Raw genomic sequence first — 57,016 nt, forward strand, 5'->3', positions numbered from 1 at the left:
TCACCTACGGTGTCATCCGGGGCGGTGAACACGGCTGGTCCGATGACGCGACGTTGCTCGCGCTGGCGCTCGGCGCGGTCGCGGTACTGGCCTTCGCATTCGTCGAATACCGCAGTGCGGCACCGATGTTCCCGCTGGCACTGCTCGGCAACCGTAACTTCGGGGCCACGCTGGTCTCGGCTTCCGGACAGACTTTCGCGGCCTTCGCCGCCACTCCCCTGGTATCGCTGTGGCTGCAGCAGCAGTTGCGTATGTCGCCGTTGCATGCGGGACTGGCGCTGCTGCCGATGGCGGCGACCGCGTTCGTGGTGGCCGGTGCGTTCGGCAAACTGCTGCACGATGTTTCGCCGAAGTGGACGATCGGGGCGGGCCTGGTGTTGGTCGGCATCGGGACCGGACTGCTCACCATCATCGACGTCGGATCATCTTGGGCCGCGTTGGTTCCCGGGTTCGTGGTGATCGGTGCGGGCATCGGGATCAATTCGCCCGCGCTGGTGGCGGTGGGAATGGCGGCGGTGCCGCCACGGCAGGGCGGGATCGCCGCTGGCGCGGTGAATACCGCACGGCAACTCGGACTCGCGCTCGGAGTCGCGGTGCTGGGCACGGTATTCCGCGAAGTCGCCGATGTTGATCGGCCGATGACGTTGTCACGGTTCGTGGATGGGCTGGACGCGGCGCTCGCGGTGGCCGCGGGAGTCGGAATCGTGTTCGGGGTGATCGCATTCGGGTTGTTCCACCGTCAGCGCGCGGTGATCGCGGATGGTCCGGCCGAGCGGGAGGTCGTTGCCGCATAGTCGGAGGTTCGCCCGCGTGTGCCCGGAATCGCATCGAGGGGTTCCGGGCACATGCGCAGTGATCAGTGCGCCGCTACTGCTGCGGCAGAACGGTTTCGTCCCCTTCCGGGCGCGGGCCGAAGATGCGGCGGTCGGATTCCTCGATGCGGACATCGTTGATGCTGGCCTCGCGCCGCGACATCAGCCCCTCCGGGGTGAACTCCCACTGCTCGTTGCCGTAGCTGCGCCACCATTGGCCGGATTCGTCATGCCATTCGTATTGGAAGCGGACCGCGATGCGGTTGCCTTCGAATGCCCAGAGGTCCTTGCGCAGCACATAACCGTTCTCGATGGACCACTTTCGGGTGAGGAATTCGACAATGGCATCGCGGCCGGTGAAGAACTCGTCGCGGTTGCGCCAAACCGAATCCGCGGTGTACGCGGCGGCGACGCGCTCGGGATCCCTGGTGTTCCAGGCATTTTCGGCGGCGAGCACCTTCGCCTTGGCGGATTCCAGGTCGAACGGTGGCAGCGGGGGTCGCATGACAAGCTCCTTCTTGGGTTTCGGACCTTTTGTCGGGATCCGGGCCTTAACGGGTGCGGATCCGGTCAGGGGTTGACCGGGGATAGTTCGGCAGGACCCCAGCGCAGAGGGCCAGCGCCGTGGACTTCCACCACGTCGGTAATGGTGAAGTCGATCGAGCATTGAGCTCCGGCGGTGAAGGTCTCCGGGGCCCAGACCAATTCGGCGGTTCCGGTGAGCTGGAGAGTGCCGCCGGTGGTCCAGTCCGGGATCAGGATGCCGCAGTGCGGGTTAACGGCGATATTCCCGAGCGTCATGAACATCGAATTGCCGTGGTAGTCGGGCCATCTCAGCTGGGTAGCGGAAAGCACCTGCAGGAAGCCGGGATTCCCGCCGCGATGCGAGGCGTCGGCATTGCCATCGGCATCCGCGGTAGCGACGAAGAACGCGTCGGCCGCCGTGACCAGCTCCCGTTGCCGCGCATCGAGTTCCGAGCCGTACCGCGGTGCGGGGATATCGACGCCGGGCAGGTAGGACTCGATTCGCCTGCGCGAGATGTACTTCGGACAGTTCGAATACACCTGGTCGACGGCGATCCGCAGCCCCGCGCCCACGCCATCGCGTGCCCGGTCGGCCGATCCCGTCGGCATCGCGAACCCATTGACTCGCATCCGCCTGCGGCGCTCGGGCTGCAGGGCGATCATGCCGAGGCGGGCAGGGCGGGCCAGTGCCTGATGCAGGGGATCTCCGGCGGCGGGGAAGGCATCGACCGCGATGGTCCGGGCGTCGACGGCGTGCACGAATCCCAGCGGACCGACCAATTCACTGGCCCATACACGACCGGCATCGTCCGCGGCCGCGATCACGACCATCGACTGTTCGGCGAGGAAAGACGCCGCCACATCCGGGATGTCCCCGCGAATCATCCGGCCCACGCGGTCGGCGATGTGCGCCTGGCCCATTCTTTGCTGTACGGCGACCTCGCCCGAATGGAAGTGGGTCATCAGGATCCTCCTACAACCTGCCGATCGACGGATTCGAACGGCCGCAGCACAATTCACCGCCCGGAGCGGCCGATCGGAATTTCGGACTCAGAAGAATCCACATGTCGGCGCGGCACCGCTGGGCGCGGGGGCCGATTCGGCGCCGGTGGGCGCGTAGACCTCGAGGCGGATGCCATCGGGGTCGGTGAAGAAGATGCCACCGGAGGAGACGCCCTCACCGTGCGCGACGACACCGTCGTGCGCGAAGTCGACCGAGAGTTCGCGCAGCAGCGCCTCGATAGCGCGCACCTGTTCGACGGTGTCGACCTGGAACGAAAGGTGGTGCAGGCCGGGGGTTTCGGTGGAGAACCTGCCATCGGACTGCTGCCAGAGGGTCACCACGAGCTTGCCGTTCACGCCGAGGAAGGCCCAGCGCTTGCCGTCGTCGGTGCTGGCCGCGAGCTGTTCGAAACCGAATGCGCGCCGATAGAAGTTCACCGATCGGTCCAGATCGGAGACGTTCAGGCCGATATGTCCGGTGACCAGCTGGGGCGCGATGGCTGTCGTCATCGTGAATCCTCCTCGAAATGAATAACCGTCATAGATTGTTTGAATGGTTAGAACATAGCGAGCCGCGACACAGGCGTCAACCTCTAAAATCAAGTTAACTAGTTAGAACGGCGGTGGTTGATCTGGAGACGACCGAGAGATCGTTACCCTCAGGTATGCCCGATCCGCGCCCCCACCTCGGTGAACCGCTGGCACTCGACCTGCTGAACACCCGGTGGATCCAGGACGGACCGCAGGATCTGCTCATCGATCCGGCGGGTCTGGGCATCTGGCTCACCTCGGCCGGGCTGGCCGAGCGAGCGAACGCCGACGAACAGACCTTGCAGGCGACGCTCGCGGCACGCACCGCGATCTACGACGTCGTCGTACACACCTCGTACACCGCGCTGAACGAGCTCCTCGACCACGGCCGGATCCGGCGCACCCTCACCGACACCGGTCCCGCCGATATCGTCGACGTACCCGAAACCGCCTGGCTTCCCGGGTGGCTCGCCGCCGACAACCTCCTGCGGTTGCTCGCCGATGCGCCGGACCGGATCCGCCAGTGCGCCCACCCGGACTGCGTGCTGTTCTTCTACGACACCTCGAAAAACGGCACCCGCCGCTGGCATTCGATGGCGACCTGCGGCAACCGCACCAAGGCCGCGCGTCACTACGCCAAAAAGGCTTGATTCAGAAGAGTTCGTCGAGCAACCGGTAGTAGTCCAGCCGTCGCCGATCCGGCTCGGTCAGACCGTAGGCGGCATAGAACGCGTGCAGTTCCTCGGCACCGAAATCCTCGGACAGATCGCGCGCGGCCAGGGCCAGGTCGCGGTACCGATCCGCCACACCCAAACCACCCACGTCGATCAGCAGGCCACCTTCGAGGACATTCGACGGGGTGAAATCACCGTGCGTGACAACGAGATCCTCGTCCGGTGGGCGTTCGGCGAGCAGCCGCGACAGCACCTGTTCGGGCGTGAGCCCCCGATTGTCATCGTCGAAATTCTCGGCATCGACCAAGCCCTCGAGCATGCGGCGTCGCCCCTGAGCGAGCATGACATCCAGCCCGCCGTCGAACGGGCACTCCGCGGCCGGGATGTCGTGCAGGCGGCGCAGCAATGCACCCATGATCGCGCCCACCGATACCGCCGGATCGGCGAGCGCGGCCAGGCTCGGTACGCCCGCATCCGTCAGCACCAGCACGTCATCTTCGAACGCAGCGATATCCGGTAGCCGAAAACCTCTGCCGCGCAACCAGTTCAAGCGCTCGTACTCGGCAACGGCCCGCGGGCCTCGCTTCACCCAGTACGTGCCGTTGACGTGCGCGACACCGCCGCTGCGCCCCTCGTGATCATCCGACCACGCGGGATCATCGCCCAGTAGCGCGGCCACCGTCGACGGCAAGGCCATCGGCAGCTCGTCGAGGGTGTCCAATGTGATGCGCGTGGATTCGATCAGTTCGGCGTCACCCTCGGCGACCCGCAATCTCAGCGCCTCGGACAGCAGCGCCCTGGCCTCGGACAGCCGACCTTGTTCGGCGAGCGCCTTGCCCAGGTGCTGCAGCGCGAAGGAAAGCACCTCGGGCGTGGAGTCACGGGCGTGGTCGACGGTCCGGCGATACAGCGTCTCGGCGGTGACCGCATCGCCGCGATACCGGTAGACATCGCCGAGGTTGATCCACACCGAAATCCGGAGCCGATCACTGTCCGCGAGTTCGAGCGCGCGATCGAGGTGATCGAGAGCTTCGTCGTAGCGACCGAGCAGCAGCAGGTCGATGCCGGTCTTGCGGAATTCGGCGAAATCGACGGGCCGGGCCGCGGCCACGCGGGCAGCCAGCTGCTCATGATCGGTGGCGATCATGCGCAGCCTCCCGTCGACTCGGTATCCACCATCGGTCACCAGCGTGATCTTGGCACGTCGAAATCCGCGCAGAGCGCGCGCCACACGTCCCGGGGATCGACACCCGCCTCGATGGCGGCGGCACCCGTCCGTCCGCCCAACGCCGGGATGGTGTGATCGTTGAGCAGGGTATCGCCACGGGCCACACCGAACTCGGTGTGCAACAGCTCCTGGAACTCGGTCAACCGCACCGTATTCAAGATACTCGCGTCGCCGCGCTCGCTGACAAGCGCCGGTACGCGGATTCTCGAGCTGATTCGTGGCATTCGCACCCGAGTGGGCGCTCTGGACGATCTCCGGAACTATCGAGCTCGAACGCTCACAACGTCGTGGCAGATACCGATCGCATCGGCGACTTCCGCGACGCTGGAGGCCGCCTTCTGTGCGGCGGTTGTATAAGAGGGAGTATCGAGGATGTCTCGGATGGCCGCGCGAACGGCGTCGACGGTCAGCGGTCGCACCAGGATCGAGCTGCCTTGGCGGGCAGCACGATTGGCCAGTTCCCATTGGTCGCCGCCGCCGGGGACGGTGACGATCGGGACACCCGCGAGCAGGGATTTCGCCAGTAGGCCGTGCCCGCCGCCGCCCACGACGACCGAGGCGTGAGTGAGCAGTTCGTCTTGGCGGCCGAGTCCGGCGGTTGCCCAGGGCGGGAGGTCGGCAGGCGGGGTGTCGAGCATGGAGACGGCCACTCGCACCCCTGACCCCTCCAGGGCGGCCAGCACGGTGTCGACCATGCCCGCGACGCCGGTGTGCGCGGTCGAGGGCGCGACCATGACCAAGGGTTCATCGCCGGGCGGTAGGTCGAGAGTTTCCCGGGTCGGCTCCCACAGCAGCGGGCCGATGACATAGGTGCGCTCGGGCCAGTCGGGGCGCGGTACCTCGAGGGCGGGCAGGGTGGCGATCAGGCGGGCCGCCGGACCCGGATCGGTGGCGGGCAGGCCGACGCTTTCGCGTGCCTGCTCCCGCTGACGCAGACCGTTGCGGATGGCGCGAGCGGTCATGGCGCGCAGCATGCCGTCGCGCAGTCGCCCACGCACGCCTTCTCCCGGCGCGAGACCACTGCCGATGGGCGGCAACGCTTTCGACGGGAGATACAGCGGATGCGGCGACAACTCCACCCACGGCACCCCGAGTCGCTCGGCGGCCATCCCGCCGCCCGCGGTGAGCACATCCGAAACCACCAGTTCCGGCAGCATCGCGCTCAGATCGGGCAGGATTTCGGTCGAAATATGCGCCGCGCGTTCATGAATGCGCTGACCGGCATCACTGTCGTCGTCGACGGTGCGCGGCGCGAGACCCTTGAGTCTGCGCACCGCGATACCCGCCTCCTTGGCGGCGTCGAACCAGCGTGGTCCGGTGAACAGCACCGGCTCGTCACCGGCGGCCAGGAACCGCTCACACAGCGCCAGCGCCGGAAACGCATGGCCGGGATCCGGCCCGGCAACAACGGCAACACGCATGCGGCCAGCCTGCCATATCGGTGCCCGCCCGAGCCGCGAGCATTCATCGAAACGGCACTCACCAGCAACCCACCGGGCGGTGATCGACGGCAAGCAGGTCCAGCGAGCCGTCGCATCGCGAGATCGGAGCTGACGTGTCCATCTCCACCGTGGACGAGCTGATGAAATTGCTGAGCGACTGCGCCGACGTCTGGGATACGCCCGACCGCAGCGGCGACCCACGGAATTCCGAGCCGATCCCGACTTCACCGCCGCCGTCGCCCTGCGCCGCGCCGACGACGCTGGCAAGGTCGTCGGACTCCAGGTCGCCCCCGTGCAATCCTGGCGCCCGGTCATAGAAAGAGTCGCCGCCGCACACCGAACCCACCCAACCGATTTCAACACTGCCCCGCCCATCCGTTACCCTTGCTCAGCAACACCGGTCCGGGTGGCGGAATGGCAGACGCGCTAGCTTGAGGTGCTAGTGCCCTTTATCGGGCGTGGGGGTTCAAGTCCCCCTCCGGACACAAAATCGTGGCATTTATGCCCCCAAAACCGGGTCCGGGCATCGCCTGGACACTCTGTTCCGGCCGTACACCCCCCACCTGCGGGTTTGCTCCGTTCGGCGGTGGTCGATGTGACCGACGACACAGTATCTCCGCTGATCCCTTCCTTCTCCTCCATCGGGCTCACCGGTGGCGATGGCCGCGGAATCGGTACCGGTCTGCCGATGGCGACCATCGAGCAACCACCAGCACACACCGCGGTGTACAGCGTGCGCCCGGTCGACACCAACGGGCGCGTGGTCGACAAAGCCGTTCTGCGAGTACTGGATTGGCACCCCGGTGACCTGCTGTCCTGGCGGATCGCCGCGGGGCTGATCGTGATCACCCGGCCCGGCTACGGCCGCCGCGGGGTCACCAAGCACGGGCATCTATCCCTGCCCGCCCACGCACGCCGCGCCGCGGGCATCCACCATCACGACAGGGTCCTGCTGGCCGCCGATCCTGATCAACACCTGCTGGTGGTATTCCCACCCCATGTCCTCGACGAGATGGCCGCTCGCCGCTTCTGCGAGGGGGTGGGCCGATGAGCGCGCGCAGCGACGCCGACATCGCCGCGGTCCGGATGATGATGGACCGGCTCGATCTCACCGTCGCCGACATCAGCGACGACACCGGTCCGGCCACAAACGTCCCGACCTTCGGTGACTACATCCCTGTCGTGCGCGACAGCATGCCCGAGAGCCGGACTCGCGACCACTACCAGACATATTGGACGAAGATTCTTGCCCAGCCGGGGTGGGCCGAGCGGGCATTGAACGAGCCGACTCCCGCCCAGTTGCAGGGACTGTGCGAGGTGATCAAAACCCAGCGACTGATCCGCCGCAACGGGCGAGACGGACGTGAAGTCGTGCGCCACGTCATCGACGCGTTGCGCCGGGTCTACAAGCACGCCGAAGACAACCGGATCATCGACCCGCGCGACAACCCGGCCGCGAGGCTGACCAAACCCCGGCGCATGCGATCCAATCGGCGCGCGCTCCCGGAAGACATCCTCACCGAGATCAACCGCGTGGCCGCCACCACCGGCAACGACCCGCAGCTCGACACCCTGCTGCTGCGCCTGCACACCGAAACCGCCTGTCGCCGTGGCGGTGCACTGGCCTTGCGTCCGCGAGATCTCGATCCCGTGCAGTCGGTGATTCTCTTACGGGAGAAAGGCGGCACCGAACAATGGCAGCCGGTCTCGCCCACACTGATGCGCGCGCTGTGCCGCCACGCCGAACAACGCGGAGCCGCACCGAACGAGCAACTGCTGCGCACCCGCAACGGCAAGCCCATCACTCGCCGTCGCTACAACTACCTGTTCGAGCGCCTCGGCCGATATCTGCCCTGGGTCATCACCCACGGCATCTCCATCCACTGGCTGCGCCACACCACAACCACCTGGGTCGAACGCCGCTACGGCGCCGCGATCGCACGCGAATTCGCCCGCCATGCCCTCGGCAGCGCCGGACCCACCGGCGTCTACACCACGGCAACAATCAACGAAGTCGCAACCGCGCTCGCCCACCTCACCGGGGAACCCCACCCCCTAGCCACAACGGTCACGCAGGCAGAGAAGAACCATATGACGACATAAACGACGCAGCCAGGCAGATTGCCTGCCCCGAGACCGGCGATAGCCACTGGGACGAACTCTTTGACATTGGTCCACAGCGAATGCCGGTCCTCGGGGCAACGCCGGATATGCGCTGCCCGATCCGTGTTTCGAGCATCACCCACCGCGCTCACCGCGGGCAGTTCACCGGCGCGACCTCACCCACGGCAGACCCGTTTCGAGCGGCGCTTCCAGCCGCTCCCAACAGTCGCCCCCCAGGGCTTCGTGTCACCGATCGAGCAGGACAAGACATAGGCCACAAGCGCGACACGTCGAGACGCCGCCGGGCGGGCTGCCACGCCTTCTCGCAGCAGTAGGAGGCGGTGATCGACCCTTTGTCGGCCTGGGGCTTGTGCAGCTGGATCGAACGAATCTGCCTCAACCGTCGGCCACAAGGAAGGGACTCATCAATGCATCAGCACGCCAATAGCTCTCGACAGCGGGTCGCTGAAGGTGTTGGATACCTCACAGAGCTTTCGTTGCAGGTACCAGCACCACAAACGCGCCGCTACAGCGCAACGGCTTGGGAGGGGGTCCCCGCATGGACATCGACCTCACGTGTCCACACTGCCGCCAGCTCGACTCGGTTCAGAGTGTGCCCGCGTTGAATGCGGATGGTGTGTCGACCAGTTCCGGAACGGACGTCTATTCCGGCGTTGGTGTGGCTTCAACTGGCCTGGTCCCGGTGTTCGGTACTGCCACGGTTGAGCGCACTCACACCACATCACTCGCACGGAGTCTGGCCCGCGAGCCCGCGCGTACTCCAGCCGGGCGCCTGATCTTCTTTGCGCTTGTGCTGCTGTTGCCAGCGATGTGCTGGATCGTTCCGGCGATCATCTCGGTCGCCGATCCGTATCCCGGCGTATCACCGTGGGTCGCGGCTCTTTCCACCGTGATCTTCTTCGTGGTCCTGACCACGCCTGGCGGCCTTCTGCTCAGCGTTGCTGTACGTCGTATTCGGCGCAACGGGAAGGTCGTACGAGGACGTCGGCGCGCTCACGCTGTATGGCAAGCCGGTTTCTACTGCCATCGATGCGGTGTCGCGTTCTGGCCGTTGTCTCCAGCGCCGGGCATTCCTTCACGGCAAGCCTTCGCGCCACAGCACTTCCGGTGGTTCGTGTGGAACGCCGGTGGTTACGCCAGCGCCTGAATCCACCATCGAGTCGGAAGAGGTGGTCGGCGTGGCGGACGGCTTCGGTGATGCACTCGCCGATATTGTGCCGCCCATTGCGCGTGCGGCGGTGATCAGTTGCCGGGCTTGTTTGACGCTGATTTCGAGCAGATCAGCGACGTCTTCGTCGGTTTGATCTTGGTCACGGATCACTGCGGCGGCAACAGCTTGGTCGGCGCGGTGGCGGGCGATCTCCTCACTGGCTCGTGATTCGACTGCGCTGATCTGCTGGCGCAGCGCCTCGATTTCCTGGTCACGCTTGGCTTCACACGTCCTGATCGCCTGCCAATCGATGAGGTACCGCTTCACCGCGTCGGTGATCGCTCGCTCCCGCTGACGTGCCTGTTCTCGGCGTTCACGAATACGCGCACGCGAGCGTTCCAGTCGCTCAAGGGTTTCCGGGGATCGAACTGTCCGCGGTGACCGCGGACGACGCAACGACATGACCGACCTCCTAGTCGGGCCTGCCTGCTGATTCTCCCACGATCGATCATACTCCCGCACTCGCGCGGCAAGTCTCGGTCCTATTTGAACGATGATCTGTCGAATTCGATTCCTACGCCTCGCCCAAACTGACGACCAGTGCTCCAGCACTTGTGATCTGGTCGCCGCAGTTTTTGCCGCTCAGCTAATCCGGCTTACCCCTGATCGAGATTGCGAGCAAATTCCGAACCAGATCCAGGCGTTATCCGCTCAGATTGGCGAGCAGAAAGTCGCGAGCGACGCCGGAAGCTCGTTGAAACTGCTCCTCGTACACGGCGAAGTGCGGGCCGGGGATCAGGGCCAGTTGTTTGGGTTCCAGTGCCTCGGCGTAGCTCTGCAGGGCGATATCGGCGGGTGTCAGGCTGTCCTTATCGGCGATCACCATCAGCAGCGGTGTCGGAGATACCCGGCGCAGGAACGCTTCCGGAGCGTAGGACTGGAACTTATCGATGCTGGAAAGGGTGACCTCGTTGCGCCAGGTGGGGACCTGCGGGCCGTTGGCCATCAACCAGTTGTAGACCTCGATACCGGGCATGGCGACGAGTTCGGTCGGATCATCGGAGGCCGCCTTGATCGTCTCGTACGGCTTCCCGGATGCGCGAGCCAGACGGTCAGCGGCGATGGCCGCGTGGACAGCCGGCAGCATGATGGACGGTACCAAACTGCGAAAGTTGGCCCAGCCGTTGGTAAGTGGCACCTGCGATACGACGGCGCTCACCCGCCGGTCGGTCGCCGCGACGACTAGCACGTGGCCACCTGCGAAACTCGTTCCCCAGATGCCGATCCGTTCTGGATCGATACCGTCCAGGGTCTGCGCGAAGGTGATCGCATCACGGTAACCCTCGATCTGGGCGGCGGGGTCGACCTCGTAGCGTGGTTCACCATCGGAGGTCCCGAATCCGGGGTGGTCGTAGACAAGGCAAGCCAACCCGGCCTTGCTGAACACTTCGGCGAACGGGGCAACCCATTCCTTGACGCCAGCGAATCCGTGCGTCATCACCACCAGCGGGACGACGCCCGACGCCTGCTCCGGCCGATACAGCCAACCCCGCAAGGTCACTGCGCCACTGGTGAATTCGACATCGACACGCATCGCGGTTCCTCCCATTGCATCGGTCTTTTCATCAAACTACGGCGCGGCTGATCGGCTGTCGAAGGTTTCTCAAATCCTTGATTCTGACCAGCTTCGAGCAGCTGCATCGTCAGTGCTGTTGGCAGGTCTCCTGACTCGTGGGGTATCGGCCTCCACTCCGCGCCCACTTTCCCTATCCAATTTCGGCGGCTGCCGATGTGCACAGCTCCATTCCCAGTGGCCGCGGACCCGATCGGCGCCACGACTCAACACCACCGCCGTGGCGCACCGGCCAGCATTCGACGGTCCCCGCTAGATGCGACCTTCACCAACTCACCGCTGCACGACGCCTCCGTCGGAATCGCCCCGCACGAGTGTCGCGCATGCCGACGTCCGGACAGGAGCCACCGCGATGATCGATCACGCCGATGGATTGTTCCCTCTCCCTGGCGCGTTCGGGGATGATGCTGTGCCGGTGTGCTGGTCGTACGGGTGGGGTCTTTGGCCGGTTTCCAGTTGTTGCTGGGCCGATGGTCGGCGAGTGCGCGTCTCCGCGCGGGTCGCCGTGTAAGCATTTCCCCTCGTGCGATCCGACAACTACTCCGCTGAGCCGCTTGGCCTTTGGCGGCTGCACCGATGCAGTGTCCACCGCGACTGGGCAGGCATTGACGCCCAGCTCGGCCTGACCGATGGGTTGGACGTCGGTGCGTTGCTCGCGAGGAACGGCACTGTCGACGGGCAGGAGTTCCTGATCAACACTGACGGCCGCGTCGTTGTGGAGGTCAACGAGTTCTTCGCGTCGCGGCGGATGCGTAACCGTCGGCGCGGCACGCGTGAGAAGTACGCCCGCGGGTTGTGCGTGTGGTTGGGCTATCTGGATGCCGTTGGCCGATGTTGGCGTGAGGTGCTGTCCGAGGATGTGGACGCTTTCAAGTTCTGGCGCATGACCGACGAGGCCAACCCGATGCGCGTGGCCGGCTCGTCGGTCGCCAACAACATCCAGGCGATCAGCGCCTTCTACGAGTGGGCGCAGGAGCGGCACGACGTGCGCAATCCCGTCGATCGACGCGAGGTAGCGCCGCACCGGCACGGACAGGTGCGAGCCGAACCGTTCGCGGCGACGCCGCATGTGGTCCGGGATCGCGACGTCAAGTGGCTAGATCCCGGCGGTTACGAGTGCTGGCGGGATATCGGCCTGCGGGGATTGGACCGCGACGGTCGCGGCCTCCGGGGCTGGCGTGGTCGAAACTCTCAGCGCGACTGCGCGTTTGCCGATGGGTTGTATGGCACGGGGTTGCGGGTGTCGGAATGGGCCGCCGTCTTGATGGTCGAGCTTCCCGCCGAGGATGCCTCGCGCGGCTATTACACCTGTCGTCTGGCGTCCGAGTGCGGCAAGGGCGGCAGAGGGCGGCGATATTGGATGCCTCGCTCGGTGTTGGTGGATGTGTTGTCCTATATCGAGTCCGGCCGCGCCGCTGCCGTTCGCCGTGCTCGGTTGGAAGGTCTCTACGGCCGCGTCCCCGACCGATTGTTGCTGGTGGGGCAGGACCGCAACCGCCGTGTGCGCCTGCGTGCGGGTGACGGGGCAGTGTCGGAAGTTTCGTTGGATGCGCTCGATGGCGTTGCCCGGGCGCGGATTTTCCGCGAAACGCGGACAGGTTTGGAGCCGGTGTCGTTGTGGCTCAACGAAGATGGGCTTCCGCGCCTGGCGACGGCCTGGGAGCATACGTTCACCGAGGCCAACCAGCGGCTCGCACGCGCCGGGTTGGGATCGGTGTCAGCGACACCGCACATGTTGCGGCATTCGTTCGCGCTGCGCTGGTTCTCGGTGGGCAGGTTGATCTACGAGCGGCGGTTCGCTCACCTGGGCGGTGAGGAGTTGCGGGACTTTCGGGCGCAGTTCGGCGACACCTGGTATCTGGTGAAAACGCTGCTGGGACATGCGGATGTCTCCGTGACGATGTCCGTGTATTTGGAGCCGTTCCGTGAATTGGACGTGTCGGTGCTCATCGAGCACGCGCAGGGTGCGGCGATGTCGGCGTTGGTCGCGGAGATGTTCGCCGAGCACCCGCAGGTGATCAGCCGACCGACGGGGGCGGGCGCGTGACCCGCGGTCGAGCGGCCGTGCAACCCGCCGCCGGTTACAGGCCGCCAGAACGGCTGTTTCTCGGGCCGGACGAATGCCGGGTTCGGTTCTTCCCCGAACTCGGCGGCGATCCGGTCGAGCTCGACTTCATGGACTTGCCGGTGTCCAAGGAACTGCGCGACTGGTTCGCCACCGCGGCCGCCGGGGCGACCGGGCCGTCGGGACCACGCCGCACCGCGACTTCAGCCAGCGACATCGTGTCGACGTTCCTTCGGTTCGCCCGCTATCTCGCCGGGCTCGACAATCCACCCCAGTCGCCGCATCGACTGCGGGCTGTCCACCTGGATGGCTACATCCTGACCGGCGGCGTGGGCACCACATTGCATCGGGATCTGCCAACGCTGCGTTCGGTGTTTCGATTCGCACCCGACGTCCCTGCGGACTTCGCCGCGCGGCTGGCCACGGCGCGCGTCGCCAAGGCGGAAGAACGCGAAACCAGCTACACCGAAACGGAATTCAACCGCATCCTCGGTAACGCGCGCACCCAGCTCCGCGCCTCCTCGACCCGAATCCGCGCCGCGAACAGCCTCCTGGATCAGTGGCGAGCCGGCCAGATCGACCAGGCCACTGATGCGCGGCGCTGGGAGCTGGGGTGGTTGTTGGACTACGTCGACCGCGAAGGTGATGTTCCTCGGGCCCGAGCCGTGGCGCCCAACGCGAAGAAGCCGCATCAGGCGGATGTCGTGAATCGCCATGGCGGGGCCGCGGCCGTGCCGGCGCATCTGTATCCGACTTACATGGAAATCGGTGCCGCGGTCGCGTTGATGATCGGGCTGACCGGACACAACCTCGGCACGATCCGCGCGGCCACCGTCCATCATCACCGCACCGACGCTGAGGCTGGCGGTGCGCCGACGATCCTTGTCGATTGGCTCAAGCCACGTCGCGGACCTCGGCGTGCGGCCATGACCGTACCGTTGCAGGACGTCACTCCCGATGGAGCGCGCCCGACCGGGCGGGACGACCTCACCACACCGTTCGGGCTGTACACGCTGCTGCTGGAGCTCGGCGCCCGCGCCAGGGCCAGGGCCGGCAGCGACAGCCTCTTTGTTGCCTTCACCCCCAAGGGCAACGGCAAGGGACGCGACGTCGCCGGGTTCCGGGTGCAGGTGCCCAAGTCCATCCTGCTGCACTGGGGCGACGCGCTAAAGCTGCCTGCCGACACCCCCGACCCCAGCACGGGTGTCCCAGGCACTCTGCGGGTGAGGTCTCGTCGGCTTCGCCTGACGTTTCTGGAGTTATATCAGCGGCCGGTCGCGCACACCGAGACCACTTTGGTGAACGAGTATCTGGCGCGCAATCGTGGCAACCTCGCCGAATATCAGCAGGTCGTTGCCGATGTGTTGACTGAACAGGTCAGCAAGGCCCGCGCGGCAACGATTCCGGTGTTGTCCGCCGACGATGTCGCGCTGGCACGCATTGACCCGGCAAGCGTCGCTGCCAGGTTCGGCATCTCGACACAGACAGTGACCGAGCTGGTCGACGGCCGACTGGACACAGTGCTGGCCGGGTGCACCGACAACCTCAACAGCCCCCACTCGCACGCCGGAAAGCCTTGCCAGGCATCGTTTCTGATGTGTCTGTCGTGTCCATGCGCGCGGGCGACACCGGCACACCTGCCGGTCCAGGTCCTCGTGCACGACGCCCTGCTCGCCCGCCGGCCCGAGATGACACCGCTGAAATGGGCTCAACGTTTCGCCGAACCCGTGACCCAGCTGGTCGACCTGCTCGACCAGCATTCAACCGCGGCGGTCGCCGACGCCCGCGCGAACGCCACCCGCTTCCACCGATTGCTTGTCGACCGTTTCCTCGCCCGTGGACTGGACATGCCGTGACCACAGCCCTGAATCCTGCCAGCGATGATCTGCCCGGCCCCGATACCCTCGTGTTGCTCAACGTACCGCTCAGAAGCAGCACCGACCGGAATGGCTTGTCCCGCTTCAGCGAAGACCGATGGAACCTGAGCCCCGCAGTGCTGCAACACCACACCAAGGCGGTGTCGGTCGATTTCGTCCAGGTGCCCGACGAGCTCCGGCTGCCGGTCAAGCACATCGTGTGGCTGTTACTCAACGGCGAGCCCGGCCAGGATGTGAACTACCGCTTCACGGCGGCACGGCTGGCGGTGTCCAGTGCCGCGGCGACCGCCCGATTCCTGCGCAGTTTCGCCCAGTGGCTGCACGCCCGCGGCATTGTCCGACTAGCGGACGTCACCGACGCCGACCTGGACGCCTACGCTGTCCACGTCCGCGCCGCGGAGATATCCCACGGCCAGCGCGAAGACCTTCTCGCGGCGGTGGCACGGGCATGGTCGGTGCGCGAGCGCCTGCGCCCCGCCGATCGGCTGCCGCAGGCCCCGCCGTGGAACGGCGACCGAATCCGCGACGTTCTCGGCACGGGCCGAGACATCGGCGAAAACCGTACGCCGCGAGTGTATCCCGACACAATGACCGCCTTGCTGGCGTGGTCGCTGAGGTTTGTCGAGGTCTTCGCCGACGACATCATCGCGGCGTTCACCGAGTATCTTGAACTGTCCGGGGCCTCCTACCGCTCGAAACAGACCCGCCTCCCCAAGGACGAGATCTACAGCCGTCGGCGGCAATACGGTGAGACGAGACAGCTACTGCTCGCGCACCTTGACGAGTACCGTCGGCGGGGCCTGGCCTTACCCGGCAAGCGCAGCGCCGATGGCCGACTGGTGGTGAACACCTACTTCCTCAGCGCCCAGACCGGCCTCACCATCAGGCACAAGTCACTCGCGCCGATCTTCGCCGAGCACGGCCCGATGCCGGTCGATGACGACACCTACCTGTTCACACCCGTCACGGCGACGCTCGACGGTCGTCGGTGGCAGGACCGGTCGATCAGCTACACGCAGGCGCCCGTGCTCGCACGGCATCTCGCGGCCGCATGTTTTGTGGTGATCGCCTACCTGTCCGGGCAGCGGCCCGGGGAGACGTTGAACCTGGAACGCGGCTGCATCCAACGTGACCCAGCGACCGGACTTATTCTGTTGCGCGGCAAGCACTTCAAAGGGGTCCGCGATAGGGACGGCGTATCGGTGGCAGAGGGAATCGAGCGGGTCGACCCGTGGGTCGTGGTGGAACCAGTCGCGACTGCCGTCAACGTGGCGGGAAGGCTGCACGACTCGCCGCTGCTGTTCCCCAACACGATGGAGGTCAACGGCCACTCCTCGCCAAACCGGCTCAAGGCCCGAACCGTCCACGCCGCACGCAACGACCAGCTGATGACCAAAGACATCGACGGATTCATCAGCTGGGTCAACCAGTACTGTGCCGAGCACGGCCGCCCCGACGCCATCCCACCCGATCCGGTCAAGGCCAGCATCAGCCTGGGCAGGTTGCGTCGCACGCTGACGTGGTTCATCGTGCGCCGCCCACGCGGCCTGGTCGCCGCCGCCATCCAGTACGGCCACGTCCGCACCGGCATGACCCTCGGCTATGCCGGAAGCTACGACTCCGGATTCCCGGACGACCTCGTCTTCGAGGAATGGCTCACCCGGCTCGATGCCCTCGGCGACGCCCACCAACGTCTGCGCGACGGCGAGCATGTCTCCGGCCCCTCAGCCGAGGTCTACCGCCAACGCGTCGAATCAGCGACCCGCTTCGCAGGGCGAGTACTACGCCAATCCCGCGACGCGGCAGCACTGCTGGCCAATCCCGACCTTCAGATCTACGAAGGCAACGCCATGACCTGTGTCCTGGACCCCGCCCGCGCGGCCTGTCGGCTTGTCGGCGATGACCAGGGCACCCGCCGCACCCCCGACATCACCAATTGTCGCCCCACCTGCGCCAACATCGCACGCACCGACCGTGACATCGCCGAACTTGCCCAGCAAGCCGACCAACTGCGTCTCGTCGTGGCCGACCCGCTCGCGCCCCCGATCCGGTCCATGCGGGAACGGCGGGAGTTGACCCGGATCGAGAAGATCATCGCCGAGCACCAGGGCACCAGGGCACCATGACCGACGAGGAGCGCGCCGCGATCCGCGCGGCTATGGAACGGCTGATGGCCGGAACGCCGACGAACTCCACCGGCGCGTTGACCGTGTTGCAACTGGCCGCCGAAGCCGGGGTCAAACGTTGGGTGCTGACCCACAAACACACCGACCTACGGGAAGAATTCCAGTCCAAGCGAACCCAGGCCAACGGAGTGCCCGCCGCCTATCAGCACCTCCAAGCCCGCGTCGTCGACCTGACCGCACGCAACGAGCAACTACGCGCCGACAACGCCGAACTCGAGCAGCAACTTGTCGCCTACGCCCAGCTCATCCACGAACTCGCCACCGAGAACACCCGCCTCCGAACAGCCGCTCCGGCGAACGTCATGGTCCTCGGCGGACAAGCCCGGCATCCGAGCTGACGACAAAGGCTGTCGGTCGCACCCTGGCATTCGCTCCCGCAACCGGTACTCCTGGTTTCGGCGCCGCGCGCTACCACCAGCGACTCCGGCGGCGATCAGACCGTGATCGAGCCGATCACCTTGCGCAGACTCTTCTCGTTGTCCTCGTCCAACCCGTAGGCGAGCAGGTAGCTGGCGATGAAATCGTTCGTGTAGCCAGCCGCGCGGATGTCTGCCGCGATCTCAGGGACCAGTTCCCGGACAAAGTAGTTGCCCCGCCGGTCGCCATAACCGTTGTTGCCGTACTGCACGAGTCGATCGAACAGCGAGCGCACCTCATCTGAAACAGCCTGTGCTGGTTCGCCGGTGAGCGCGTCGACGGCTCCCACGGCCGCCGCCCAACCCGCGAGCGGCAGCCTGATTACGCCCGGCGGGCCTTCCAGGACCGCCAGGACGCCGCCGCGTGCCCAGTCCACCGCCATCGCCATCTCCTTGATGGTGGGATAGTCGACGAACACCAGCCCGCGGGGCAAGTTCATCTTCCGGGATTTGGGCGTCACGGTGCGATCGTTACCGAGCCCGAAAGGGTTGCCGCCCAAGGCTCCAGCCACACGGATCGCGGCGGCCGGATTCACGCCTTCAGATTTCACCCTGCGGATCAACGCTGCCTCGTGCTCGGCGCGCACGCCCGGATTCGCTTCCGTCCACGGGATCCAAATACCGCGATGGTTGATCGTCAGTCGCATGCGCTCTCAGCCCTTCGAAGAGCGGGGGTCGTTGCCCGGAGCGATCGTGTCCTGGCGTCGAATAGTGCCATCACGACCGCGGACCTGCATTTCACCGCCACCAAGGTTGCCGAGGATGTCACGAGCACGGTCGATGCCGGCTTCTTGGGTGGGGACGATCGCGCTGGCACGGTCGGCACCAGGAGCGCGGACTTCCCAGTCACCGTCGTCCCGTCGCTGAACCATTCGTCTGTTGGTCATGAAAATTCCTGCCTTTCAGAAGGATTGGGAATAAAGGGGCTGTGCCCTGGCCCGGTGGACCAGGGCACAGCGGCTACTTTTCGTTGCGGACGCCCTTGTGCTGGTGAGGGCTGCCGTCGAGGATTCGGCCGGTTGTGGTGTCTCGCTTGAACCAGGTCTTACCGACCTTGAATTCGCTGCGATTCTTCACGGCTCCGACGCGATGTCCGTGTCCGGTGTTCTTCGCCATTTCCGTTCTCACCTCCGCTCCGACAGCGACCGGGCTTGACCGGTGTCTGTTGCGCTGTCATCACGTAGTCGACACAGCTCGATCAAGAGTTAGCCCGACCGTTACCGGAACGCTAGGATCGGCACTCCTCACACAACCCTGCGACCAACAGGTGGGCCTGGAACCGGAGAAAGCAGCCGTTGCAGGCCTGTTCACGGGCAGCGCGACGCTGACAGCGACACCGTCCGCACTCAGGGCAGAACTGCTCGTTGCACTCGGGGCACGGATATCCACGAACCGTACTTGTGCTCCCGCAACAATGGATGGTCGAAGTGGGGCGCTGATCGAAATCTCGGGCGCCATCGAGGTGCAGACTTTCGCTATTCCATAGGTCGATGTCGCTGAAGACCGCAATGATCCGGCGGTGATCACTCACGGCGTCAACGTAGTACTCGGCGCGGCGATCCCACTGATCCTTCCAGAACATCTTGCCGGTCACCGAGGCACCGGAGTTCAGGGCGGCCAGTTGATGACCAGCGGGCAACAGCTGTCCCTTCCAAGGAACCACCGTGGGCCAGCCCTCTTCCGGATCCGGCCGGACACTGGCGAACAGCACCTTGCCCTCGGTGCGATCGATGAGCGCCACAGCGCCGACGTGCGGCAACCGAGTCGCGATCGCGATCGCGCAGACCGGCCGGCTGGCTTGCGTACGATCGAACAACTCGATGATGTGCGCGGCTCGAACAGGCGGGCGCGCCACCACCGATGCGATAGATGCGGGCGGGAGCAGCAGACGCTGAGCCACCCGGTCACACACAGTCTCCACCAGCTGCTCGGCGTGGTCCTGCTCGATGATCCACTCCATGACCTCGTCGGACTGGGGAATGAGCCAATGCCCAAGCTCATGTCCCAGGGTGAAGTTTTCTCGCCGGTTATAGGGCGTGGACACATAAACGATCACCCCGTCCTCGACGAACGAGGTGCCGTCGCACGCGCCGCCTTGGCGGCGTGTATCCGGCGGGTACTCGATGGGGGCGACTTTAAGTTTGAGGTCCTCACGCAGAGCCAGCAGCGGTTCCTCGGCGAACCGCTGCTGGACCTCCGGCGTCAGTAGATCGAGAAGGCGGGCGACGCACTGATCGAGGTTCAACGACTTCGACCCTTCTCGTATGCCTCTATGAACGCGGCCAATGAGTGCAGCATTTGAGCCGCATCCGGCTTTTCTCCTCGGTGAACCGTTGTCAGCATTCGAGCTTTCAGTGTCGACCTGGCCAGCGCCTGTGACGTTCGTTGGCTCTCGGCCCATCGGGCGACGAGTTCCTGGAAGTCCGTCGACGCCATGACAGCTGCCACCTCGTCGTTCTCCGGAGCAGTGCTCCGGTCGGTGACCAGGTTGTCAGGCTGTGTCGCTGTTTCTTCGGCAATCGCGCGGATCAGCGCGGGCGAGACCTCCGGTCCGCCTCGAGTCTCCCAACGGAAAACATCCCCGAGCGAAATGTCCCACCCCCGAGCAGCCAAGCGTTCGGCCAGATCTCGAGCTGAATAGCCAGCGCTCTTTCTCACCCGCGCCAAAGCAGTGGAGTCGAGGCTGTAGGTAGGGTCGGGCACCAAGCCCAGCATCGCTGCGACACGGTCCTCCTCCAGCGGAGGAGTAGCCTCCTCCGCTGGGATGTAATCGGTGGCACGCACAGCGTCTGCCACAAAATCGACTGCTGCGATCAATGCTTCGACCTCGGCAGCGTCCTCTTCATTCAGTGCAGGCCGCTCCCCGGTCGTATCGCCGGTGCGTGCGTCCAGCAAATATTCGAGAGCCTTGTCCCGCTCGTTCTTACCCATCTGCCACCTGCTCTCGGTTCATGGCTTCCTTCAGCAACTCTGCCGCTTTGTTCGCGATCTGGGTCACTCGCCCGGGAGTCACTCCCAGCCCCGCCGCAACCTCTCCACGAGGCCGCTTCTGGACCAGGTACTCGTCGAAGACCCTTCTCTGTTGGGCATTCAGTACAGACAGAGCGTCCCCGGCTCGCGCTGCAGCCCGGTCACGGTCGACGGTGTCAGCGACGTCATCAGCCAAGTCGTCGCCTCGTTCTGCGTCATCGTGAAGCTGCACATCGAACTCCGGGCCGGCATGCCGGAACGCGGCTGAACGGAGCCGATCCGTGGCTTTGTTCCTGACAATCCTGATCAGGAACGCCTCCCAGCTGCGGATCTCCTCGGTCGGCGGAGCCTTCAGCAGCGATTCGAACGCATCGTGCACCACATCTTCAGCCTGGTCAGCGATGCCGCCTTCGCCGAGTACTTGGGCGGCCTTTCGCCGCATCGCTCCGCCGTACTTGAGGTAGAGCGCCGCCAAATCGGGCCTGGTGTCGTGCACGCCGATTACCCGCGCATCTCATGTGTCGCAGGACTCGTCATCAATCCTCCATCCGGATAAGCAGAAGCTGGCGCCCCCCGACCCCGTGTGACATGTAGTCGAGACAGGCGACTCCCGCGTTAGCTGAGCCCGAGCGAGGAGCACGAACTCATCCGGCGGGCGAACTCACGACGACGCCCCACCCCGACAATGTCCGAGTCCCGAGGACGAGCTACGGGTTGATGCCGTCTGTCCCACGCCCTCGTGCAACAGTCCGAAGCGAGCGGGAGAAGAATGGGGGTGGAAAGCACTTGTGGGGTGGTGCGCACGCTGCTGGAGCCGGACTTCCGCCCGCGCCAACTCCTACCGGATCTGTCGAATTTGATCGTTATGGTCGCCCAGACCGGCGATGAATGGTCCAGCACTTGCGATCTCGTCGCTACCCACGTCTTCCCACTCTTGCGTGAACATGGCGTCCGAGTCGTCGAGGTGGCACGAGCGGGCCCTTCGGCTGCCGATGGCATCGTGGTGCTGCAAGACACTCGCACGCCGGCGCGTTTGCACCCTGATGCCGACGAGCACGGCTACTACGCACTCAGCACCGAGCACCGCGCCAACGGTGTCCTGCCCACGCTGGGCGGGCAGAGAACCTGTTCAGCCAAGTCAAAGGGAGTCCCTTTGGATGGCTGGCGCGCACAGCATTTGGCGCATGAACCGTATATCCATGCGGTCGGTTTCAACGTCGATGAGACCGGGCGCATCGACCGGGATTCCTCGGTGACGATGAAAGGTCGACGCAGCCCGATATACCCGTTGCACGCGGCGGGCTGGTCACGTGCCCGTTGCCAGGGGTACTTGTTCGGTTTGTTCGGTGTGTGGTGGCCGAAATCGTGCTGCCGTCAGTGCTGTTTCGTTTCTCAACCCAGCTGGCCCGAACAGCTCGAACGTTTCCGAACCGCGCCCGCCGAGGCGTTCAAGCATGTTGTCGACGAGTTTGTCACACTGGCGCTCAACCGCAACTCCGGGTTGTTCGGGCCAGGCAAGTCGTTGACCGATCGCTTGCGCCGCGATGGTGCCGGGGAGGTACTCGCTCTGGCCGAGGCCGAGCTCGACCGTTGCCGGTGGGCGGTCTACCAGGTACGCCGCTGCTACAGCCGCCCGGCGGACGCGTGGCGATCGGTCGAGGCCGTCCACCGCGGTAGCCGCACCGAGGCATCGACATTTCTCGATCGACTAGCTACTCGATTGCAGATCATTCCACAGCTCGACGCGCAGCACACGCGGGTGTGGCTCACCGCTCCGTCGACCACGTATCCGCGGTTGGAGGAATTCTTCGTCGCGGCACCGGATTCCGTGGTCGACAAACAGCGGCCCGGCTTCGCGACCCGCTGGTACGGACATGCCGATGGTCGGCTTATCGCCTTGGAACAGGCCGCTCAAACCATCGTCTCTGTAGTTGAAGCGGCCTGAGCCGCCGTCGATACGTTCCCTTGCCGCCGCCACGGGCCCGACCCGGTGCTGGAGCACGCACGCCGATGCACGGCGGCTCGCCGAAGAGACGAACCGTTCGCTGGCATCACCGGCTGCACATATCCGCCGAACACTGTTCGCAGAAAGGATTCTTCATGCAACGCGCCGACCTGTTCGCCGAGAGGTACGGCACGGAACTGTCGTTGGTCTCGGGATTCTGTACACAGCCAGCGCAAGTCGAATCCACGGGAGGTGGTTGCTATACCATCTGCGGTCAGCTTTTCAACGGGCTGAGTGTCGCTGCATCCAACGGAGACATGGAAGGGCACGACGCCCCGACATGGACCCTCGGCCTTTACAGCGACGGTGAACAACTGGGCTACCTGTGGGCCGGCACTCTCGCCGAGCAACTCGATGTGGCCGCGTCGCTGACCGCCGCCCAACTCCAAGCGTTGACCACCCGCTCGCCCGCCGATGCCACCCTCCCCGAGCAGATCGTCGTTATCTGATCACCACGGCGGATATCCGCACCACCACATTCGACCGAGCGACGACAACCGCACACATGAATGCAGTAATGCGCATGAGACAACTCGATTGCGTTGTGGGACAAGCTATCCCACGATCCACGTCCGCAATCGAGGTCGAAACCTCGTACCAATACCCGAATTTCGCCATCGCAAAGCCCCGGGAAAGCGGAAACCCAACCATGACTAAGTCCGTCCGGACTCCCGAACCCCCGCCGCTGCAGTAGCCTTGCGGCGCCGGTCACCGGCCGCCGTAGGACGCGCCTGCCTGTCGAACGAGCGTTGCGGGCGGTCGTCGCCAACGTCGCCCACCTGACCTACCGCCAGCAGATGACCCGAGCGCTCACCGACTACCACCGCAGCAGCGCGACCGACGCCGACACCCTGCACGTCCTGACCGGCTTCGTCGGTGCGGTCCTGGACGTCGAAGCACGCCGCCAGCCAATACCCACCATCACACCGTATGCGGGTGCCGAGGCGGTTTCTCCCGAGATCAGACGAGCGATCGGAATCGTCGTCGCCGAAATCTGGGACCGCGAGAAAGACGACTACCGCCAGCAGGACGACGACTGCCGCGCCGATCACCGGTTCTGTTACCTCACCATCCTGCACACCTGGCTCGGGCCATTGAGCCCGATCCACTGACACAGCACCGCGATCCCAGCCCTCGGGTATGGCGCGCATCGCCCGGATACCACGACCGATTGAGGAGCCATCATGGGAAGGAAAAGGACTGCACCGGTGTCGTCGCCGGCCGACATCGTGTTCAAGCAGTTCACCGAGGATTTGATGCCGCTGTTCACGCCGATCGAGTGGGCTGAGGACGAGATCGCGAGAGCCCAAGCCCGCCACCGTCGCAAGCGCAACGCGCTCTATCACTCGTTCATGCTGCTCACACCCACGCACGCCCGGATGCGGCAGGAATTCGTCTACCGATCACACTGCCGCGAACTGCTCGAACGCGTCGCGCAGGGGCGCTGCACCAAACAGGGCACCGCGGCCGAAGTCGCGGTGGCCTTGCTGGAGGCCAGCCTCACCGCACCGTTGAACACCTCCGCATTCGGGTTGTACGCGCGAGTGTGGGCACTGGCCGGGTTCCCCCACATCGACGTCCTGAGCGACAACGCCGCGCATTACGAGGCGATCGGATCCGCTCAGATCGATGATCTGGAGGTTTGGGCACGCAAGAAACTTGCGGTACCAACCCGGGTTCTCACCGGCGTCGAATGCCAGGGCCGCCACCACGGAGAGCCAGTGATCTGCGAGTTCGTGAAGCCCTCGAACACCATCCGGGTCGCCTAGCAACTACCGGCATTGCTACTTCCCGTCTCGCCTATCCCATTCGTTCATCGATCAGAAGGGGGTATCTCCTCATGCCCAAATCCGCTCACCGACGCGACAGCGCTCGGGAGGAGCCCACCACGTTCACTCACGCCCCCGGCGCGATCTACACCGCCGAATTCCTCACCCAGCAACCCAGTTTCGTCCAGCCGGTCGGCCGCTGCTGGCGGGCGGGGCCGGTCTGCGGCGACGTTGCCGCGGAGCTGGATGGGCACGCGTCGTGAGCCGAGTACCCGACTTCGCGCAGTGGTCCACAGCGCTCGAGAGCCAGGACGCGCACCTGTTGTGCTTCGAAGCCATCGGTTACGTCCGCGGCTACTGCGACGCCCTGGGCATCAGTTCGGGCGATGCGATCGACTTCGGGCACGCCTTCGCCGTGCTGGTGGCCTCGCGCCGATCGCGGCCCTGCATCCAGGACGCTTGGCAGAACTGGCGCAGCGGCTTCGACATCGGCGACCTCCACATCCAGCGCTAGCCCATCGACCCCAACACACGACCCGTCTGCCGAGGTCGCGACCGCACCGGGCACTACCGGGGCGTCGCCCTGCGGGTGGCCGACCTACACAACCCCGACCGATCACGCGCATGCCAGTGAACGGCGCACCCTCGCGATCCACATCACCGCGCGCTGTCGGCGTCGCGACGCCATTGTCTCTGTGCCGTTCACGCAGTTCGCCGAGTCCCCCAGGGGCTCGGCGATTTTCGTATCCGGAGGTCACTCTATGGGCAGACTCTCACGCGCCCAGGCCGCCGCGCACCGTGAGGTGGCCGAGTTGGTCGGTCTTCGCCGGGACCTGAGCGGGGACGAGAAACTGTTCGTCCTCACCGCTTTCCAGGAGTCCACCAGCGCGACCCAGGGCCCGGACGGGGCGTTCTTCACCCCCGCCCGGGTTGGCGCACAACATGGCGATCGAGGTCCTCAGCACCCGCATCATCGACCTCGGCGTCGGGATCGGGTCACTGGCCTTCGAGTGTCGCAACGGGCAAGCCAACGGCGACCCGGCACGCGTGCTGGTGTGTGTCGAACGCAACCCGGAGTTCGCGCGGATCGGCATGAAGATCGTCCCGAAAGCGACCAGTTGGTGTGCGGTGACATGCTCGAGGTGCACCGAAACCGGTGGCGTCCCTTCGATACCGCGATCGCCAACCCGCCCTTCGGCGCACACGCCGCAGCGCCGACGCACCGGGATATCGGGGGTCGCGCTTCGAATACCGCGCGATAACCCTCGCCGCTCACATCGCCCGCCGTGGTGTGTTCCTGATCCCGCAGACCTCCGCGCCGTTCTGCTACAGCGGCCGAGCTGGCATGGAACACGACCGTGCCGATGCCGAGTGCCGCAGTTCCAGTCCGGCACCGGGATCACGCTGGAACCCTCCTGCGGGATCGACACCAGCTACTACGCGCAGGACTGGCATCACCCGCCGATCGCGACCGAGGTCGTCACCACCGACTTCGCCGACACCGCGATCGCGCGCCGCCGCCGGTCGCCGGCATCGGTCACCCAGATCGGGCAGCCCTTCACCCACCCTGTCCGGGCAGCCAGCTGACCACACACCCCCGTTATTGAGAGGACACCCGGATTCGTCATGCCCGCTCCAGCTTTCGCCGTCAGCGCCTACACCAACTCCACCGACTACGGATCCGCCTACACCCTGTTCGCCACCGACGACGCACCCGTCCGTGGGCAGGTGTTCGCCGACATGGCCGAACACCACCCGGTCGTCGACGGGATCACCGAGACCCGGCCGATGGTGGTGCTGCGGTTCTTCGGTCTCGTCGTCGAGGATGAGCGCCTCGGCAATCCGCGTGTCACCGTCCGGTTCGAACCGGGCACGACCGAGCGCGGGGCGGCAGCGCTGGTGTGTCTGGGCGAATCCGGATATCTGAGCATGCATCTGGGGTATCCGCTGGCCACCGCTGAGGCGGATATCCGTGAGCTGGTGAGCGACACCGTCATCGAGATCACCGGCGAGTTCCTCACCGATGACCGCGCTGCGCGGTATCGGCACTGGGCGGCTGAGCAGCGCCGCCAGGACACCGCCCGCGCCCTGGAGGCCATTCAAACCCTCGAGCAACTGGCCTTTCGCCGCCACGCTACGGCTCGCGCGGAGGTCGATGCGTCGTGGGCGTTGGTGCAGGCACTGCGCCAACAGCACTGAACCCCCTAGCGGCCACCGCCTGCGCTCCCTGCCCTGAGATCCGTAACTGTCTGTCTGAGAGGAGTGTTGACTCATGTCGATAGCTACCTGTGTGCGTCACGCCGAACTGGGGGATCTGGTCGGGCTGCTGAATGCCCAGCAGGCCGCGAAACTCGATGTCGTCGCCCCCGCGTCGGCACTGCGCGCCAGTGATGGTCTGCTGCAATTGTCCGGGGTCGAACCGGTCCTGGATGAGCGGGGTTTCACCCTCGTCGACGGCCTGTATCGGCCGACCGCCGCCGCCGACTCGCACCTCGGGGCGAAGCTGAAGATCCCCGTCGGGTATCTGAAGTGGCTGCGCGAGGAATCGCGGACTGATCTCTACGACGCCAACGTCAACGGACTGCTCCACGGCTGCGACGACCCGCGCCTGCCCGGCAGTGGTGATGACCGGTCGTTCCTGCTGCGGCTGTTCACCTCCGGTGTCCCCGACGAGCCCGGGATCCTGCGAGCTGTGCTCTCGGATCGCTACGGAATCATCGACAACCTCGACGTCCTCACCGCCGTGCTGGAGGGCATCCGGTCCGCGGATGCCGATGTGTCGGTGCGCTCATGTGATCTGACCGAATCCTCCATGCACTGCAAGGTGTACTCACCGAAAGTCTCCGCGCTGGCACCGGGATTCCTCGCGAACTATCGGACACCGTTCGCCAACCCCGAACTCGAGGCCGAACGCCGCCGCGCCGCAGGGCAGTTGGAGCGGTGGCGCCCGATCGCTGCCCGCGAAGGCCAAGGCTACGCACCCGGTGCGGAGCCGATCGTGTTCGCCGGGTTCCGGTTCTCCAACTCCGAGATCGGCCATCACGCGGTCACGCTGAAGCCCGAGCTGGTGGTAAAAATTTGCCGCAATGGATTGACGTTGCCGTTGTTCGCCTACACCAAACGCCATGTCGGGGACCGCCTCGAGGTCGGTGGTGTCGGCGGCTGGTCGCCAGACACCTACCGCAAGCGGCTGGCGGTGATCACCGCTGAAACTCGCGACAAGGTCGCCGAGTGGCTGTCTCCGGAGTTCGTGGCCGCCCGTGTCACCGAGTTGGAGCGGCATGCCGCTACTCCGGTCGCCCACCCTGAACGCACCATCGAAGTCGTGTCCAAGAAGTTGGGGTTCACCGAGGACGAACGCAGCGGGATCCTCAGCCATTTCATCGCCGGCGGTCAGCTCACCGCTGCTGGCATCGCCAACGCCGTCACCAGCTACTCCCAAACCGTGCCCGACGCCGATCGCGCCGACACCCTCGACGACCTTGCGCTGCAGGCGATGTCCCTCGTCTGAACCACTAGCGCAACAGGCCCAGCACGCCCCGGTCGGCTGGATCTAGTCGCTGTTCTCCCCCACCCGTACCTGTGGGCCCTCACCAGCCCAGACCCTTGAGGAGGTTGTTTCCGCATGCCCGAAACCCTGACCCTGACCCGCGCGGAGTTCGACAGCGCCGAACATTTCGGTGCCGCCGGAACCGTCACCGCTCTCGGTGAGAACACCGTCACCCGCTGGCGCGAGCAGCACCCGGACTGGAAAGCCAAGCATTGGGGCTACAGCGATCCCGACCAGCACGGCGCGCGGTTCCTGCGCCCGATCAACGTCGCAGCCCGCGCCAAGAACTAACCCTCGCAACCGAATCCACCGCGCCGCGGGCCCTCGTTCGGCCCGCCACCGGTTCACACCTGTCATATCCGCTCTCAGGTAGGCACCGACCAGTCCAAAGCTGGCCGGTGCCTACCTGTTTCACGATAGGAGCCATATTCGATGTCGCACGACACCGACACACCCACCCCCGACACCGACACGATCACCGACACCGTCATGGGCACCGAGGGCTCGGAGGATACGGTCGCCGCGCCGAGGGCCCAGGCCATGTATCTGGATCCGGCGTTGCTCGAAGTCGCGGAGAATGTGCGTAAGAACTTTCGGCTCGAAGACCATCCCGATTACACCGACTCGATCCGTGAGCACGGTGTCGAGATCCCGATCAAGGCGATCCGGATGCCCGACGGACGGCTCGTTGTGCGTGACGGGCAGGTCCGCACCTTGACCGCGCTGGCGTTCGAGCAGACCGAGGTGCCGGTGTGGATCACCGACTTCGACCCTGCCGTGGATGCCACCGAAGCCGAGATCGACCGGATCCTCGAGCAGATCACCGTCAACGACCGCCGCATCCCGCTCACTGACGGCGACCGCGCCGCTGGTATCGCGCTGGCCTTGGACCTCGGTGCCACCGTCACCCGGGTCGGCAAGGCCCTGCAAACCAAACGCGACGACGTCAAACGCGCGGGCAAGATCGGCGCCTCTACCACCGCACGCGGGTTGGTCGATGAGGGCCAGTACGACCTCGAGCAGGCCGCGGTCATCGCCGAATACGACAATCTCGGTGACACTGACGCCGTCGAACGGCTCATGCGCGCCAATCGCAACTGGTTCTCCTACGAGGCCAACCGCATCGCCGCCGACCGCACTGAAGCGCGCGCCTACCTGGCTGCGGCGTTGCCCTACGCCGAGGCCGGGGTCGGGATCCTCACCGACTACCCCGACGACGGGCAATTCAGCGACGACGGGCCGCTGGTGTTGGCGGGCGAGTTGGTCGACGCCGCCGGCGCGGCCGTCGACATCGCCCATATCAATGCCCACCCCGGTTTCTGGCTGGTGTGGTTGGAAGTGTCCGAGGACATGGTGTGGGTCGAGGTCGACACCGGCGCTCTCGTCGACCCCGACACCGTGGACTGGGACACCCGCGATCACCCCGATACCGAACCCGCCGAAGGGCTGCGCCACGCCCGCGAGTTCGAACAGCGCGAACAGATCCTCGCCGAATACTTCCTGCCCCGCGACCTGCTGGAAGCGGCCGGTCTGCGTGAGCGCGAGGAAGACACCGATACCGGTGACGAGGGCACCGACACCAGTGACCTCGGCCAGGACGAACAAGACGGCCACGGCGAGGGCGACGAGCTCGCCGCCGCGCGTCGCGCCGCCACGGAGGCCGCCGCGCAGGCCGAGGCGGAGGCGCGGGAGCAGGAGCGGTTGGCCAGGCGGCGGGTCCGCGAGCTCAACAAGCAGGGGGCGGCGGCCAAGACCACCCGCACCGAGTTCGTGACGCGGCTGCTGACACGCAAGACCCCACCGGGGCAGGCTCCGGTGTTCCTGGCCCAGGCGCTGGTCTCCGACAGCGGGCTGCTCAGCGAATACCACGCCTTCAGCGCGGCCCTGGAACTGTTGGGCATCAAGGGTTTCCGCGGTCGTGACGAGGTGCTCGCCGACCTCGACACGGCGAAACCGGCCCGCGCCCAGGTGATCGTGCTCGCGCTCGTCCTCGGCGCCTACGAAAGCCGCGCCGACAAGGACCTGTGGCGCTACGCCGACCGCGGCGTGCGCCGCTACCTGAAGTTCCTCGGCCAGCTCGGTCACCCGCTCGTGCCCGTCGAACTCGCCGCCCTCGGCGAGGTCAACTCCGACGACATCGACATCGACACCCCGGCAACCGTCACCGAACTCGACGAGCAGGAGCAGGCCGAGGCCGCCTGACCGACCTGTCCAACCATCCCGGCATGCCGGTGCGCGGATCGTTTCATCACGGCCCGCGCACCGGCAACCCGGGGCTGCCCTTCCTTCTTCGAACATGTAGGAGGTGTCCATCTCGTGACCGCTGTCCTGGATCTGCGGGCGGTGGCGTTTGCTGCCGCTGCCCGTGGTTGGCCGGTGTTTCCGCTACGCCCAGGAGCGAAGAAGCCGCCGGTGTTCAAACGCTGGCCCGAACTCGCCAGCACCGACCGCGCGCGTATCGCTCAATGGTGGTCGTGGAACGCGCATTTCAACCCGGCGATCGCGACCGGCCCAGCTGGTCTGCACGTGATCGATCTCGATCCACGCCACATGACCCCACCCGCGCTAGACCTGACCGAGGCCCTGGCCCGCCTCGCCGCTCGTTTGCCCCGGCCCGCGCCACCGACACTGACCGTCGCGACCCCGCACGGCTGGCACCTGTACTACCGCGCACCTGAGCAACCGCGTCTCACCTGCACGGTCGCCCGCATCGGCGACGGCATCGATTCCCGCGGGCACGGCGGCTACATCGTCGCCCCCGGATCCCGCACGCCCCACGGCGATTACACCGTGACCGAGAATCGGCCGGTCGCCGATCTTCCCGCGATGCTGATCGCTGTCCTTGCCCCGCCCCCGCCGGTTTCGGCACCGGCCGGTGGCTGGAGCAGGTCGGTGGCGGGGGCGCCGGATTCGTATCTGGCGGCGATCCTCGCTGGGGAGGCCGAGCGGGTCGCCCGCGCGCGGGTGCACCTGCGTAACCACACCCTGTTCCGGTCGGCGTTGGTGCTCGGGCGGCTCGTGGCCGCCGACGAAGTCAGCGAACACGACGCCCGCGCCGTCCTCACCGACGCCGCCGCGGCCCATATCGGTGTCGAGGGTTTCACCGCCGCCGAGGCCCACCGCACCGTCAGCAACGGATTCCGCTACAGCCGCGCACGGCCCCGACGGCTGCGCCACTGAATCCCCGCCATCGGATCAGGAGCCCCACCGTGCCCGAGTACTACATCCGTTGGGAGATCGACGTCGACGCCGATGATCCCGTCTCGGCCGCCTTCGCGGCGTTCGACATCTATCGCGCGCCCGACACTACAACCACCGTCTTCGACGTCACCGAACCCGATAGCCACACCTACCGCGTCGACCTCGACAACGACCCGATCACAGCACACCGCATTGGGAAACCCGCACGCCCACATCCGCTCGTGCGGCGTCTTACCCGGATACTGCCCGCGCGAGTACGGCGATGGGCTGTCGCCTGGTGCACCGAGGTGTCCACCGTCTTCCAGCAGCCTGTGTGAGCGTCCGAATCCCGCCACACCTCGAACTCGTCCGCGTCCAGATAGGCGCGGGCGGCGGGCGCGCACGCCGACTTCCATGCCGTCGTCGATCGTGATCGCCTCACCGTTGGCGCGGCATGGTTCGACGCCCTCGGCCACGACTGGGCTTCCCGCCTCCACCGAATATCGCCGGAGCGGGCCACCTTCCACATCACAGCGGCGTCCACATCGCCCGAATGGGACAGGGCCGCCCGCTGATCCTCACCACCAGTCGAGCGCCACACCGCCGGGCGCGTGGCACCCCTGATCCGCCCCGCCGGCAGGCCACCGCGGCCCCTGCCCCGGCATCGACACAACCAGTCGCATTCCTCGCGCCGAGGGCCCGGACCGGCACGGCCAACCCCTGGCGAACCGCACCCCATCACCGACATCCCGAAGGAGACGAAATCCCATGCCCGACAACACCGACGACGCCGCGTGGCCCGCCAGCACCGAGACACCCTCAGCCTCCGGCCAGACCTCCGAGGACCACACGGCGGCGGATGGGTTGCATGTCGATGATCCTGGGGAATTGATTGTCGCGGTTCCCGCGATGGTCGGGTTCGTACCGCAGCGGTCCCTGGTGGTCGCTGTGCTGCGGGATGCACCGAATCCGGGGCACAGTCCGATCATCGACGCGGTGCTGCGCTTCGATCTGCAACCCGACGGCAGGAGTCGCCGTCCTCTGGCCGCGGCGTACGCACACGCTGTGGCGCAGATCTGTGCCACGGAGAGGGCGTCGCAGGTGCTCGCGGTGATCGTCGACGATCGGGTGCGCGAATCGCGCCGCACGCGCGGACAGGGCGCGGTGAGCACCGGGCCGTGGGCCGCGCTCATCGCCGCGTTCGCGCGGCGGCTCGCGCAGGAAGGGGTGTTCCTCGAGGGCGCGTGGGCCGTGCGCGCGATCGAGGCTGGGCAACGGTGGTGGAGCCTGCTGGAGGCGAATCACCGTGGGGCGCTGCCGGACCCGGCCACATCGATGGTGACGGTGGCCCATGTGCTCCACGGGCGCCCGATCCGCCGCACCCGCTCGGAGCTGACCGATCTGGTCGCCCCCGACCACGACCTAGTCGAGGAGGTGGCCGCCCTTCTCGACAGCGCCCACGCTGTCGCGCACGAACGCTACGCGGCGGCGGTGCGGCGCGGTGATCCCGACGAATATCACCGGCGCGCACTCGAACTCGTGTTGTGGCAGATCGCCGACACTGAATCCAGTGGGGCGCTCACTGCCATGGCATGCGCGGAACTGGCTGCGGCGCTGCGCGATCGGACCGTGCGCGACGCGCTGTTCGCCCTAGCCGTGGGTGAGCACGCCGCCGCCGCCGAAAACCTGTGGGCCGCACTGACGCGAGCCCTCTCAGGCAGCGACCGTGCCGACGCCGCAACACTTCTCGCCTACAGCGCCTACATCGGCGGCGACGGCCCACTCGCGGGTGTCGCCCTTCAGGCCGCCCTGGAGGCCGACCCAGCGCATTCCATGGCGATCCTGCTGGAGACAGCGCTACACACCGGAATGCGCCCCGATACCCTTCGCCGATTGGCCTATTGCGGCCTGGGGATCGCCGCCGACCTCGGCATCGACCTCGGTCCGGCCAGCCGATGAGCTGTCAGACCCCTTCACAACGTCGCGCACTGCGGTGATCGGTAGCGCCGCCGAACTTGTGGCGTGGATCCGAGCGAACCTACCTCCTGTCGATGAGGACCGGTTCGGACCCTGGCACACCGGATCCCCGGCACCCGGCGCGCTCACAGCGCGCATCGAGGTTCGCATTTCAGACGCCCGGAGCCGGTGACCGCGTCACCAGCATCGCCCTCACCGCGCCGCCGGTCGGCGAGGACCTTCCCGCCGATCACCGGCCTTCCAACACGGTGACCGCTCATACAGATTCGAGGTGATCATGAACAATTCGACCTCACCCATCGCTGCGGCGAGCACCATCCGGTTCGAATTCGTCGCGATCTGATTCGAGCACAACCAGATTCGGTCCGAATCATCCCCATCACCTCGCCGTTCACTACCAGCCCCTGGGAGGTCGGTCATGAATACCGCTGCCACAGCGTCGGACTCGCGTCTGCTCGTGTGGGCGATTCTCGCTCGTGCCGTCCTGCGCCCCGTTCCCGAGGCGCACGCGGTATTTCGTTATCTGCGCACGATCCGGGAGACCGCCGACCGTATCGCCGGGCAATGCCTGCACCCGGGTTCGCGGGCGACGGTGGGGGAACTGGCCGCGCGAGATCTGGACCGCGCGAGCGAGATCGGCGCACGCCTGCTCACCCGCGACGACCTCGACTGGGCTGCACTGGGATTCGATGATCTCGACGCCGCCGACGTCGCTCCCGTCGCGGTCTGGGTGCGCGGCAATGGCCCGATCCACACTGACGCCGCGCCACGGGTCGGTGTGGTCGGCGCGCGGGCCTCGACCGAGCGGGGCGAGCGGATCACCCGCGAGATCACCGTGGCGTTGGCCGATCACGGCTGCCATATCGTCAGCGGCGGAGCCTACGGCGTGGATGCCACCGCCCACCGCGCGGCGCTCGCACGCTCGGCGGCAACAACGATCGTCGCCGCGACCGGCCTGGACCGGGTCTATCCCCACACCCATCAGAAACTGTTCGAAGCCGTCGCCGAATCAGGGACGGTCATTTCCGAATACCCACCGGGGACCGGCACCAGCCGCGACCGATTCCCCCGACGCAACCGGTTGATCGCCGCTTTGTCGCAACTGCTGGTGATTCCCGAGGCCGGGCAGCGCTCGGGCACTCTCAACGCCGCCGGGTGGGGCCACCAATTACGGCGGCCGATCCTCGCGGTGCCCGGACCCGCCACTGCGGCGGCCTCGGCGGGCTGTCACCGACTCATCAGCGACAACCATGCCCGCGTGGTCACCACTGTCACCGAAGTAATCGCCGCCGTCGACGCCGCGACCCGCACACGTCCCTGACCACCGCACCACGCCGTGGTCGCACACCACATCCCCCCGTGAATAGTGAAGGAGCACAACCATGGCCGGAGACACCGTCATCACCGTGATAGGCAACTTGACCGCCGCCCCAGAACTTCGTTTCACCCCGAATGGTGTAGCGGTCGCCGATTTCACCGTCGCCTCCACTCCCCGCTACCGCGACCCCAACACCGGCGAGTGGAAAGACGGGGAGGCGTTGTTCCTGCGCTGCAACCTCTGGCGCGAGGCCGCGGAGAACGCCGCGGAGAGCCTGACCAGGGGCTCGCGCGTGATTGTGACCGGCCGCCTGAAGCAGCGGCGCTGGCAGACCCTCGACGGCCAGAACCGCACGACCACCGAACTCGAAGTCGACGAGCTCGGCCCGTCGCTGCGCTATGCCACGGCGAAGGTCAACCGCGTCAAACGGGGCACAGGCGGCGACAACGGTTTCGGGCGCTCGGGCGCTCGCGCGAATTCCGATGACCGGTCCGGCGAGCTGGTTGGCGCGGCAGCAGCCAGCAGCCGCACCGGTGGGACCGACGACCCGTGGGCGGTGAACGGCGCGGGCTCCTTCGGCGGCGGTACCGGCAACGACGACCCCCAGTTCTGATCTACCTGCTCGCCATGCGGTGCCCGGCGGTTGACACCGGGCACCGTATCGCCCGCCGACGCGAATCCCGCTCTATCCCTTCCACTTTCGTATCAGGAGCCGATGTGACGACTACCTCTCCTTGCCGCACCGCGATCGCGGTGACTCCGTTGCTGTCCGATATCGCTGCCCTCTTCGAGCTGATCGACACCGAACCGTATCGGGCGCGCCTCGCGTTCCGCCAAGCGCTCGACGGCGTCACTGCCGAAGACTGGGCGTTTCTCGGACTGATCCACCGTGCCTTCGCCCACAGCCCGGAAACGGCGCTGGCACGGGTGGTTTCGATCGCACGCGCCCGTCTCGGCGCACCCGAGGTCGGACCCGGTGAGATCACCGACGGCGATACCGGCGTGTACGCGACCGCTGACGCCGTCGAGGTACCGGTGGAAGTCGAACTCGGTCGGTGGGCGCGGACACCGGTCCGTGATCTCGCCGACGACCTTCGCCTCCACGCGATCCCGACCGCGGCGACCGAGGCGGCACGGACCACGCCCGAGGCGATCGCGCGCCGCCGCGCCCGCCACACGCCCCGGCCTGCCGGGGCCGTGATGCTGCGCCACCGTGCCCGCGACGAACGCAGCACCGCACGTCGCCGCCGCAGCGAAGCCGACGCCGAGGCCTACTTCGCGGATCGTCCGCTATTGGTGGCCTGACCCCGACCTCGCGAAGGAAGACGACAAGAGGGTCAGGTGGGGTGGCCGGGGTGTTCGTCTGGTCGAGCGCCCCGCCTGACTGAAGGGCTACCAGGGTGGCGCGCGCCGCGCCTGCGGGCCCGCGCCCGTGCGTGCACGAATTTCCTCCGGCGCGACGCCCAGCGGTCTGGCTGCGGGTTCGGTTGTGTGCGCAGGAAATTCGCGCCCACCCGTTTCGGCGCGTTCCCTCCGCCGCGTCGTTCACCACCCTGGTCGATCGCCCTTCAGGCGGGTCACCCGACCAGCCGCCCACCCCTCGTGTCGCGAAAAGCGCACGCGATCTCCCGGGTGGGTTTCCTCTTTCCTCGCGAGACAGGACATTCGCCATGCCCAGTGCTTTCCTCGATGCTCTGTTCCACCTGGACCGCCTCTTCCACCTCGACAGCCCGCGCCTGGCGCGCGAGATGTTCCCCGATGTACTCGCGCTCGCCACACCGGACGAGCGTGCGTTCCTCGACGAGCTCACCGACACCTTCACCCGCTACCCGTTCCAGACCGCGCACAAACGGCTCGACGCGATGTGGAAGGCCGCCGACGCCGAGCGGCGGGAGCTGATCAACCGCTGCGCCCCCGACACCGACCCCGGCCTGCACACCCGGGAACTGCCGGAGATCTTCGAGGTCTCCTACACCGCCGCCGAACTCCCGCCGATGCCGGTGCGTGACCGCTACCGGCCGCTGATCACCCACCGCGTCCCGGCGCGAGCCACCGACGCCGCCCGCAACGCCGTCGACAAGGTCGCCGCCCGCACCCAAGCCCGCCCGATCCCGACGCCGAGCATTCCCGGGGATCACCGTGCCCACTTACTGCCGTATGCGATCACGACCGAGGCGATGATCACCAGATACGTGACCGGCAGCATGTTCACCGACGGCACCACCATCCCCGACCCCGACGCCGCGCCCGAACCAGCGCAGCGCCCGATCGAGGTTGCGGTGCCCGATCCCGACTCCGAGGCCGAACGCGAGAAGCGCCAGCGTCGTCGGTATGCCCGCGACCACGACGAAGCCACCGAGCTGTGGGACCGCGTCTACATCAACTATGTTGCGAGCCAATACGACACCGAGCACCGCGCAGCCTGGAACGCCCAACGCGACGGCGAGCACACCGACCAGACGTCGGACGAACGCACCAGCGACTACTTCGACAACCACGACGACACCGCGGCACGCGATCGACGCTCACGCCGACGCGGCCACGGTGGTGCGCCGCGGCACGGCGGCCGGATCACCGAGGACGAGGCGAAGGCGTTCGCCGATGCCCGCACCGGGTTGCAGGTGCGTGACGACGCACGACCGGAGATCCCCCGCCAGGGCAACGGCCTCGACTACGACGACGCCGCGATGGTCCCGGTCATGGGATGGCGGTGCGTGTCCTGCTTCATCGAACGCCCCATGACCGACCAGCGCCCCATCCACACCCGCAACCGACAGTTGGTCTCCGATGACGGGCTCTGCGATCACTGCCGCGCCGACGCACGGCCCGGGATCGCGCCGCTGCCTGAGACCTTCACCACCGAGGACTTCGTGGTCTCTCGTTGTGAATTCCTCACCGCCACCTACCCTGCGGCCGCGCACGCTCTGATCGTCGAGGTGTGGCACCGGGCGGCACCGCACCCGATCTGCCGCCACATCACGCGCTTCCTCGCCACTCATCCCGAGCTGACCCCGAACCCGGCCAAGCCGCTCCAGCGCGCCACCGAGGTTGCCGCCACACAGGCAGCACCGCGCCGTCGCGCCGTCGCACGGAAGGGGCGGGAGAGGTTGGGAGCCGATCAGCGCCACGGCCGCTGCGACGGCTGCACCCGCTACTCCGTCATCCACACCGACAACTACTGCCTCACCTGCCGCATCGACCTCGGCCTCACCCCCGCCCGGCCCCGTCAGTCGCAGGCGGCCTGACCCGGCCTCCCGCTGCACCCCTTGATCGCCGGTCCGCCGTGGCTGCCTCGCGCCCACGGCGGACCGGTCCACCACCCCAACATCTCAGGAGCCCACGTGATGCACCGATACCCGCCCGGCCTACGCCGCCTCACCCGAGCATGGCGCCGCGCGTTCGCACCGCGCCGCCGTGCGGTCATCGTGCAGGTGTTCCTTAACCGCGCGCCGCACTCCTTGCTCCACGGCTACACCCCCGCCGCGCCGCTGGTCCTCGCGTACGAGTACACCGTCCCCGCCGCAGCCGCACCGGCCGATGCGGTGATCCTCGAACGCGCCTTCGCCGCGTTCAACGGCCACCCCGAACACCCCGACGACCACGCCCACGCCGACGAATGGGCCGACAAACGACTGCGGTCACTGTCGGTCGGCGACGTTGTCGCCATCGACGACCGCCACTACGCCTGTGAGTCGGCCGGGTGGACGCGCGTCGCCGCACCGCTCGCCTGAGCGCTCGCACCGTCGGCGGCCGGGACCGCTCACGGTCCCGGCCCTCTCACCGGCACCTCCCGCCCACCATGTCTGTCTCACTCTTCACCTCACTGCCTCTCCACACATCACCCCCATCCATCCACCCGCATTCCTCACCTCCTACACTTCTTCTACTACTGAACTCACTTACTCCTCTCTCTTTATCTCTTTCTCGCAAGCACACCTCTTGCATCCAGGAGATAACGATTCGGTAACGACCTGGGGATATGCTTGATTTGACGAAAAAATAGTCACTTCCAACCCCTAGCGGTAATTGCCTGATGCGTGCCTGATGGATATATGACCGCGACAATTCATAAAGTCGTGGCAGGCAATGGCTATCAGTATTACCTGCGTAATGTCGCCACGAACGATAATTCCGCTCGCGGCCGGTCCAGTCTGGCCGACTACTACTCCGCCCACGGCGAGGCACCAGGGCGCTGGCACGGCACCGGCCTGGGTTCTCTGGGCATCACCGCAGGTGATGAAGTCACCGAAGAGCAGATGGAATCGCTGTTCGGACTGGGTCGCCATCCCAACGCCGACGCGATCGAAACCGCTGTCTACGACGAGCAGATACGCCTCGGCGCGAAGCACAAGGACGCCACACTCGCAGCCGATAAAGCCTCTCGTTTAGGTAATCCATTTCGTGTCTATGCGGAGGTTTCCGAGTTCCGGAAACGGTGCGCGAAGGCATACGAGCGACACAATATCGCGCACGGATTCGACCCGCACGACGCCATTCCCGATGCCGAACGTGCGCGGATTCGCACCACTGTCGCGACGCGAATGTTCACCGAAACCTACGATCGCGCGCCGTTGAATGAGCGTGAATTGTCGGGGTGGGTGGCGCAGAACTCGCGCCCGACCACCACCGCGGTCGCCGGTTTCGACATCACGTTCTCGCCGGTGAAGTCGGTGTCGGTGCTGTGGGCGCTAGCCCCCCGCGCGGTCGCGGAGAAGATCGAGGCCGCACACCAGGCCGCGATCGGTGACGCACTCGCCTGGCTCGAGCAGCATGCGGCGTTCACCCGGTTAGGGCGCAACGGGATCCGGCAGGTCGATGTCGAGGGCATCGTGGCGACACAGTTCACCCACCGCGACAGCCGCGCTGGGGACCCGGACCTGCACACCCACGTACTGATCGCCAACCGGGTGCGCACCCTGGACGGGCGATGGCGCACCCTCGACGGTGCGGCGATCTATCAGGCCGTGGTCACCGTGTCCGAGATCTACAACACCCGCTTGGAGCACCACCTCGAAGATCTCGTCGGGGTGGAGTTCACCGAACGCGATTGCACCGATCCCACCAAACGGCCTATCCGCGAAATCGTCGGTATCCCAGCCCGGTTGATCGAGGCGTGGTCGCGGCGCGAAGCCGCGATCAAGGTGCGCCTGGGTGAGCTCGCCGCCGACTTCCAGCACCGGTTCGGGCGCGAACCGATCCCGGCGGAAATCTATGACCTCGCCCAGCGCGCCACCCTGGAAACCCGCCCCGCCAAACACCAACTACGGTCACTGGCCGAGCAGCGCGCCAGCTGGCGGGCGGAAGCGGTGGCGCTGCTCAGCGGCCGGGAAGCGCTGTCGCGGATGGTCGCGGCGGCAATGAATCCTATTCGTGTGCCGCGTGTTTCGGTGTCGGCTCGCTGGATTGCGCACACGGCTGAGCATGTGCTGGAGGTGGTGGCGCAGCACCGATCGACCTGGCGGCCCAACAACGTGCGCGCCGAAGTCGAGCGGCAGATCCGCGGCCGCATCCGAGGCCAGGATTGGCAACAGGCCACCGAGGCCGTACTGACAGAAGCGCTCTCGCCGACGCAGTCGATCGAACGCGGCGACCCCGATATCGCTGACGCACCCGAGTTGCGTACGGTGCCCGCGCTGTTGCGTCGTCGCGACGGCTCCAGCGTGTACACGGCTGCGGGTTCTCAGCTGTATACCTCAGCGCGCACATTGTCGGTGGAAAAGCAGCTGATCGAGCTGTCGGTGCAGTCCGGCGCCCGCCAACTCACCCCCGCGCTGGTGACGGCTGCGGTGCGCGACTTCAACACGCTCAACCCGGATCGGCCGTTGAATGCCGGGCAGGTCGGTGTCATCGAAGGATTCGCCACCTCGGGGTTACGGGTGCATACCGCCAACGCCCCGGCCGGGTCCGGCAAGACGACCGCGATGGCTGTACTCACCGACGCGTGGCACACCAGCGGCGGGCAAGTCCTCGGCCTGGCGCCTACCGCTTCCGCCGCTGCGGTGCTGGGGGACTCGATCGGTGCCCGGGTGGAGACCGTCGACAAGGTCCTCGATGTCCTGTCTCGTCACACACCGCGTCCTGACAACCCGGCTTTGGATCGCGAGGTCCCGCCGCCGCTGCCGCAATGGGTGCTGCAGATCGGCTCCGACACGCTCGTGATCGTCGACGAGCACGTCAAGCTCGGCAACCTCAAACGGCTTCGACTGCTGCGTTTTCTGGCTTCTCGTGGGGCGACGATCCGCTGTATCGGCGACAATCAGCAGCTGCCCGCGATCGACGCCGGCGGTGCCGACGCGGACATGAACGCCGCCGCCCCCGAACACACATTGACCCTGACCCACGTCGTGCGCTTCGCCTCCACCGCGGAGGCGACGGCCAGTTTGCAGCTGCGCGAAGGCGATCCGGCTGCTCTGGGTTGGTATCTGGACAACGCTCGCGTGCACGCGGGCCATCACGGAGCGACCCACGATGACACCTACACCGCCTGGGCCGCTGACCATCTCGCGGGCCGCGACGCGATCATGCTCGCCGCAAACCACGACGTCGTCAAAGCGCTCAACGCACGCGCCCGCACCGATCGCGTCACCCGCAGCCGTGGTGTCGTAGGCGCGGAATGCGAACTCGCCGACGGCTTGGCGGCCTCGGTCGGTGACACGATCCGCACCCGCCGCAACAATCCACGCCTACGTTTGGGCACACACGACTGGGTGCGCAACGGCTACGCCTGGACCGTCACCGCCGTCCACGACGACCGCAGCCTGACCGCCACGCACCTGCGTTCCGGCGGAAAACACGGTGCGAGTGTGCGGCTTCCCGCCGACTATGTGACCGCGCATGTGCGCCTCGGGTACGCCACCACGATCGATTCCGCGCAAGGAATCACCGCCGACACCTGCCATGTCGCGCTCACCGGAGGCGAATCCCGGCAGCAACTTTACGTCGCACTCACCCGCGGCGTGTACGCCAACCATGCCTACATTCCGACCGCGTTGGACGGCAGTGAGGGCTCGTTTTGGAGTGAACCGGCGGTGTTTCCGCGCACCGCAGTCGAAGTTTTACTGCGCATCCTCGGCCGCGACGGCGCACAAAAATCCGCCCACACCCAACTACGCGACGCGCTCGACCCGCGTACTCGGATCGGGAGCGCGCTCGATATCTACCTCGACGCACTCGGTGTCGCCGCCGAACACGCCCTCGGCGCTGATGGTCTGGAGCGTCTCGACGCCGCCGCGGAGGCATTGCGTCCCAACCTCACTGACAGCCCCGCCTACCCGGTGTTGCGTCAGCATCTGGCGATGATCGCGCTGTCTGGGCGCGACCCGATCGCTGCTCTGCACACCGCCGCGGGTGTGCGGGAACTCGACACCGCCGATGATGTTGCCGCGGTATTGGACTGGCGTCTGGACCCCTCCGGCGCGCACTCCACCGGCACCGGACCGCTGCCGTGGGCACAAGCAATCCCGCGCGGCCCGCGCGAAGGCCTCGACTCCACACAACTCACCCCACGCGCCCACATCGTCGGCGACCTCGCATCCCAGATCCACCGCGACATCCACTGGTGGACTCCCGTCACAGCGCCGCACTGGGCGCGACCGCTCGTCGGCACCGATCCGGGGCTGCTCGGCGAGCTCGCGGTCTGGCGGGCCAGCCTGCACGTCGACGACCGCGACATGCGCCCCACCGGACCACCCCGCTACGGCGCGCTCGAACGTGAGCACCAAACGCTACTCGACGAGCGAGTCACCGATGCGCTCGGCGATATCCATCTGCCGGTGAACAAGTGGGCCGCCACCGTGGAGCGGTTGGAGGCCCGCGTCGTGACCGACCCGTATTGGCCCGTCCTCGCCGACAAGATCGAAGTCGCCTCACGCGCCGGTATCGACATCGAAGCGTTGCTCACCGATGCCGCGGCGCTGCGGCCGCTTCCCGATCAGATGCCCGCCGCCGCGCTGTGGTCGCGCCTGGAATTGGAACCCTCCGCCCTCGACACCGGTCTCGGCCATCCCAACCTGCGCCCGGACTGGATCACCGATCTGCGCACCGTGCTCGGTGAGGATGCCGCCGACCGCGTCATCGCTGACCCGGCGTGGCCGCGCGTGGTCGCCGCGATCGACCGCGCGACCGGAACCACATGGACACCCCAGCAACTACTCACCACCGCGCACGAACTGCTCCTCGCAGCCCAACCCGACGACACCTCCAGCCTGCGCCCCGACCAACTCGCCAGCGCTTTGGCGTGGCGCATCGACGCACTCCTGCACCACACACCTACCCAAGACCGCGACCGGTCGACCGCCGACGCGCCTGCTCGCGCGGATTCGCCCGAATCCAGCACATCCCCTGATGCGCCACCAGACCCCGAACTCAACCAGGAAGGCCGCCAGACAATGACCCCCGAACCTGCGTCACCACCGGCATCCGATGTCGACATCGGAACCGAACCCGTGACCGGTGAGTTCCCCGACCGTATTCGCGAGGTGGCCGAACTTTTCCGCACCGGCCAGATCGCTGCTGGCGTCGATGCGTTCGGCGAGCTCGCCGATATCGCTACCGATGAACAACACACAATCTTCGCCGACATCGCCGAAACCCTCTACCGCAATGCCTTTCCCGTCGCTCGCGCACGGTTGCGGTGGGCCGCCGAGCGAATCCCTGAGCATCGTGCACTCATCGAAGCATGCACACCAGACAGCGACCCGCACGTCTACCAAACCCCCACCCGCCCAGCCGAACCCGGCTACCGCCGCGACCGACGCCGCGAAGTCGCCCGTGACCACCCCGACCACATCGACCCCGATGCACGTCGCGAACAACTCACCGACGCACAGATCGATGCCCGCCACGCCGAGCAGGGCTACCACGACACCCGCGCCGACGTCGACGACCAGCCCTACGACAACGTGGTTCCGGACGGGGTTCTGCATGACTACTACCGCGAGGTGTTACCCGACGCGCGGCCGAAGCACCGCCCACTCGATTACGACCGCGCCGCCCTACCCGACACCCGCGGATTGGGCTGTGTCGCTTGTGGTCTGGAACGCACCCGCACCGACGTTTCCCCCGTGCCGCCGCGCCGCGCCGACGACGGGCTATGCGGCGAATGCCGCGACAGTCATCAGCCAGGCATCCCCGACCACGATCCCGCCGACCACATCGCCGCACGCTGCACCCACGTCACCGCCACCAAAACCCGCGCCGCCGCGCGCGCCATGCTGCGCCGCGACTGGCGCGCCACCGGCAACCCAGCACACCGGGCCGCGATCGAAGCCTGGCTCCACGATCACCCAATCCCCGACACCACCCAGCCATCGCGCTCGGTCGACCCCGCCGACCCAGCATTCGACGATCCTCTCTACGTGCTCACCGACGCTCAACTCGACGAGCACATCACCCAACTACACCAACGCCTCGCCCTCGCCGACACCGAGACATTCCTGTTCAACCCACCCCAGCACCCACCCGAAAATCAGCCAGACCCAGACGATCTCGCCCGCCGCCACACCGCAGCACAACAGGCGATCCGCGGCGCCCACACCGCCGACCAGCACCTCCACACCGCCGCCAAAGCCTTCCACGCCGTCGTGACCGAACTCCACGACGCGCGCGCCGATCTCGACGCCACACCCACTTACCGACGCGGCCAACGCCGAGCACTGCAAACCCGCATCGACACCCTGATCGCCGAACAAACCACACGCGACCGCGAACACAGCACTGCACGCGCCGCCGCACGCCAGGCAAAACGCGACGCCATCCTCCTCGCCGGTACCCCCGACGGCTGGGACCAACTCTTGAACACCGCCCCTGAACAACCACCGGGCACCGACCAACACCACACCGAAGCGGGGGCCCACACCAGTGAAGAAGTCCAGACCCGCGTCGCCGACATCAACCAACAGCTCGAGAAATACCGCACCGAGCAACGCCGCCGACGCAACCTCACCGACACCCAGCTAGCGCACGAACAACACCATCGACAGCACGCTGAACTGGCAGACGAATTCGGCCATGAAAACAGCACCGACCACAGCGGGCCTGTCAATCACCTTCCAGACGATGACCTCGGACTGTAAGTACTGAACGAAACAGCAGAACCGTTGGTCGCTGATCTCGCCACCACTTATCCATGTGTCACGCGAAATATCGTGTCACGCCACGGATCGGGCGCTGTTCATCCGAAACGAGCCGATACCGGCCACGGCTCCGCCGCATACCCGAGCCCCACGACTAAGCACGGCCGCATCCGCCGATGGCGCACGCACCCGACACCACCAAGCCACACCGATCCAGAGATCTCCGCACTGTCGTTACGAGAGGCCGTCGTAGCCATCCGCGGAATCGAGCAGGTTCGCCGCGATCTTGCATGCCTGTGCTTCTGTCACGCTGGTCAGCCCGTCCGGCAATATCAACTCCAGGAAGACATGCCGATCCCCGTCTACATCCGCCGCCTTCACCCGCACCCCGACCGCAGCCGACGGCTCGGGCCCCGACACCTTCACCGACACCACCGGACCGTAATGCTCCACCAACGCACCCGGCTCCGACGGATCCAGGTCGCGATGATCAACACACCACAACGGCCGACACATCGGCACCGCGGACGCGACACCACACACTTCGGTCCCGACAATCAACCACTCAGCCAGCGCACGCGCCTGCCCGGAGGTCAACTCCACATGACCAACACCTGGCACGACGAGACCAATTACGCGGTGCCGCACACCATCACAGTCCACGGCAGTCAACCGCACAAAAACACGCCGCTGTGCACTGGACGAAACCATCCCCGAAACAGGAACCGACAACTCCGGACCGTAATGCACACAACAAGTACCGGGCTCATCCAGATCGCGATGCCACACACACCACACCGGACACGAAAGAACAATGGCCACAATCGATCCCCCCCATGGCGAACGAAGTCGGTCAGGCTGAGCCCCACCGCAACCCACTGTAACCAAACTGACGCCAAACGGTGACCGCCGACCCATGACATCGATCTCAATGAGCCTGCACGCCAAAGACATAGCGGCAGACGCAGCACACCGGCTACGCCGATGACCGTAAACGACCAGTTCGACTCGAAAGAGCCACCTTCTGGACGTGAACGGCATCCCAAGTCCGCCGATAGTCCAACAACTATGGTGGGCGCGACACTGAGTCAGCGGTCGCCGTCTGGGCTTTCGTCGAGGAGCGGAACTTCTTCTACCGTGCCGCCAGCGCCAGCGATGATTTCCCGGTAGTGGTACGCGCTCCACCGCGCCCCCGGCCGAACGCAGCTCCTCGGCCGCGTCGACGACTGCCCCCGTCCTGTCCTGGCTCGGATCCGACGGCCCGGTGAGGCGCTCAGCCCGGAAGACGTCGACCTGCGACAGCGTCTGATCGCGCAACGCGACGAACTCTCCGATACCGACCCCGACGGCAACGACTGAGACCACCGACCGTCCTGGGCGACCGACTCGGATCGCCCGCGCCGCCGCCATGCAGGTGATCGGACAACACCGTGCCGACGTCCGGTGAGCGTCACGCCCATCGCGGGACCATCAGACCGGAGGAACCGGTTCGGAATCCGGTGCGGCCGAGGTTTCGAACCCGGCCGGATTGGCGGCCCGGAATGCGGTGACCCGGACCCCGGGGAGCATTCTGGGACAACGTGGCTTCGGGTGTGGCAGCCCGCGCACGGTGCGGCGGCTGTGCTGCTGGTCGCTCACGTTGCGCTTTGCTCCTTCCGAGCCGTGGTGCGGCTGCGAGCGCCGTTGCTCGCAGCCGCACCCATCAATCACCGGCGCAGCCGACGGGTCGGGTAGCGGCGGTCATGGTGTGGTGCTTGCGATGAAGCTGTCGGGCGCCCAGCCGGTGAGCTGCTCGTAGGGTGCGAGGTAGTTGTCGCCGCTCAGCGGTGAGCCGGGGAGGTCGGGGACGTCGAGGGCTGCGCATAGGTCCGGTATGTGAGAGATGAGGAAGCGCTGGCGCGTGGCGAGTGCTTCCTCGATCGAGGCGTTGTGCTCGTTCCAACCCTGGACCGGGTGGGTGTTGTACCAGCCGCTGTGCAGGTAGTAGATGAGGCCGAGCGCGAAGGTCTCACCGACGGCGATGAAAAGGTGTTTCGCGAGGGGGTCGGTGGTGGCGGCTGCGGCGATGATCGGGGCGATCGCCATTGCCCGGTCCCCGGCGGAGACCGCCAGTGCGATGGCCGCCGTGCCCGGACCCACGACCGGCCCTGCCGCCATGAGGTCACCACGGCGCAGGCCCTCGGCGATGGCCCGCTCCCGCTGGACGAGAAGTTCGACCGGCCACGGCAGATCGGCCGGTGTGCCTGGCAACTGCGGGGTGGCGCCGCCCAGTAACGCCTTCCCTGCTTTGATCTGCAGGACCTGTGTCTCCCCCTCCGCGACCATGGCCCCGAAAATATTCTCGTGCCACGCACCCAGGCGGCTCAGCACGGTCGCGCCATGGGAGGCGGTACGCAACCGGCACATCAGCAGCACCCGCTCCGCGAGCTGTGTCATCGTGGTTTTGGCGAGCATCGACCACAACCCCATCGCGGGGTCGCTGTTGGTGGTCGCCGTACGCATGTCGCGCAGATGGCGGCCCAGGATGCTCGCGCAGTACACGGCGGCCAGCCCGGTCGCCTGGTTGTCTTGTACCGCATCACGGTCGGCCATCACCGTGCCCGACCCTGGTCGGCGTTGCCGGGCGAAATTGTCTAAACCGTGCAGGGCGGCGCAAGCGCTGTATACAGAAGCGGTCGCCAGGTCGAGGCGACCATCCCCCAGTGGAGTGACGGTGCGATGGAAACGTTCGCGTGGATCAGCGATATCGCATTTGAATCGACCGTCCTCGGTGAAACGGGCCCAATCCCCTACTAGCAGTGCGTCTTTCGGTACCCAGAAATTGCGGAACCGGAAGATCGCGTGCCGCATCGGCGTGAAGTTCTTGTCCGGTATGTCGACGATATCCACACCGTCAGCCAGGCCCTCTGCGGTGCGCAGACGCACAAGAAAGGCCAAGACGCCCTCGTCACTGCCGCCTACGTACAGGCGGGCGATGGCCACGACGATGTTCGGCACGTCGGGGTCACCGACATTCGGCATCGAGTACGCCGCGCGTATGTCTGGTGTGCGCAGCCAGAACCCGTTCGTCGCCAGATCCCACACCGCGAATGTGCGGTGGTCGGCCCCGTTGGTGCCGCCGAGCTCGGTCAGAGCCAATACCCCTACTGCGGCACCGGTATCGAGATCGGCGAGGCACTGCTGTTGATACTGCGTGCCGGTCCCGAGCGTCAGAATCGCTTGTGTCACCAGGTCGATGTCCCCGGTTACCAGCGGCAGCACGTGGGTCGCGCTGATGGCGGACTCATCACAGAACACACCCCGCAACTGGGCGTCGGCAGCGAGGTCTCGCACGGGCACGCCGAGCCCCTCGATCGCCGAGCGCAGCAGAACGGGCCCGCGCGCTGCGTGCTCGGCATACGTCAGGCCCGACACCGGGAGGTCCTCTACCGCCCTTACCGCGTCACGGACCCATGCCCGCTGAACGGTATCCGGGCCGAACAACGCGGTCCGCAACGCCTCGACAGGTTCGCTACCGACGTCGACGCGTGCAGTGGTGGTGGTGAGATCGATGGTCATGCTGGAACTCGCCTTCTCGCCAGGCGACCCGCCGACTGCTTTAGCCGCGCGGCGTGCCGCCGAATCATGTTGGGTTGCGATACCTTTCGTGTGCGTTCGGGTCCGGGGAATGTCATCGGTAGGCCGAGACGTCATGCCGCCCGGTCTGTGTGATCAGGGCAAGAGACCGACGGCTTGGAGGGCTGTGACCCCGTCGCGGGCGACTACGCGATGACGGGTGATGGCGCTGAGCACGGCGAAAGCTTCTTCCGGCCGCCAGGATTCGCACACCCCGGCCAGTTCGCTCCAATCGGCGCGCCACCGTTCGTTGTGGTGCGCCACCATGGCGCCGGTGCGGACCATGGTCGCCATGGTTTGACCCGGGTGGGGCCACCACCGGTGGTCGAACCGCGCGATGGGGGTGTCGATGACGTCACACAGTGTCAGCGTCAACACCTCCGCCTGCTCCGGATTCCACGCCCGGCACACGGCAGCCAGCTGCTGGGCGAAGAACTCCAGATAGAAGTGTGGGTCGTCATTAAGAGCCTGCAGCTGCAGCTGGGGCAGGGTTCGGTTGCAGCGATGGTGGTCGATGAACGGGCGCCAGTAGGTGTCGAGGAACTGGTGCGGGACCTGGTTGCCGTCGCGGTCGAGGGCTGGCGGGCGCAGTACGTCGATCATCTTTGTCCTTTACAGAATGTGTTGGGGAGGCGAGGGCGGGAAGATGACCGGCAGTGTGGATAGCGCGCGATGGAGCGGGCCGGGCCGCCACTCGAGTTCTTCGGCGGGGACGGCGAGTCGCATCTCTGGGAGGAAGTCGAGCAGTTGGTCGATAGCTGTCTCCCCCATCAGCTCAGCCACGATGCGGGCCGGTTTCGGGCACGCGTGTGGGCCCGCACCGAAGGCCAGGTGTGAGTCGTTGCCGGTGTACTGGCCGGTGTTGACCTCGGGGCTGCTGTTGCACGCGGTCATGCTGGTGATCACCGGCTGATGCGCGGGCAACCACACCTTGCCGGCGAGGATGGGCTGGACCGGATATGTGAGGCAGTAGCAGGCCATCGGCGGGTTGGTGAACAACACCTCGGCGAGCGCGGCACTGGTCGAGGGCGGCAGGCCACGGTTGAGGCCCGCGATGAATCGGAGGCGATCGGTCAGCATCAGCAGCAGGGTGTTGGCGATCCAGTTCTGCGGCACCTCGATCGCGGCCGAAATGATCGTCAGCAGTTGCTGGACCATCTCGTCATCGGTCAGTTTCGCCGGATGCCGTACCAGCCGTGTGGTGACGTCGTCGCCGGGATTGGTGCGCTTGAGCCAGGTCAACTCACGCAAGGCCGAGTCGAACAGTTCCTCGGCGTTGTCCTGTCCATTGAATAGCGCCGCGCTGGCGGCAACGAGCTGCTCTCCGAGTTTTGGTGTGCACCCGATGATCTGGGTGATGACCGCGAACACCACCGGCAGGCAGTATTGGCTGAGCAGATCAGCCGAGCCTGACCGGCAGAACGTGTTGACTTGGGCGACGGCGGTGCGCTCGACCAAGGCGCGCAGCCCGTATTGGTTGATTCCGGCGAGGGCGTCGTGGGTCGCCCGGCGGAAGCGCACGTGTTCTTCGCCGTTGCTGCGCAACGCGTTCGGCCGGTACGCGAGCATCGCCAGGATCGGCCATGTTCGGTCGTGCAGTGTCTTCTGCCACTCGCGGGGGTCAGCGGAGAAGTGGTCGGGATCGGTGAGAATGTTGATCGCGGTGCGGTAGTCGATCACCAACGTCGCGGCCAGCCCGGGTGCGAGTTCCACCGGCACCAGCGCACCGTAGTTCTCGCGCATCTGCTGGTAGGCGCGGTGTGGGTCGGCCGCGAATTCGGGTGTGTAGATGCTGACTCGAGGCCCAAGGGCTTCGACCGGGGTCCCTTTGGGTTTGCCGGGCGCCGGGAGGGTGTGCTGGGGCACGAGGGTGGTCTCCTATGCGAGCGGAAGTTCAAGCGGCGGGCATGGGGAAAACGTGACCGGCAGCGCTGTGAGCGCGCGATGGAAGGGCCCCGGTAGCCACTCCAAACCGGTGCCGTCGGGAACCGCGAGTTGGATCTCGGTCAACGCGTCCAGCAGCAGAGTCAGAGACTTGGTCGCGATGACCGTCGCCAATGATCGCGCTGGGCAGGCGTGGATACCCGCGCCCCACGCGAGATGGGAGCGGTTGCCGAGGTGGTCGTCGCTGTGCACGGCCGGATCGGTGTTGCAGGCCGACAGGCTGATCAGCACCGGTTGATGTGGGGGCAGCAGCTTTTTGGCGACGATCTGCATCTGCTGCGGAAACCGTGGGGCCATGGTCGCCAACGGTGGATCGGTGAACAGCACTTCATCGATCGCGTCGGTGACCGACAGCGCCCCGTACAGAAGACGACCACCGAACCCGTCATCGGTCAACATCAGCATCAGAATGTTCGCGATAAGATTCCAGGTCGGCTGACTGCCGGTGGCATACAACATCGCCAGCTGATAGGTCGCCTCAGCGTCATTCAAACTCGCAGGGGGCCCGATCAACCACGACGTCGCATCCGCTGCCGGGTCCAGACGCTTGGCCATCACAGCATCGGCCATCGCCGTGATGAGTTGGTGGTTGCCTACCTTGACCGTTTCGGAGTCGGTGGCGGCCCGCAACACCATGATCGCGTCGAGCGCGGCTTTCCCGGTCTCTGGCGATAGCCCCAGCAGCCAATTCAGTGTCTGCCCGACGAGCGGGATGGCGAAGTCATCGAGCAGATCGACATAGCCGTGTTCGCAGAAACCGTTGATCAGCATTGTCGTGATGTGCGCGACCGTGGAATCCAGGCCGTACAGGTCGACACAGTCGAGGGCGGCGCTGATGGCGCGCCGTAGGCGGGAGTGTTCTTCGCCGGAGCTGCGCAAAGTGTCGGGTCGCCATCCCAGCGTGGGAAGTGCCGGGCATTCGGGAGGTACTCGTTGCTGCCAGCCACGAGGATCGGCCGGATATCGCGGGTCGTTCAGAATGCGCAGTGCCTCACGGTAATCGGTCACCAGCGTGGCCGGAACCGCGGGCGCGATACTCACCGCCGCCACCGGCCCCTTTTTGCGCATCTTCCGGTACGCGGCGTGCGGGTCGGCTGCGAAGTCCGGCCCGTATATCGCGACCCGGGGCTCGGAGGTGTCGACAGGCGGTAGCGGAGACGCTGGTTGCCCAGTGGTCACTGATATTCGGCCTTTCACTGTGAGGCACGGACTTTGGCGCGAGACGTAGACGTCTTGCAGTCCCGGCACGTCCCCGGTGCAGTCGCCCCCCTAACGGCGACTGCACACCGATGGATCATGCGAGCCAGCTAGTCGTCCCAGCCGTCTTGGGCGTTCACCCCGCCGCTGTATGCGGCCGCTGCGAGGTACTGGCGGCACTGCGGACCATGCCCGGAGTGAGTCGCACGCACGAAACGGGCTTCATCGATCGACCCGAACCGCACGTCGCCCGGGGCGGCGCAGTCGGCGTGTCCGACAATCCACAGCTCTCTGTCCACAACCGTGGTCATGCGCGCCTCCCAGGTAGCCCGACAGCATCCGGACACCGGGCCCGCCGTCCGCCACGTCCCGGACAGCGGGCGGCTCACGACGTTGTGACCGAAGCGAATCCGGTGCCGGATGCCTGAATTAGACTCGCGCGCGCGAAGGGGGCATCCAATCCCTGGCAGGGATATCCCTGCCAGGGATCGCATTCGGGAACCTTCAACTATCTCGCCTGGCCAGATGCCGAAAAACCCTGCGCGAACACACCATTGGTCGGACAGGAAACTCCCGAACTTCGATGGTGCGGGGCGAGTGCTCGGCCGCGCACCCGATCACGATGGCGGGTCTCAGTGCACCGGGCGCCAGAGCACGGATCGGTCGCCGCTGCGCAAGGATCGGACGCGGCGGTGGAGTTCGTTCGCGGCGGCTGGTTTGTCCGGCGCTAGACGGATGTAGGAGCCGATCGAGTGCAGTTCGACGATGTCGCGCAGCAGGACCCAGCCCGGCCAGGTGAGCATGTCGTAGCCGTAGGCGGCGGCGAATTGCTGCCGATAGCAGTCGGATTCGTGGAAATGGTCGGGAACCGTGCCGATCAGGTCCAGCTCCCGGGGGCCGGTACTGGTGCCGTCCCAATCGATCAGCACCCAACCAGCTCCGTCGCGGACCGCGTTGCCGGAATGTGCGTCGGCGTGGATCAGCCCGATTCCCAACGGCCACTGCGTGTCTGCGAACGCGGCGACCAGGTCATCGGCCCGGCTCCGCAGCCACATGCGGTCGGTGGCAGACAGCGCCGGGCGGGTGCGGCCCTGGTCGATGTCGAGTGCTTCGCCCAGGCGCAGCAGCGGCCGGTAGGCCGGTATCGGGGCGGACTGCGGCGGATCACCGACCTCGTGTAGTCGCCGCACCAGCGCGCCGAGAGTGGCCGGATCGGTGGATCCCTGTGTAGGCCGGTACGGCCAGAAGGTGGCCACTGCCCCACTCGCGATGACCGGTTGTGGCCCCGGCAGCGGCGTCAGCGCGATCGGATCATCTACATGCGACAGCCATCGAGTCACCGCGACAGCTGCGGTAGCGCGTTGACACCGCAGCTCGGTCGCGGGCGCCAACCGCACGACGACTGAACCGACCAGCCATACCGCGTTCGATCGGTGATGCAGCATCACCGCATCCTCGGCGCCGGCAACACCGAATTCCGCGCACACCGCACCCAGAGCGTCGCGGCCCGGCAGACCGCTGTCGATCACTTCGCCTCGACGACGGCGTCGCTGATCTGAGCTCGCAGATCGGTGACCAGAGAGTCGCGATCATATTGGGCCGCAATCCGATTCAAATCGCCCAACCGGGTGTAGCAACGTCGCGAGGTCAAGCCAGCGATCTGGGTGATCGCGGTGTCACAGTATCCGGCGGCGCTGTCGTGGTCACCGGCCTGCAGGCACGCTCCAGCCAGGGTCGGCAGAGCGACGGCCTTGCTGCGGGCGTGTTCGAGGGCGTGGCCGTCGACGGCGGCGCTGAGTAGCTGCACCGCTTTCGGGGCGTGGTCCCGATCGTGAGTCGAGAGCAGGTAATACGAATGCCCGTGCTGGGCGGAGATTTCGGCGGGAGTGATGAACGCCGCCCACGGGGCGAGGCTGCTTCGGTCCACCTTCGCGTAGAGGTTCTGGGATTGCTGGATAAACCTGTGCACTGCGGCGGCGTCACCGCGGGCTGCCCAGCACCACGCTGTCACCGACGCGGTATACGCTTCGGTGACCGTAGAGACCGGATGGCGGCGGCTACTCGCGGTCGCGGTCGCGGTCTGCGCGAAACGCAATGCGTCGTCGAGCATCTGCTGCTGGTGGTCACGTTCCGCACGGGTTGGGGGCGTCCACAACGGCCGCCACAGATGCAGCGCCTGGTGCGCCAAATCCAGCAGGATCGCCACCGACAGATCCGTGCTACGCGGGTGATCGGCGCCCTGACCGGCGGCCCACAGAGCATAGGACCACAGCCGGCGCGCGGCGTCATGATCTTCCACGTCGTAGGCCAGCCAACCAGTCACCCACGCCAGCTCCGCCGTCGCCACCCACAACCAGGGCCGCAACACCGTGCTGCACTCGGCGTGCTCGTAGGAGCGAACCTCATGCAGCTGCGCCAGGGCAGCATCGCGATACAAGCCGCTGCCACGGGCCAGCCCTTGGCGGCGAAAGAAGTCGGCGACTTCCTCGATCGCTTCGATGTCGTTGGCGCCGATCAGTGTGCGCCGTGAGGAATTCACTCGCGTGGGAAGTTGACCGCCGAGGCGATCGAGTTCCGGGTGCAGATTCGAGCCCAGCGCAGCCGCCGTCGCCAGGTTGAGGAAGTCACGTCTGTACACCCAACTCACCTCCTCATCGACCAGGCTACGCGGCTCGCTCCAGAAACCCATCGTGCTCGCGGGGATCCCCAGTGCCATGGAGATCCGTGCACCGAGGGAAAGCCCGATAACCTTGTGGCCCCTGTTCTCGATCTCCGAGACCCGGCCCTGGCTCAGCCCCACCAGGTGCGCCAACTGGCCTTGGCTCAACCCCGTTTCTGTCCTGACCGCGCCGAAAACACTCCCGAAATCGTGGTGCGCCAACGCCTTACGCATAGATTGTGAGTCGAAGAATCCCGGTGGGATCAACCGCTTGAACCCCGCCACCGATGCACATTCTGTGCACAATTCGCCCACCTGCCCCGCAGTCAACGATCCACTGCACGAGCGACAACGTCGTCTGTTCATCCTCTGGCCCTCCCCATCAATGTGTGCCGCTGCGCCGCTGTGCGGATTCTGCTGGCGTCCAACAGATGTCGCGATCAGTGAGTGACGTGCAGACGGCTGGCGCGTTGGGCCCGACTGGTGGGGCCGTATTCAACTGTTCGTGGTCTTGGGCAAGCACCACTGGGCAACCGACCCTCACCCGGCCCCGCCCCACCCGGCGCTAGTTCCGTCACTGTGACGCGGCGCGATGATGTCCTCAGTTGCCTTGACGATGTCTGGATCCCACGTGCTCCCGGCTCTCACGCGCACACCGCCTCACACATCCAGCCGTGTAATGGATTCGGTCACCAGCGCGTCCAGATCGAGCATGTTCCAACTGCACCAACCCATTTCGCGTCCGGCCAGGACCGCTGATGCCAGGGCCGTGGTGATCGGGAACCGTTGGGTATGGCGATCAGGATCCAGATACCAGCTGTGCACCCACAATTGCCGACAGGTCCGGACAAGATCGACATGGGAAACGGTGAGATCGTAGGCGGTGTCAACCATGACGCGTTCGAGGTCACCGCAGGCGTTGATGTTCTCGCGCTCAGGCCACATCTGGATCCAGCTATCGATGCTGGACAGAGCCTCGGGGTCGGTGATGTCGTGACTGAGTTTCGCCAGGCCGGTCAGCATGTCGTGGCCGGTGATGACCTCAGCGTGAAGGTCGATCTCGAACAGGCGGTCGTCGATGATCCCCCCGAAGACCTCGGGGGTGTAAGCGGAGGAGTCCAGCAGCTCGTAGTCGAAGACGAAGCCACGCCCGTCGTTGAGGTCGAGTGGGTGATCGGCGTCGAAGCGGACATACACCAAACCGACGCCGATATCGGTCACCGCCATCGAGGCCACCACAGGTCGGCTGCCACATGTCGCTCGCGGATCACCGAACGGTTTGCCGGGCCGCAACATATTCGTTTTCGTCATCTCGATCATGGATGTGCTCCCGCAGCGCCGACGATGTTGATCAGTTCATCTGCCGCAGGGCATCCAGCGGGTTCGCCAGATGGGTCGTCGACGGTGAAGGCTGCCCGCAGATACGGCCAATTCGCTTGCAGATGCCCCTCGTCGACGACCAGCACATCCGGCACGTCCAACGAAACTCCCGCGTCCATCGGCTGTGTACTCCCCTTCATCAAGTGCCGAATCCTGGCGCTCCGGCAACCGCTGTCGGCCCCGACCGGATCCGTAGGGTGGTCAACCACGCCGTGGCGTGTGGACCCGGCGAGCACAGGGGGCGTCGCCGGCATCGGCGGCGGTGTGAACGTCGGTCCCGGATCAAGGTGGGGCAGCGAGTCATTCATGATCGAGGTGCCCGCCGCAGTCGCCGCCTGGTTCCTCCGGGTCGGTCGCTCCCATCGTGCGGTGGCAAAGATTCCGGCACGATTGCGCCGTGGTGGCCGCAGGCTTGGAGGTCGGCGTGGATCGCGGCGATAATTGATGGCACGTGATTGCCGATTGCCAGCGCCTTGGCCGTGGATTCATCACCACGTGCCCGGGACAGGATGTCGATGGCTTCCTCGAGCCCGCTCATGTAGCGCACCTGATCGTCGCGATTGGCGAACTCGACCGCGCGGGCGAGCGCCATGGTGTATTCGGCGCCGTACTCGCGGGTCAGCTGCGTGATGAATTCCTGGGTTCGAGGCAGCGGATTCCCTTCTGCGGCATCCACAGTGACCTCTGGGGGACGGTGATCGCTCATTTGTGTCTTTCTGGTTCAGGGCCGGGAACATAGGCAGACCCGACGAGGCCCGCGCCGAGGCGAAGGCCCGTGTCGGGCAGTCGTCGGCGGCCGAGGCGTAGTTCGTCGATGAGGTCGCGGTAGGCATCGCCCATCTCGTCCAGACGCAGCTGCGCGTCGTAGAACACTGGCTCCGGCGCGTGCGCGAGCGCGATGTAGGTGTGGACGCTCAGCTGGGCGAGTTGGTCGATGACCTGGCCCATGGAATGGGTGTGTAGTCGCGCATCGGCGAGAGGCGCCGGAACCGCCAAGGTGACCCACAGATCCACCGACTGCATCAACCGGCGGCGGTGTCGCTCGAAGTTCCCGAGCATGCGGTGCGGTGTCTGCTCGCGGGCTTGGTGCAGCACTGTCAGCTCAGCGGCTGCCTCGAGCATCGGATTCGTGGTGGCGGTCGGCAGGCCCCGGCACGCGGCCAGTAGCTCGTCCTTGTCGGGCAGGCCGGTCATCGGGATTCCCGCCGGGTGTCGGTGGCAGCGAAGTGGATCGTTCATTGATCTGCCCGCCGGATCGGTTGTCCGTGTGTGATGCCCCATGCGTAGGTGAGCATCGTCCACGCCGAGGTTTGTTCTCCGGTGATCTGTTCCCACGCGGTTTTGAATGCTGGTGCAGCGCGGGGCCATTCGCGGTCGGGGTTGAGTTGGCGCGCCCACTGCCCGATCGCGGTGTCGGTGTAGGGGTAGTGAGAGAAATCGTTGGTGTAGTCGGCCACGGTCACGCGTGCGGTCCAGGGGCTGAGCTTGGGGATGGTCTGCAATGCGGTCACCAACTGGTGGGCGGGCAGTTGTGTCCACTGTTCACCGTGGTCGAGGTAGGCGTGGGAGGCGGCGTGCAGCCGCGGCATCGGGTAGCTCACCCCGATATCGGCGCACGCGGTGGCCGAGAGCGCCAGCATCCGGTCGGGGCTGGGGAACTGCCAGGCGGTCAACCCGTCGCGGGTGACCGGCTCGCCGTGGGTGCGGCACAGGC

59 protein-coding genes and 1 tRNA gene (2 of these 60 cut by a window edge) are annotated in these 57,016 nt (G+C 66.2%); 30 read left to right on the top strand and 30 right to left on the bottom strand.

The annotated features are described in order from the left end of the window. Positions 1–794, top strand: partial view of an MFS transporter gene (locus ACHQ4I_RS41175; protein WP_420777336.1) — the 3' portion only. It extends 616 nt beyond the left edge of the window; 794 of the gene's 1,410 nt are visible here — the last part of the coding sequence; the start codon falls outside the window, past its left edge; it ends in the stop codon at positions 792–794. 73 nt (positions 795–867) lie between these two features. Here the strand turns inward: ACHQ4I_RS41175 and ACHQ4I_RS41180 are convergent, their stop codons facing one another. The 3 genes from ACHQ4I_RS41180 to ACHQ4I_RS41190 all read right to left on the bottom strand — a co-directional run bounded on the left by ACHQ4I_RS41180 (position 868) and on the right by ACHQ4I_RS41190 (position 2,849). Beyond that, a complete protein-coding gene (locus ACHQ4I_RS41180) occupies positions 868–1,317 on the bottom strand; it encodes a nuclear transport factor 2 family protein (protein ID WP_420777337.1) in 450 nt (149 codons plus the stop codon). Between the two features lie 65 nt (positions 1,318–1,382). Beyond that, positions 1,383–2,300, bottom strand: a complete 918-nt coding sequence (locus tag ACHQ4I_RS41185) for a pyridoxamine 5'-phosphate oxidase family protein (protein ID WP_420777338.1) — start codon at positions 2,298–2,300, stop codon at positions 1,383–1,385. An 87-nt stretch (positions 2,301–2,387) separates the two neighbouring features. After that, the gene (locus ACHQ4I_RS41190) at positions 2,388–2,849 is read right to left on the bottom strand and encodes a VOC family protein (protein ID WP_420777339.1); all 462 of its coding nucleotides are present in this window, start codon (positions 2,847–2,849) and stop codon (positions 2,388–2,390) included. Between the two features lie 155 nt (positions 2,850–3,004). On the opposite strand from ACHQ4I_RS41190, the gene ACHQ4I_RS41195 reads away from it, so the two are divergent. Continuing rightward, positions 3,005–3,520 (top strand): CGNR zinc finger domain-containing protein, encoded by a 516-nt coding sequence (locus ACHQ4I_RS41195; RefSeq protein ID WP_420777340.1) that lies wholly within the window; start codon positions 3,005–3,007, stop codon positions 3,518–3,520. Between the two features lies 1 nt (position 3,521). Here the strand turns inward: ACHQ4I_RS41195 and ACHQ4I_RS41200 are convergent, their stop codons facing one another. The 4 genes from ACHQ4I_RS41200 to ACHQ4I_RS41215 all read right to left on the bottom strand — a co-directional run bounded on the left by ACHQ4I_RS41200 (position 3,522) and on the right by ACHQ4I_RS41215 (position 6,560). Next, the gene (locus tag ACHQ4I_RS41200; protein WP_420777341.1) at positions 3,522–4,730 is read right to left on the bottom strand and encodes a phosphotransferase; all 1,209 of its coding nucleotides are present in this window, start codon (positions 4,728–4,730) and stop codon (positions 3,522–3,524) included. Beyond that, positions 4,727–4,921, bottom strand: a complete 195-nt coding sequence (locus ACHQ4I_RS41205) for a DUF3046 domain-containing protein (RefSeq protein WP_420777342.1) — start codon at positions 4,919–4,921, stop codon at positions 4,727–4,729. The genes ACHQ4I_RS41200 and ACHQ4I_RS41205 overlap by 4 nt, the downstream gene beginning before the upstream one ends. 111 nt (positions 4,922–5,032) lie before the next feature. Further along, complete coding sequence (locus ACHQ4I_RS41210) at positions 5,033–6,193, bottom strand: glycosyltransferase (protein WP_420777343.1); 1,161 nt, start codon at positions 6,191–6,193, stop codon at positions 5,033–5,035. 58 nt (positions 6,194–6,251) lie between these two features. After that, positions 6,252–6,560, bottom strand: a complete 309-nt coding sequence (locus ACHQ4I_RS41215) for a hypothetical protein (protein WP_420777344.1) — start codon at positions 6,558–6,560, stop codon at positions 6,252–6,254. A gap of 54 nt (positions 6,561–6,614) precedes the next feature. On the opposite strand from ACHQ4I_RS41215, the gene ACHQ4I_RS41220 reads away from it, so the two are divergent. From ACHQ4I_RS41220 to ACHQ4I_RS41235, 4 genes are all read left to right on the top strand, one after another. Then, positions 6,615–6,699, top strand: a tRNA-Leu gene (locus tag ACHQ4I_RS41220). A 110-nt stretch (positions 6,700–6,809) separates the two neighbouring features. Then, entirely contained in the window at positions 6,810–7,265 is a 456-nt protein-coding gene (locus ACHQ4I_RS41225; protein ID WP_420777345.1) for a hypothetical protein, read from the top strand. Then, on the top strand, positions 7,262–8,317 hold the full coding sequence (locus tag ACHQ4I_RS41230) for a tyrosine-type recombinase/integrase (protein ID WP_420777346.1): 1,056 nt from the start codon (positions 7,262–7,264) through the stop codon (positions 8,315–8,317). The genes ACHQ4I_RS41225 and ACHQ4I_RS41230 overlap by 4 nt, the downstream gene beginning before the upstream one ends. A gap of 559 nt (positions 8,318–8,876) precedes the next feature. Next, complete coding sequence (locus tag ACHQ4I_RS41235) at positions 8,877–9,485, top strand: hypothetical protein (RefSeq protein WP_420777347.1); 609 nt, start codon at positions 8,877–8,879, stop codon at positions 9,483–9,485. On the opposite strand, the gene ACHQ4I_RS41240 is transcribed toward ACHQ4I_RS41235, so the two are convergent. Together ACHQ4I_RS41240 and ACHQ4I_RS41245 are read right to left on the bottom strand one after the other, a co-directional pair. Then, positions 9,414–9,815 carry a hypothetical protein gene (locus ACHQ4I_RS41240; protein WP_420777348.1) on the bottom strand — a complete coding sequence of 134 codons (402 nt, stop codon included), beginning with the start codon at positions 9,813–9,815 and terminating at the stop codon, positions 9,414–9,416. The genes ACHQ4I_RS41235 and ACHQ4I_RS41240 overlap by 72 nt on opposite strands. Before the next feature lie 376 nt (positions 9,816–10,191). Beyond that, positions 10,192–11,082 carry an alpha/beta hydrolase gene (locus tag ACHQ4I_RS41245; protein WP_420777349.1) on the bottom strand — a complete coding sequence of 297 codons (891 nt, stop codon included), beginning with the start codon at positions 11,080–11,082 and terminating at the stop codon, positions 10,192–10,194. Positions 11,083–11,644: 562 nt separating this feature from the next. On the opposite strand from ACHQ4I_RS41245, the gene ACHQ4I_RS41250 reads away from it, so the two are divergent. Genes ACHQ4I_RS41250 through ACHQ4I_RS41265 form a run of 4 tightly spaced genes read left to right on the top strand, consistent with a single transcriptional unit; the run spans position 11,645 to position 17,587 of the window. After that, positions 11,645–13,168, top strand: coding sequence for a site-specific integrase (locus ACHQ4I_RS41250; protein WP_420777350.1), 1,524 nt, complete (start codon positions 11,645–11,647; stop codon positions 13,166–13,168). Then, positions 13,165–15,042 carry a hypothetical protein gene (locus tag ACHQ4I_RS41255; RefSeq protein ID WP_420777351.1) on the top strand — a complete coding sequence of 626 codons (1,878 nt, stop codon included), beginning with the start codon at positions 13,165–13,167 and terminating at the stop codon, positions 15,040–15,042. The genes ACHQ4I_RS41250 and ACHQ4I_RS41255 overlap by 4 nt, the downstream gene beginning before the upstream one ends. Beyond that, a complete protein-coding gene (locus ACHQ4I_RS41260; protein ID WP_420777352.1) occupies positions 15,039–17,189 on the top strand; it encodes a hypothetical protein in 2,151 nt (716 codons plus the stop codon). Before ACHQ4I_RS41255 ends, ACHQ4I_RS41260 begins: the two co-directional genes overlap by 4 nt. Then, on the top strand, positions 17,186–17,587 hold the full coding sequence (locus ACHQ4I_RS41265; RefSeq protein WP_420777353.1) for a hypothetical protein: 402 nt from the start codon (positions 17,186–17,188) through the stop codon (positions 17,585–17,587). Before ACHQ4I_RS41260 ends, ACHQ4I_RS41265 begins: the two co-directional genes overlap by 4 nt. 95 nt (positions 17,588–17,682) lie before the next feature. Here ACHQ4I_RS41265 and ACHQ4I_RS41270 read toward each other — a convergent pair whose 3' ends face one another. The 6 genes from ACHQ4I_RS41270 to ACHQ4I_RS41295 form a co-directional block, all read right to left on the bottom strand. After that, positions 17,683–18,312, bottom strand: a complete 630-nt coding sequence (locus ACHQ4I_RS41270) for a hypothetical protein (protein WP_420777354.1) — start codon at positions 18,310–18,312, stop codon at positions 17,683–17,685. Positions 18,313–18,318: 6 nt separating this feature from the next. Next, positions 18,319–18,552: a DUF2188 domain-containing protein gene (locus ACHQ4I_RS41275; protein WP_195134084.1), complete on the bottom strand. Its 234-nt coding sequence runs from the start codon at positions 18,550–18,552 to the stop codon at positions 18,319–18,321. Positions 18,553–18,625: 73 nt separating this feature from the next. Next, the gene (locus tag ACHQ4I_RS41280; RefSeq protein ID WP_195134085.1) at positions 18,626–18,781 is read right to left on the bottom strand and encodes a hypothetical protein; all 156 of its coding nucleotides are present in this window, start codon (positions 18,779–18,781) and stop codon (positions 18,626–18,628) included. Positions 18,782–18,893: 112 nt separating this feature from the next. Next, positions 18,894–19,910, bottom strand: coding sequence for an ImmA/IrrE family metallo-endopeptidase (locus ACHQ4I_RS41285; protein WP_420777355.1), 1,017 nt, complete (start codon positions 19,908–19,910; stop codon positions 18,894–18,896). Then, the gene (locus ACHQ4I_RS41290) at positions 19,907–20,596 is read right to left on the bottom strand and encodes a hypothetical protein (protein WP_420777356.1); all 690 of its coding nucleotides are present in this window, start codon (positions 20,594–20,596) and stop codon (positions 19,907–19,909) included. Before ACHQ4I_RS41290 ends, ACHQ4I_RS41285 begins: the two co-directional genes overlap by 4 nt. Further along, positions 20,589–21,131, bottom strand: a complete 543-nt coding sequence (locus ACHQ4I_RS41295; protein WP_420777357.1) for an RNA polymerase sigma factor — start codon at positions 21,129–21,131, stop codon at positions 20,589–20,591. The genes ACHQ4I_RS41290 and ACHQ4I_RS41295 overlap by 8 nt, the downstream gene beginning before the upstream one ends. A gap of 279 nt (positions 21,132–21,410) precedes the next feature. On the opposite strand from ACHQ4I_RS41295, the gene ACHQ4I_RS41300 reads away from it, so the two are divergent. The 6 genes from ACHQ4I_RS41300 to ACHQ4I_RS41325 all read left to right on the top strand — a co-directional run bounded on the left by ACHQ4I_RS41300 (position 21,411) and on the right by ACHQ4I_RS41325 (position 24,923). After that, positions 21,411–22,580: a hypothetical protein gene (locus ACHQ4I_RS41300; protein WP_420777358.1), complete on the top strand. Its 1,170-nt coding sequence runs from the start codon at positions 21,411–21,413 to the stop codon at positions 22,578–22,580. A gap of 155 nt (positions 22,581–22,735) precedes the next feature. After that, positions 22,736–23,089, top strand: coding sequence for a hypothetical protein (locus ACHQ4I_RS41305; protein ID WP_420777359.1), 354 nt, complete (start codon positions 22,736–22,738; stop codon positions 23,087–23,089). Between the two features lie 300 nt (positions 23,090–23,389). After that, on the top strand, positions 23,390–23,752 hold the full coding sequence (locus ACHQ4I_RS41310) for a hypothetical protein (RefSeq protein ID WP_420777360.1): 363 nt from the start codon (positions 23,390–23,392) through the stop codon (positions 23,750–23,752). A gap of 96 nt (positions 23,753–23,848) precedes the next feature. Then, positions 23,849–24,409 (top strand): hypothetical protein, encoded by a 561-nt coding sequence (locus tag ACHQ4I_RS41315; protein ID WP_420777361.1) that lies wholly within the window; start codon positions 23,849–23,851, stop codon positions 24,407–24,409. A gap of 71 nt (positions 24,410–24,480) precedes the next feature. Then, a complete protein-coding gene (locus ACHQ4I_RS41320) occupies positions 24,481–24,672 on the top strand; it encodes a hypothetical protein (protein ID WP_420777362.1) in 192 nt (63 codons plus the stop codon). Further along, positions 24,669–24,923: a hypothetical protein gene (locus tag ACHQ4I_RS41325; protein ID WP_420777363.1), complete on the top strand. Its 255-nt coding sequence runs from the start codon at positions 24,669–24,671 to the stop codon at positions 24,921–24,923. Before ACHQ4I_RS41320 ends, ACHQ4I_RS41325 begins: the two co-directional genes overlap by 4 nt. A gap of 259 nt (positions 24,924–25,182) precedes the next feature. Here ACHQ4I_RS41325 and ACHQ4I_RS41330 read toward each other — a convergent pair whose 3' ends face one another. Next, on the bottom strand, positions 25,183–25,380 hold the full coding sequence (locus tag ACHQ4I_RS41330) for a hypothetical protein (RefSeq protein WP_420777364.1): 198 nt from the start codon (positions 25,378–25,380) through the stop codon (positions 25,183–25,185). 400 nt (positions 25,381–25,780) lie between these two features. On the opposite strand from ACHQ4I_RS41330, the gene ACHQ4I_RS41335 reads away from it, so the two are divergent. From ACHQ4I_RS41335 to mobF, 14 genes are all read left to right on the top strand, one after another. After that, entirely contained in the window at positions 25,781–25,996 is a 216-nt protein-coding gene (locus ACHQ4I_RS41335) for a hypothetical protein (protein WP_420777365.1), read from the top strand. Between the two features lie 39 nt (positions 25,997–26,035). Then, a complete protein-coding gene (locus tag ACHQ4I_RS41340) occupies positions 26,036–26,608 on the top strand; it encodes a hypothetical protein (protein WP_420777366.1) in 573 nt (190 codons plus the stop codon). Between the two features lie 73 nt (positions 26,609–26,681). Continuing rightward, the gene (locus ACHQ4I_RS41345) at positions 26,682–27,920 is read left to right on the top strand and encodes a hypothetical protein (RefSeq protein ID WP_420777367.1); all 1,239 of its coding nucleotides are present in this window, start codon (positions 26,682–26,684) and stop codon (positions 27,918–27,920) included. 114 nt (positions 27,921–28,034) lie between these two features. Further along, a complete protein-coding gene (locus tag ACHQ4I_RS41350; RefSeq protein ID WP_420777368.1) occupies positions 28,035–28,250 on the top strand; it encodes a hypothetical protein in 216 nt (71 codons plus the stop codon). A 141-nt stretch (positions 28,251–28,391) separates the two neighbouring features. Continuing rightward, entirely contained in the window at positions 28,392–30,161 is a 1,770-nt protein-coding gene (locus ACHQ4I_RS41355) for a ParB/RepB/Spo0J family partition protein (protein ID WP_420777369.1), read from the top strand. Between the two features lie 114 nt (positions 30,162–30,275). Further along, a complete protein-coding gene (locus ACHQ4I_RS41360) occupies positions 30,276–31,139 on the top strand; it encodes a bifunctional DNA primase/polymerase (RefSeq protein WP_420777370.1) in 864 nt (287 codons plus the stop codon). A gap of 29 nt (positions 31,140–31,168) precedes the next feature. Continuing rightward, positions 31,169–31,477, top strand: coding sequence for a hypothetical protein (locus ACHQ4I_RS41365; protein ID WP_420777371.1), 309 nt, complete (start codon positions 31,169–31,171; stop codon positions 31,475–31,477). A gap of 430 nt (positions 31,478–31,907) precedes the next feature. Then, positions 31,908–33,098, top strand: coding sequence for a DUF4192 domain-containing protein (locus tag ACHQ4I_RS41370; protein WP_420777372.1), 1,191 nt, complete (start codon positions 31,908–31,910; stop codon positions 33,096–33,098). Between the two features lie 436 nt (positions 33,099–33,534). Continuing rightward, the gene (gene dprA / locus ACHQ4I_RS41375) at positions 33,535–34,437 is read left to right on the top strand and encodes a DNA-processing protein DprA (protein ID WP_420777373.1); all 903 of its coding nucleotides are present in this window, start codon (positions 33,535–33,537) and stop codon (positions 34,435–34,437) included. 61 nt (positions 34,438–34,498) lie between these two features. Next, entirely contained in the window at positions 34,499–35,047 is a 549-nt protein-coding gene (locus tag ACHQ4I_RS41380) for a single-stranded DNA-binding protein (RefSeq protein ID WP_420777374.1), read from the top strand. 104 nt (positions 35,048–35,151) lie between these two features. Next, positions 35,152–35,739, top strand: a complete 588-nt coding sequence (locus ACHQ4I_RS41385; RefSeq protein WP_420777375.1) for a hypothetical protein — start codon at positions 35,152–35,154, stop codon at positions 35,737–35,739. 365 nt (positions 35,740–36,104) lie between these two features. Beyond that, the gene (locus tag ACHQ4I_RS41390; RefSeq protein WP_420777376.1) at positions 36,105–37,679 is read left to right on the top strand and encodes a hypothetical protein; all 1,575 of its coding nucleotides are present in this window, start codon (positions 36,105–36,107) and stop codon (positions 37,677–37,679) included. A 99-nt stretch (positions 37,680–37,778) separates the two neighbouring features. Continuing rightward, positions 37,779–38,165 (top strand): hypothetical protein, encoded by a 387-nt coding sequence (locus tag ACHQ4I_RS41395; RefSeq protein ID WP_420777377.1) that lies wholly within the window; start codon positions 37,779–37,781, stop codon positions 38,163–38,165. Between the two features lie 321 nt (positions 38,166–38,486). Continuing rightward, entirely contained in the window at positions 38,487–44,507 is a 6,021-nt protein-coding gene (mobF, locus tag ACHQ4I_RS41400) for a MobF family relaxase (protein ID WP_420777378.1), read from the top strand. Positions 44,508–44,741: 234 nt separating this feature from the next. Here the strand turns inward: mobF and ACHQ4I_RS41405 are convergent, their stop codons facing one another. The 14 genes from ACHQ4I_RS41405 to ACHQ4I_RS41470 form a co-directional block, all read right to left on the bottom strand. Then, positions 44,742–45,110: a hypothetical protein gene (locus ACHQ4I_RS41405; RefSeq protein WP_420777379.1), complete on the bottom strand. Its 369-nt coding sequence runs from the start codon at positions 45,108–45,110 to the stop codon at positions 44,742–44,744. Positions 45,111–45,977: 867 nt separating this feature from the next. After that, positions 45,978–46,145, bottom strand: coding sequence for a hypothetical protein (locus ACHQ4I_RS41410; RefSeq protein ID WP_420777380.1), 168 nt, complete (start codon positions 46,143–46,145; stop codon positions 45,978–45,980). Between the two features lie 102 nt (positions 46,146–46,247). After that, positions 46,248–48,065, bottom strand: a complete 1,818-nt coding sequence (locus ACHQ4I_RS41415; protein ID WP_420777381.1) for an acyl-CoA dehydrogenase family protein — start codon at positions 48,063–48,065, stop codon at positions 46,248–46,250. Positions 48,066–48,218: 153 nt separating this feature from the next. Then, positions 48,219–48,725, bottom strand: coding sequence for a hypothetical protein (locus ACHQ4I_RS41420; RefSeq protein ID WP_420777382.1), 507 nt, complete (start codon positions 48,723–48,725; stop codon positions 48,219–48,221). Between the two features lie 9 nt (positions 48,726–48,734). Next, positions 48,735–49,988 carry a cytochrome P450 family protein gene (locus ACHQ4I_RS41425; RefSeq protein WP_420777383.1) on the bottom strand — a complete coding sequence of 418 codons (1,254 nt, stop codon included), beginning with the start codon at positions 49,986–49,988 and terminating at the stop codon, positions 48,735–48,737. A 12-nt stretch (positions 49,989–50,000) separates the two neighbouring features. Next, positions 50,001–51,107, bottom strand: coding sequence for a cytochrome P450 family protein (locus ACHQ4I_RS41430; protein ID WP_420777384.1), 1,107 nt, complete (start codon positions 51,105–51,107; stop codon positions 50,001–50,003). Positions 51,108–51,373: 266 nt separating this feature from the next. Next, complete coding sequence (locus ACHQ4I_RS41435) at positions 51,374–51,574, bottom strand: hypothetical protein (RefSeq protein ID WP_420777385.1); 201 nt, start codon at positions 51,572–51,574, stop codon at positions 51,374–51,376. Positions 51,575–51,895: 321 nt separating this feature from the next. After that, positions 51,896–52,792 (bottom strand): phosphotransferase, encoded by an 897-nt coding sequence (locus ACHQ4I_RS41440; protein WP_420777386.1) that lies wholly within the window; start codon positions 52,790–52,792, stop codon positions 51,896–51,898. Further along, on the bottom strand, positions 52,789–54,207 hold the full coding sequence (locus ACHQ4I_RS41445) for a helix-turn-helix domain-containing protein (RefSeq protein ID WP_420777387.1): 1,419 nt from the start codon (positions 54,205–54,207) through the stop codon (positions 52,789–52,791). Before ACHQ4I_RS41445 ends, ACHQ4I_RS41440 begins: the two co-directional genes overlap by 4 nt. 375 nt (positions 54,208–54,582) lie before the next feature. Next, entirely contained in the window at positions 54,583–55,242 is a 660-nt protein-coding gene (locus tag ACHQ4I_RS41450; RefSeq protein WP_420777388.1) for a hypothetical protein, read from the bottom strand. Further along, a complete protein-coding gene (locus ACHQ4I_RS41455) occupies positions 55,239–55,442 on the bottom strand; it encodes a hypothetical protein (RefSeq protein ID WP_420777389.1) in 204 nt (67 codons plus the stop codon). The genes ACHQ4I_RS41450 and ACHQ4I_RS41455 overlap by 4 nt, the downstream gene beginning before the upstream one ends. A gap of 164 nt (positions 55,443–55,606) precedes the next feature. Further along, positions 55,607–56,008 carry a hypothetical protein gene (locus tag ACHQ4I_RS41460; RefSeq protein WP_420777390.1) on the bottom strand — a complete coding sequence of 134 codons (402 nt, stop codon included), beginning with the start codon at positions 56,006–56,008 and terminating at the stop codon, positions 55,607–55,609. Continuing rightward, positions 56,005–56,496, bottom strand: a complete 492-nt coding sequence (locus tag ACHQ4I_RS41465; protein ID WP_420777391.1) for a hypothetical protein — start codon at positions 56,494–56,496, stop codon at positions 56,005–56,007. The genes ACHQ4I_RS41460 and ACHQ4I_RS41465 overlap by 4 nt, the downstream gene beginning before the upstream one ends. 41 nt (positions 56,497–56,537) lie before the next feature. Then, positions 56,538–57,016 carry the 3' portion of a DNA glycosylase family protein gene (locus ACHQ4I_RS41470; RefSeq protein WP_420777392.1) on the bottom strand. It continues 313 nt past the right edge of the window, so the window shows 479 of its 792 coding nt (coding positions 314–792); its start codon lies off the right edge, out of view; it ends in the stop codon at positions 56,538–56,540.

Origin of the sequence: Nocardia nepalensis (assembly GCF_048910785.1) — a bacterium.
Classification (GTDB): Bacteria; Actinomycetota; Actinomycetes; order Mycobacteriales; family Mycobacteriaceae; genus Nocardia; species Nocardia nepalensis.

Coding starts and splice junctions, on each gene's coding strand:
- ACHQ4I_RS41355 (WP_420777369.1), top strand. CDS start 28,392: ATGTCGCACGACACCGACACACCCACCCCCGACACCGACACGATCACC.
- dprA (WP_420777373.1), top strand. CDS start 33,535: ATGAATACCGCTGCCACAGCGTCGGACTCGCGTCTGCTCGTGTGGGCG.
- ACHQ4I_RS41380 (WP_420777374.1), top strand. CDS start 34,499: ATGGCCGGAGACACCGTCATCACCGTGATAGGCAACTTGACCGCCGCC.
- ACHQ4I_RS41235 (WP_420777347.1), top strand. CDS start 8,877: ATGGACATCGACCTCACGTGTCCACACTGCCGCCAGCTCGACTCGGTT.
- ACHQ4I_RS41270 (WP_420777354.1), bottom strand. CDS start 18,312: ATGCGACTGACGATCAACCATCGCGGTATTTGGATCCCGTGGACGGAA.
- ACHQ4I_RS41345 (WP_420777367.1), top strand. CDS start 26,682: ATGTCGATAGCTACCTGTGTGCGTCACGCCGAACTGGGGGATCTGGTC.
- ACHQ4I_RS41340 (WP_420777366.1), top strand. CDS start 26,036: ATGCCCGCTCCAGCTTTCGCCGTCAGCGCCTACACCAACTCCACCGAC.
- ACHQ4I_RS41415 (WP_420777381.1), bottom strand. CDS start 48,065: ATGACCATCGATCTCACCACCACCACTGCACGCGTCGACGTCGGTAGC.
- ACHQ4I_RS41395 (WP_420777377.1), top strand. CDS start 37,779: ATGCACCGATACCCGCCCGGCCTACGCCGCCTCACCCGAGCATGGCGC.
- ACHQ4I_RS41455 (WP_420777389.1), bottom strand. CDS start 55,442: ATGAAGGGGAGTACACAGCCGATGGACGCGGGAGTTTCGTTGGACGTG.
- ACHQ4I_RS41180 (WP_420777337.1), bottom strand. CDS start 1,317: ATGCGACCCCCGCTGCCACCGTTCGACCTGGAATCCGCCAAGGCGAAG.
- ACHQ4I_RS41320 (WP_420777362.1), top strand. CDS start 24,481: ATGCCCAAATCCGCTCACCGACGCGACAGCGCTCGGGAGGAGCCCACC.
- ACHQ4I_RS41420 (WP_420777382.1), bottom strand. CDS start 48,725: ATGATCGACGTACTGCGCCCGCCAGCCCTCGACCGCGACGGCAACCAG.
- ACHQ4I_RS41195 (WP_420777340.1), top strand. CDS start 3,005: ATGCCCGATCCGCGCCCCCACCTCGGTGAACCGCTGGCACTCGACCTG.
- ACHQ4I_RS41390 (WP_420777376.1), top strand. CDS start 36,105: ATGCCCAGTGCTTTCCTCGATGCTCTGTTCCACCTGGACCGCCTCTTC.
- ACHQ4I_RS41245 (WP_420777349.1), bottom strand. CDS start 11,082: ATGCGTGTCGATGTCGAATTCACCAGTGGCGCAGTGACCTTGCGGGGT.
- ACHQ4I_RS41330 (WP_420777364.1), bottom strand. CDS start 25,380: ATGCGGGTGCTGAGGACCTCGATCGCCATGTTGTGCGCCAACCCGGGC.
- ACHQ4I_RS41450 (WP_420777388.1), bottom strand. CDS start 55,242: ATGATCGAGATGACGAAAACGAATATGTTGCGGCCCGGCAAACCGTTC.
- ACHQ4I_RS41290 (WP_420777356.1), bottom strand. CDS start 20,596: ATGGGTAAGAACGAGCGGGACAAGGCTCTCGAATATTTGCTGGACGCA.
- ACHQ4I_RS41305 (WP_420777359.1), top strand. CDS start 22,736: ATGCAACGCGCCGACCTGTTCGCCGAGAGGTACGGCACGGAACTGTCG.
- ACHQ4I_RS41230 (WP_420777346.1), top strand. CDS start 7,262: ATGAGCGCGCGCAGCGACGCCGACATCGCCGCGGTCCGGATGATGATG.
- ACHQ4I_RS41210 (WP_420777343.1), bottom strand. CDS start 6,193: ATGCGTGTTGCCGTTGTTGCCGGGCCGGATCCCGGCCATGCGTTTCCG.
- mobF (WP_420777378.1), top strand. CDS start 38,487: ATGACCGCGACAATTCATAAAGTCGTGGCAGGCAATGGCTATCAGTAT.
- ACHQ4I_RS41465 (WP_420777391.1), bottom strand. CDS start 56,496: ATGACCGGCCTGCCCGACAAGGACGAGCTACTGGCCGCGTGCCGGGGC.
- ACHQ4I_RS41265 (WP_420777353.1), top strand. CDS start 17,186: ATGACCGACGAGGAGCGCGCCGCGATCCGCGCGGCTATGGAACGGCTG.
- ACHQ4I_RS41370 (WP_420777372.1), top strand. CDS start 31,908: ATGCCCGACAACACCGACGACGCCGCGTGGCCCGCCAGCACCGAGACA.
- ACHQ4I_RS41280 (WP_195134085.1), bottom strand. CDS start 18,781: ATGGCGAAGAACACCGGACACGGACATCGCGTCGGAGCCGTGAAGAAT.
- ACHQ4I_RS41460 (WP_420777390.1), bottom strand. CDS start 56,008: ATGAGCGATCACCGTCCCCCAGAGGTCACTGTGGATGCCGCAGAAGGG.
- ACHQ4I_RS41435 (WP_420777385.1), bottom strand. CDS start 51,574: ATGACCACGGTTGTGGACAGAGAGCTGTGGATTGTCGGACACGCCGAC.
- ACHQ4I_RS41190 (WP_420777339.1), bottom strand. CDS start 2,849: ATGACGACAGCCATCGCGCCCCAGCTGGTCACCGGACATATCGGCCTG.
- ACHQ4I_RS41275 (WP_195134084.1), bottom strand. CDS start 18,552: ATGACCAACAGACGAATGGTTCAGCGACGGGACGACGGTGACTGGGAA.
- ACHQ4I_RS41350 (WP_420777368.1), top strand. CDS start 28,035: ATGCCCGAAACCCTGACCCTGACCCGCGCGGAGTTCGACAGCGCCGAA.
- ACHQ4I_RS41185 (WP_420777338.1), bottom strand. CDS start 2,300: ATGACCCACTTCCATTCGGGCGAGGTCGCCGTACAGCAAAGAATGGGC.